Here is a 55,685-nt window from a genome sequence, read left to right on the forward strand (position 1 = left end):
CGTCGCCGAGGTGCAGCCACACCGATTCCGCCTCGGTGATGAGATAGCCGATGGTCAGCACCAGTCCGTGGTCGATCACGACGCCGTTGCCGGCGCGTTCGGTGCCCAGCGTCTCGGCGCTGAAGGCGTCCGGGGGGATGATGGCGTGCAGGCCGACGACGGATGCGAGCGCGCGATCGAGATCGAAACCGTAGTCGCTCGCACGCGGTTGATTGGCCGGCGGCACTCTCCATTCGGTCAAAGCGGGCATGGAGTTCTCCTGGCTTTAGTGCATCGCCCCGGGATTGCTGCAGAGCGACGCGCGAAGCACAGTTAATTTAGGCTGAGGAAGGGCGTCTTGAAAGCCTCGTTCCCAACTATTCCTAGAACCCCGCGTGAAATCTTCGAAAGGCTCGGAGGCATCCCGTGCGGATGGCGGCCGACCCTCGATCCAGCATGCGGCCGCATGGCTGGTGTCCGGCGAGGTGCTAGGCGCCGTACCATGAAGCTGCTAACCATTGCCGCTTCGTTTGACCAAGGGATCACGGACCGAAGCAATGGACAACCGCAGCGACATCTGGCGTGGCATCGACACGATCAAGGGGCGTTTCATCGACCTCAGCGACAAGGTCTGGGGCATGCCCGAAGTGTGCTACACCGAAGCGCGGTCCGCCGCCGAGCACCTCGCCGAGCTGCGTCATCAGGGTTTCCGCATCACTGAGAACGTCGCCGGCATTCCGACTGCGGTGATGGGCGAGTGGGGCGAGGGCGGTCCGGTCATCGCGTTCATGGGAGAATATGACGCGCTGCCTGGTCTCAGCCAGGAAGCGGGCGTCGCCGAGCATCGTCCGATCGAATCCGGCGGACACGGCCATGGCTGTGGTCACAACCTGCTCGGTTCCGCTGCGCTGCTTGCCGCGACCGCGGTGAAGGACTGGCTCGCCGAAAACAAGGTGCCCGGCCGCGTGCGCTATTACGGCTGCCCGGCCGAAGAAGGCGGCGCGGCCAAGGCCTTCATGGTGCGTTCCGGCGCGTTCGAGGACGCCGACATCGCCGTCACCTGGCATCCGCACAGCTTCTGGGAGGTCGCGGTGACGCCGTCGCTCGCCAACACGCGCGCGGACTTCATCTTCACCGGCCGCACCTCGCATGCCGCGGCCTCACCGCATCTCGGCCGTTCCGCGCTCGATGCGGTGGAATTGATGAATGTCGGCGTGAACTACATGCGCGAGCACATGCCGAGCGATGCGCGGGTGCATTACGCGCTGCTCGACACCGGCGGCATCGCGCCCAACGTGGTCCAGGCCCATGCGCGGGTGCGCTACTCGATCCGCGCCCGAGACCTTCCCGGCATGAACGAGCTGGTCGGACGCGTGAGCAAGATCGCCGAGGGCGCGGCGCTGATGACCGAGACCAAGGTCGAGATGAAGATCATCTCCGCGGTCTCCAACATCCTGCCGAATACGCCACTGGAGCAGGCTCTGCACCGGGTCATGGAAGAGCTTGGGCCGCCGCATTTCGACGATGCGGACAAGGGCTTTGCCAGCCAGATCCGCGCGACGTTGAGTGACAAGGACATCGCGTCGGTCTATTACGCGATCGGCATGGAGCAGACCGATCGGCCGCTGGCCGACTTTCTGGTGCCGCTCGATGCCAAGCGCAATCCGCTGGTCGGCTCGACCGACGTCGGTGATGTCAGCTGGGTGGTGCCGACGGTGCAGGTTCACGCACCCACGGTTGCGATCGGCACGCCGTTCCACACCTGGCAGGTGGTGGCGCAGGGCAAGAGCCCGCATGCCCACAAGGCCATGGTACAGGCGGCCAAGGCGATGGCCGGTCTCGGCATCAAGGCGCTGACCGATCCGGAACTGATCAAGGCAGCGAAGGCGGATCTCGAGAAGCGGACGGCCAAGACGCCGTATATCTGTCCCCTGCCGGATCACATTGATCCGCCGCTCAACATGTCAGTCGCGTAGAATTGCGCCTCCACACTTCGTCTGATCCTGCGAACAAATTTTTCGCAGTGCAGCGTGCAATCCAGCATGTTTTGATGCTGGATTGCCAAATGGATGGGCTGCAGAGCGCAGTTTTGCCCAACAGACAGCCAGAAGACCGTTTGCATACACACGGTCGCAGTTGACGGGCCCCCCATTCGGTGTGCCATCTACTGCCAGCTAATTGGGCGGCCAGCTTCCTCGGCCGTCCTCATCACGATGGGAACCAGACGGGGGACAACCATGCTGGATAAAGAACTGCGTTCAATGATCGGCCAGGTGAAGGACGGGCGAATGGATCGCCGCGCCTTCATCAAGCGCATGGCCGCCGTCGGCCTCACTGCACCCCTGGCCAATCAGATCCTCGCGCTGGGCGGCGTCGCCATGGCCGAGGGCGCCTCGACCTACAAGCCGACCAAGCGTGGCGGCGGCGGTGCGCTGAAGCTGTTGTGGTGGCAGGGCCCGACCCTGCTCAACCCGCATTTCGCCACCGGCACCAAGGACCAGGACGGCTCGCGCCTGTTCTACGAGCCGCTCGCCTGCTGGGATCCGGACGGCAACATGAAGCTGGTTCTGGCGACCGAGATCCCCTCGATCCAGAACGGCCTGCTCGCCGCCGACGGCAAGTCGGTGACCTGGAAGCTGAAGCCCGGCGTGAAATGGCACGACGGCAAGCCGTTCACGGCGGACGACCTCGTGTTTACCTGGCAGTACGCCAAGGACCCCGCGACCGCAGCCGTCACGATCGGTGTCTATCGCGATATCACGGTCGAGAAGATCGACGATCTGACGGTCAAGATCACCTTCCCCAAGCCGACGCCGTTCTGGGCCGATGCCTTCGTCGGCGCGGGAGCAGGCCAGATCCTGCCGAAGCATCTCTTCGCGGATTACATCGGTTCGAAGTCGCGCGAAGCCCCGGCCAATCTCGCGCCCGTCGGCACCGGTCCCTACAAGTTCGTCGAGTTCAAGCCGGGCGATCTCATCCGCGGCGTGATCAATCCCGACTATCACATGGCCAACCGGCCCTATTTCGATTCGCTCGAGATGAAGGGTGGCGGTGACGCCGTCTCGGCCGCGCGTGCGGTGATTCAGACCGGTGAATATGATTTCGGCTGGAACATCCAGGTCGAGGACGACGTGCTGCTGCGCCTGGAGAAGGGCGGCAAGGGCAAGACCGTCTATGCCGTCGGCGGCGACACCGAGTTCATCGCGCTCAACTTCACCGATCCGAACGTCGAGGTCGACGGCGAGCGTTCGTCGATGAAGACCAAGCATCCGCTGTTCTCGGATCCCGTCGTGCGCAAGGCGCTGTCCCTGCTGGTCGACCGCGAATCCGTCAAGAAGGCGATCTACGGCCGCGCCGGCCGCACCACCGCCAACTTCCTCAACGGACCCGAGAAGTTCGTGTCCAAGAACACGAGCTGGGAATTCAACATCGAGAAGGCCGCCAAGATGCTCGAAGACGGCGGCTGGAAGGCCGGCGCCGACGGCATCCGCGAGAAGGACGGCAAGAAGCTCAAGATCGTCTATCAAACCTCGATCAACGGTCCGCGGCAGAAGACCCAGGCCATCGTCAAGCAGGCCTGTCAGAAGGCCGGCATCGAGGTCGAGCTGAAGTCGGTGGTGGCTTCGGTATTCTTCTCGTCCGACGTCGCCAATCCCGACACCTACCCGAAGTTCTATGCCGACATCGAGATGTTCCAGATCCCGCTCAGCCAGCCGGATCCGTCGCAGCACATGCGCCGCTACCTCTCCACCAGTGTCGCGACCAAGGAGAACAAGTGGCAGGGCACCAACTTCCCGCGCTGGGTCAACAAGGATTATGACGCCGCGATCACCGCGGCCGACATGGAGATGGACCCGATCAAGCGCGCTGCCTACTACATCAAGGCCAACGATCTGATGTGGCAGGACACCGTCTTCATTCCGGTCCAGCATCGTCTCAAGGTCGAGGCGGCCGCCAACAATCTCGTCTGCGTCATCAGCGGCTGGGCCAACGAGACCGACAATCTGTTCGACTGGTATCGGGAAGGATGATCGCGCACGCCTAGGCGGGATCCCTTCCCATGTCTCAATACGTTCTGCGTCGCCTGCTGATCGCGATTCCGAGCCTGCTCGGGATCTCGGCCGTGCTGTTCTTCGTCCTGGCGCTCGCGCCCGGCGATCCTTTTTCTGAACTGGCGACGAACCCGAACGTCCCGCCCGAAGTGCAGGCCGCACTTCGGGCCAAGTTCGGCCTCGATGATCCGATTTACCTCCGCTACCTGCACTGGCTCAACGCCATGCTGCACGGCGACTGGGGCTTCTCCTTCGTCAGCCGGATGGACGTCGACAAGCTGATCCTCCAGCGCCTGCCGACCACGCTCTATGTGATCGGCTCGGCGCAGATCCTGGCGCTGCTGATCGCGATTCCCGTCGGCGTCTACGCCGCGACGAAGCCGTATTCGCTGTTCGACCAGGTCGCCAACACGCTCGCCTTCGTCGGCTTCTCGCTGCCGACCTTCTTCACCGGCATCCTGTTCATCCTGATCTTCTCGGTGACGCTGGACTGGCTGCCTTTCGTCTACACCACCGACATCAAGGGCACCGGCATCCACTGGGGGCTGGAGATGATCCGGCAGGCGATCATGCCGGTTGCAGTGCTCGGCCTGTTCCAGGCGGCGTCGATGACGCGCTTCGTGCGCTCGGCGATGCTGGACGTGATCCGGCTCGACTACGTCACCACGGCGCGCGCCAAGGGCCTCGGCCAGGCCAAGGTCATCGTCAAGCACGTGATGCGCAACGCCATGATCCCGGTCGTGACGCTGATCGCGCTGCAGATGCCCGCCGTGTTCGGCGGCGCCATCGTCACCGAGCAGATCTTCCGCATCCCCGGCATCGGCTCGCTGCTGATCTCCTCGATCCTGTCCAACGACACGCCGGTGGTGATGGCCGTCACCTTCGTCTTCGCGTGCCTGGTCGTGCTGTTCAATCTCATCGCGGACATCCTTTATGGCTGGCTTGACCCTCGCATCTCCTTCCGCTGAGCGGCGCGTCTACTCGCCCTGGCGCGAGACGTGGCGGCGCTACAGCCGCCACAAGCTCGCCGTGGTCAGCGCCTTCCTGCTGCTCGTTCTGATCCTGGCGGTGGTGCTCGGCCCCTTCGTCTGGCGGGTCAAGATCGACGACATCGACATCGTGGCAGGCCTGCAGGGGCCCTCGCCGGCCCATCCTTTCGGCACCGACGATCTCGGGCAGGACATCCTCGCCCGCATGATCTATGGCGGGCGCATCTCGCTCGCGGTCGGCCTCGCCGCGATGCTGGTCTCGGTCTTCGTCGGTGTGTTGATCGGCGCGCTCGCCGGCATGTCGCGCGGTGCGCTCGGTCACGGGCTGATGTGGCTTACCGATCTGTTCCTGTCGCTGCCGCAATTGCCGTTGCTGCTGCTGTTGATCTATCTCTTCCGCGACGGCCTGAAGGCCGCGTTCGGCCCCGAGGGCGGCATCTTCATCCTGATCGTGCTCGTGATCGGGGGCTTGCGCTGGATGCCGGTGGCGCGGCTCGTGCGCGCCCAGTTCCTGTCGATCCGCGAGAAGGAGTTCGTCGAGGCCGCCCGGGCACTCGGGGCGAGCCCGGTGCGGCAGGTGGTGCGGCATATCCTGCCCAATGCGCTCGGTCCGGTGATCATCGCCGGCACCATCGACGTCGCCGCCGCGATCATCGCGGAATCGACGCTGTCCTTTCTCGGCCTCGGTTTCCCGCCCGACACGCCGACCTGGGGCCGGCTGCTGTACGACGCCAAGGACTTTCTCGACATCGGCCCGCACTGGGCGCTGTTTCCGGGCGGCGCGATCTTCATCGCGGTGGTCGCCATCAACTTCATCGGCGACGGCCTGCGTGACGCGCTCGATGCGCGACGGGTGATCTGATGGCGCCGCTGCTCGAGATCAAGGGACTGAAGACCCATTTCTCCACCGATGACGGCATCCTCCAGGCCGTCGACGGTGTCGACATCTCCATCAACCGGGGCGAGACGCTCTGCGTGGTCGGCGAATCCGGCTGCGGCAAGACCGTCACGGCGATGTCGATCCTGAAGCTGATCGCGATGCCGCCGGGCCGTATCGCGGCGGGCCAGATCATCTTCGAGGGGCGCGATCTCGTGCCGCTGACCAGCAACGAACTCGACGAGATCAGGGCCAAGGAGATCGGCTTCATCTTCCAGGAGCCGATGACCTCGCTCAACCCGGTGCTCACCATCGGCGAGCAGATCGCCGAAAGCCTGCGCCGCCACGAGGCCGTGACCAGGAAGCAGGCGCTCGAACGCACCATCGAGATGCTCAAGCTGGTGCAGATCCCCAACGCCGAAGGCCGCGTGCACAATTATCCGCACCAGTTCTCCGGCGGCATGCGCCAGCGCGTGATGATCGCGATGGCGCTCGCCTGCAAGCCGAAGCTGATCATCGCCGACGAGCCCACCACCGCGCTCGACGTCACCATCCAGGCGCAGATCCTCGATCTGCTCCAGGACATGAAGGAGCGCTTCGGCATGGCGGTGATGCTGATCACCCATGCCATGGGCGTCGTCGCCGAAACCGCGCAACGCGTCGTCGTGATGTATGCCGGCAAAGTGGTCGAGGAAGCGCCGGTCGACGATCTGTTCAGCAACCCGGGCCATCCCTATACGCAAGGCTTGATCCGTTCGATCCCGCGTATCGACCTCGACAGCGAGCACAAGACTCGGCTCGAAGCGATCGGCGGCTCGGTGCCGATCCTGATCAATCCGCCGGTCGGCTGCCGCTTTGCGGCGCGCTGCAAGTTCGCCATGAATGTCTGCACCGAGAAGGAGCCGCTGCTGCGCGAGATCGCACCCGGCCATCGCATGGCCTGCCATCTCGGCGATCCGAACCTGGGAGCCGCGGCATGAGCGAGCCCTTGCTGCAAGTCTCCAACCTGAAGAAACACTTCCCCGTGCTCGGCGGCCTGCTGTCGCGCCAGGTCGGCACCGTCTATGCGGTCGACGGCGTGTCGTTCTCGGTCAATCGCGGCGAGACGCTGGGTCTCGTCGGCGAATCCGGCTGCGGCAAGTCGACCACGGGGCGCTGCGTGCTGCGCCTGATCGAGCCGACCGACGGCGAGGTCACTTTCGACGGCCAGGACGTGCGTCAGCTCAGCGGCAACGATTTGCGTGCGATGCGGCGGAACATGCAGCTGGTGTTCCAGGACCCGTTCGCCTCGCTCAATCCGCGCATGACGGTCGGCGCGATCCTCGGCGAGGCGCTGATCATCCACAAGCTCGGATCCTCGGCCAAGGAGCGCGAAGAGCGCGTCGCCAGCCTGCTCGTCAAGGTCGGCCTCAAGGCCGAGCACATGCGGCGCTATCCGCATGAATTCTCCGGCGGTCAGCGCCAGCGCATCGTCATCGCGCGGGCACTCGCGGTCGAGCCGAAACTGATCGTCTGTGACGAGCCGGTCTCGGCGCTCGACGTGTCGATCCAGGCCCAGGTCATCAACCTCCTGGAAGACCTCCAGGCCGAACTGAACCTCACCTATCTCTTCGTCGCGCACGACCTCTCGGTGGTCGAGCACATCTCCGACCGCGTCGCGGTGATGTATCTCGGCCGCATCGTCGAGCTGGCGAAGGCCAGTGACCTCTACCGCAACCCGCAGCACCCCTACACCAGGGCGCTGTTGTCGGCGGTGCCGGTGCCAAATCCCAAGCTGAAGCGCGAGCGCATCCGCCTCAAGGGCGACGTGCCGAGCCCGATGAAGCCGCCGTCCGGCTGTCACTTCCACACCCGCTGCCCGATCGCCCAGCCGCGCTGCGCGGAAGTCGCGCCCGTGCTCAGGGAAGGGGCGGGCGGGCATTTCGTGGCGTGTCATCTCGCCTGACGCCGCGAAAGCGGGTTCAATCGCGAAGCAGGCCGTGCTCCGACAGCGCCTGCCTGAAGCTTTCCACAGACGTGTGGTGGTGCGCGAACAGGCCCGCCTCGCGCGCGCCGGCGACGTTGGCTGCGAGATCATCGACGAACAGAGCGGTCTGCGGCCTCATGTCGAGGTCCGAGAGGCAGCGGCGATAACATTGCGGGTCCGGCTTGGCCGTCTTGAATTGCGCCGAGGTGTAGATCCGGGAGCCGAACAGCGGGCGCAATTCCGGCAGCAGCGTGTCGATGTGGTCGGCGACCAGCGTGGTGTTGTTGGTCAGGACTGCGATGTCGACGGTGTTTCGCAAGCGGCTGGCGATGTCCAGCATCGCGCGATCCGGCTGCATTGAACGGCGCCGGGCCTCCACCCACTCCTCGAGTGACAGCGGATAGCCGATCCGCTCGCCGAAGCCTCGCAGATAATCGGCGGCCTCGAGCGCGCCGCAATCGCCGAGCAGCTCGAATCCGCTGTCCCAGATCGCCTCGTGGACCGCTTCGCTGCTGGTCCCCGCAAGCCCCGCCAGACAGGCGACACGGGTCGCCCTGTCGTAGGCGCAGAGGACATTGTCCATGTCGAAGAGGACGAGCTTGACGGCGTCGGTCACGGCGGCACTCGCGGATTGGCCGGACAGCCGGCCCTGATCCAGTCATATCTCGCCGGGACGCAGGCGACAAACCCGGAGTGATGCCGGATCGCTGCCGCCTCAGCCCTCCAGCGTGAAGCCGACGCGCAGCGTCACCTGGTAGTGGCGGACAGTGCCGTTCTCGATGTGGCCGCGCGTCTGCACCACCTCGAACCATTTCATTTCGCGGATGGTCTTGGACGCGCGGCTGATCGCGTTCTTGATCGCGTCCTCGATCGAGGTTTCGGAGGATCCGACGAGATCCAGGATCTTGTAGACGTGATCGCTCTCGGGTGTGGGCATGGGTCTTCCCCTGTTTCATCTTGCGGCCGACGAAGGCGTTCGGCGTGACGCGCGTGGCGCTGACTCTGAACGGGCCTGCGCGCTTCGGGTTCCCCGGGCCGTGATGGCCCGCATGCGCCGGCCGTGGTGGAGCCGGCGGCGCTTGCCTGCTAAGCGCTATCCATGGATTCGGCACGACGCGACAGGACGATCGGCTCTCTTTGCCTCTGCGTGACGGCGTTCGGCTGGGCGCTGAACTGGCCGCTGATGAAGCTGCTGCTCCAGCAATGGCCGCCGCTGTTCGCGCGCGGCCTTGCGGGCGTGTGCGCCTCGGTCATTCTCGGCATGCTGGTGCTGAGCCGGAAGGAATCATTCGCCGTGCCGCGCGAGGCGATCCCGCGGCTACTGTTTGCGACCTTCACCAACGTCTTTGCCTGGATGGGGCTCGGCACGGTCGCGATGAAATATGTGACGGTGAGCGAGGGCGCCTTGCTCGCCTATACGATGCCGATCTGGGCGATGCTGTTCGCCTGGCCGGTGCTGCATACGCGGCCGACGCTGCGGGACATCTTCGGGCTGGTGCTTGGCGTTGCCGGCGTCACGCTGCTGCTGAGCGGCAACGGCTTCGCGTTCGGCGCCGACAAGCTGCTGGGCATCGTGCTGGCGCTGCTCTGCGCCATCCTGTTCGCGCTCGGCAACGTGCTCAACCGCAAGCCGCTGCCGATGCCGCCGCTGGTGGTCGTCGTCTGGCAGGTCGGGCTCGGCTGCGCCGTGATGCTGGTCCTCGGCATGCTGTTCGAGCGCCCTGACGTCACCGCGATCACCCCGCTAGGACTCGGCTGCTTCGTCTACATGACGCTGGTGCCAATGGGGATCTGCTACGTCACCTGGTTCGAGACGTTGCGCCGGCTGCCGCCGACCAAGGCCTCGACCGGCATGCTGATCGTTCCCGTGATCGGCGTGGTGTCTGCCGCGATCATTCTCGGCGAGCCGCTGGGTTATCGCGAGTGGACGGCGATGGCGCTCACGCTCGGTGGCGTGACGCTTGCCTTGCAGCGCGGGTAGGGTCGTCACGCCCCGGACCGCGGAACGGAAGCGAGAAGACGGTTTTCAAATCGCCCGCTGGCGTCGGATGCCGCCGTTGCCGGTGCGAAGACCGGTGAGCTAACCTCCGCGCATGTCCTGGTCTGTTCGAGGTGCGATGATGATCGAGCGTTGGACGAGGGGCGCTCTGGTCGCGATCGGTCTTTGCGCCGTGCCTGCGCCGGGCATCGCGCAGGACGAAATCGATGGCGCGCCGGTGCGCATGTCGCTGCAGGTCACGAGCGATCCCTCCACCATCGCGTGCCGCAGGCTTGAAACGGTCGATCCGGCGTCGCTGGTGTTCCTGCCGCTGCGCCGGACCTTCAGCGAGGATTTCGACGAGCATCCGCTGTCGAACGGGCGCTGGGTCCCGCATTATGCGGGCGGCGCGGCCTGGCCGGAGGCGCGCTATTGGGGCGGCGACGGCTCCGACTTCAAGCGCAAGACCAGCGCCAATGGCGAGCAGCAGATCTACGTCGATCCGCGTTATGCCGGCCGCGCGTCGGCGCCGCTCGGGCTCGATCCGTTCAGGGTGAAGGACGGCGTGTTGTCGATCGTCGCCAGCCGCACCCCCCCGGAATTGAAACCGCTGCTGTTCGACAACGAGTACATCTCCGGCATCCTGACGACCCAGGGCACGTTCGCCCAGAAGCACGGCTATTTCGAAATTCGCGCCAAGGTGCCGGTCGGCCATGCGGTGTGGCCGGCGTTCTGGATGCTGGCGGACGATGGCGGCTGGCCGCCGGAGGTCGACGTGCTGGAAGGCCGCGGCGAGCGGCCGGGCGATCTCGTGATGACGACGCACTGGCGGATCCCCTCGACCCAGAAGATCCAGTCCTGCGGTTTCGATTTCGCGGTCGGCGACGCCTCCAGCGCCTTCCACAATTACGGTGTGTTGTGGCAGGAGGATCGGCTGATCTACTTCATCGATCGCAATCCGGTCTCCGACATCAAGGTGCCGATCGGTTTCGATGATCCCATGTACATGATCGTCAACCTCGCGATCGGGTCGAAGTTCTTTCCGGGCGTCAGTCCCGTCGATGCGGAATCGCCAAGGAGCGTCGCGTTCGAGATCGACCGGATTTCCGCCTATCAGATCGACAGGGAAGAGCAGGCGCGGAGGTAGCGCGACGATAAATTCATCCGCGCTTGACGGATCAAGCGCGATCACGCACGGCGAGATGCCGCGCTTACGGATCCAGCTCCGTATCCCAGTACAGATAGTCCAGCCAGCTATCGTGCAGATAGTTCGGCGGAAACAGGCGGCCGTTGCGATGGAGCTGGTGCACGGTTGGCGCGAACGCGCTCTGGCGCGGAAACATCTTTGCCTGTGCTGGCGTCAGATTGCCCTTGCGCAGATTGCACGGCGAGCACGCCGCGACCACGTTCTCCCAGGTGGTCTGGCCGCCCTTGCTGCGCGGGATGATGTGATCGAAGGTCAGGTCTTCGGGCGAGCCGCAATATTGGCAGGCGAAACGATCGCGCAGGAAGACGTTGAACCGGGTGAAGGCCGGATGGGTGGTCGGCTTGACGAAGGATTTGAGCGAGACGACGCTCGGCAGCTGCATCTGCAGCGTGGGGCTGTGAACCGCCTGATCGTAATGCGCGACGATGTTGACGCGATCGAGGAACACCGCCTTGATCGCGTCCTGCCACGACCAAAGAGACAGCGGGTAGTAACTCAGCGGCCGGAAGTCCGCGTTCAGCACCAACACCGGCCAACTGCCTTGCGAGACATGTGCGTTCAAGTAACGCTCCCGGCCTCCAACATACGCTGCGAAGCAGCATGTCCTGACATACTACATGCAGCGTGACGGGATTGTGAAGCCCGTTGAGCGACTTATTCAGGCGCAAGCAATACGGCGCCGGGGTGGCGGAAGCGCTCAAAAAGCCGCGATTTGGGGAGGTGCGCGGCTGGCGCGGAACTGCCGAGTCGTGGCCTGCTTGCAGCAGCTACTCCCTTACCCGCTCGAGCTTCTGCAAGCACCGCGTCGCGCGCACCGCGGCCGGCATTTCCTCATCGGGAAAGCTGGTGTCCCAATTGGTGACGCCGACCTCGCCGACATAGATATCGCCCCTCGAATCCAGCGCGATGCCGTGGGGCGCCAGGAATTTTCCGCTCGCAACGCCCGGACCATCCTCGCCGCCGAGGCGTGCGATGCGCTTGCCCCTGGCGTCCACGATCGACAGCCGCGGGCCGAGATTGGGCACCTTGCGGTTGATGGCAAGGCCCGGGCCGAGTTCGCCGATCAAGAAGGTCGGGTTCTTGGCCCCACCGCAGCAGCACAGCGCGCAAGGCCGATGCAGATTGTTCCACTGCGTCTCGTATTTGCCGTTGCCGTCGAACACCTGCACGCGATGGTTCTCGCGGTCGGCGACATAGACCCAGCCGTCGGCATCGGTGGCAATATTGTGCACGATGTTGAACTGGCCGGGATCGGTGCCGGGCTCACCCCAGCTCTTGAGCAGCTTGCCGTCCGGCGTGTATTTGTGCACGCGCGCATTGCCATAGCCGTCGGAGACGTAGATCTCGCCCTTCGGCGACAGCGCGGTGTGGGTGCAGCGATGGAACGGCTCGCCGCTCATGAACGGCGACGGCTTCTCGGGAATGCCGATCGTCAGCAGCACCTTGCCGTCGGTGGTGCATTTGCGCACGGTGTGGTCGCCGTCATCGGTGCAGTAGAGATTGTCGTCGGCGTCGATGTGCAGGCCGTGCGCGCGCGAGAACAGCCCTTCGCCGAAGCTACGCAGGAAATGACCGTCGCGGTCGAGCACCACCATCGGATGGGCGCCACGGTTGAACACGTAGACGCGGTCCTTGCTGTCGACCGCGACGGAGGCGACGTCGGTGAGCTGCCAGCCTTCGGGCAGTTTCGCAAAATTGTCGACGACGCGGTAGCGGTGCTCGCCGCTGCCGAGAATGGCTGGCATGTGTAAACCCTTCTGTTCGTGGTGGCCCGCAATTGCCTCGACATTGTCATTGCGAGCGCAGCGAAGCAATCCAGACTGCCTCTGCTGAGAGATGCTGGATTGCTTCGCTGCGCTCGCAATGACGAAGGGCTCAAGCCGTGCTCACCTCACTCTCCAAAATCCCCGCCTCGGTCGCCTTGATCTGCAGCGCGAGATATTTCGAGTTTATGCGGCATTGCGCGAGGCTGCCGGCGATGAACCAGAGTCCGGGCTGCCTGGTGCGCGCATACATGTTGCGCAGCTCGAGGCCGTCGCCAAAGCCCCAGATCGGGCCGACGCGGTCGGCCATCGCCTCGCCGAACAGCTTTCGCACCAGATATTCCTGCGGCTTGTAGCCGGTGGAGAGCACGATGAGATCGGCAGGAAGGACCGTGCCGTCCTTCATCCGTGCGCCATCAGCCGTGAAGCCCTCAATGTCGGAAAACTGCTTCAGCTTGATCTTTCCCTCGACAATCAAATTGGAGCAGCCGACGTTGAAATAATAGCCGCCGCCGCGAGTGAGGTACTTGAACTGCCAGCCGGTGCCGCCCTCGCCGAAATCGAGCTTGAAGCCGACGCGGGCAAGGCCGTCGAGCAGCTCCTTGTCGAGCTGCTTCGACTGCTCCGTCAACATCACATGCGTCTTCTTCGCCAGCGGTGTCGGCATCGAGGCCGCGATCAAATCATTGTCCTCGAGCGTGCCTTCGTTGTAGGTGGCATAAGCGAGCTGTGCCGACGGTTCGATATTGGTGACCAGCGTCGGCGAGCGTTGCACCAGCGTCACCTCGGCGCCGCTGGAATGAAGGTCCTGCGCGATGTCGTGACCGCTGTTGCCGGTGCCGATGACGATCGCGCGTTTGCCGGCCCAGCACTCGCCGTCCTCGTAGCGGCTGGAATGCAGCAGCGTTCCCTTGAAATTGTCGAGCGTCGGAATATCGGGAATATTGGCGATGCCGCTGACGCCGGTCGCCATGACGACGTGACGCGGATGCATGGTCCGCCGGCTGCCGTCGGCGCGGCGCAGTGTGACCGTCCAGCGTCCGTTCGCCTCGTCGTAAGAGCCGCCCTCGAATTCGGTGCCGGTCCAGAAGTTCAGCTCCATGGCGTCGACGTAAGCCTCGAACCAATTGGCGAGCTTGTCCTTGGGGATATAGGTCGGCCAGTTCGGCGGAAACGGCATGTAGGGGAGGTGATTGACCTGCACCTGGTTGTGCAGGGTCAGCGCATGATAACGCTTGCGCCAATTGTCGCCGATCCGCATCTCGCGATCGACGATCAGCGCATCGACCTGCAACTGCTTCAGCCGTGCCGCGATCGCGAGCCCGGCCTGGCCGCCGCCGACCACCAGCACGGCCGGATCGCGATCGGCATAGTCGCGCGCGGTGTTGCGCAGATCGAGCCAGTTCGGTCCGCGGAAATCGCGCGAATAGGCCTGGCCCCGCGGCCGCGACGCGCCGAGCTGCTCCTCGAAACCTTTCAATTCGTCGAGCGCGGTGAGCAGCGTCCACGCCTTCAGGCGGTCATCGTCGGCGCTGTCGGGAACGAGCCGGAGGATGCCGCTGCCACGCCCGGTCGCCGTTTCGAAATCGAAGATCGCTTCAATCGTGTTGGTGCCGGCGCGCGTCACCCAGCGCGGCGGCGCGCGGTCCGGCGCGATCTTGAAATTGGTCGGTGCCGCCTTCGGTCCGAGCGCGGCCAGGGTTTGCGCAATCGTCTCGCGCCCGGCGATCGTTTGCAGGTTCCAGCTCAGCGCCAGCACGTCGCGCCAGAAGCTGTCGGCGACGAAGAGGCGGTCCAGCGTGGCGGGATCGGGCCTGCCCAGCGCGCGCTCGAATGCGTCGAGCCAGGCCTGGGCGCTGACGGATAGATCCTTGGTCTTGTCGAGCATGCGCGACCTCTTGGCCGTCTTTCGCGGCGTTTCCCGTGAGACCGAACGCTATACCGGTTCGATGGTGGTCGAAAGCGCTTTACCCGGGCAGCGAGAGCATGTGGCCCTGCTCAGGCGGAATGCGCCCATGTCACGCTGGCAGCACGCCCTCGCGCTTCTTCGCCGCGCGATAATAGCTCCACCACAGATGCGCCGCCGCGCCGCGCAGCGGACGCCAGGGCTCGGCGAGCGGCGCCATCTGCTTTTCCGTCGGCCGTGCTGGAAGGCCGAGGCCGATCTTGATGGCCTCCTGCACGGCGAGGTCGCCGGCGGGCCAGGCATCGCCATGGCCGAGGCAGAACAAGAGATAGACGTCCGCGGTCCAGGGGCCGATCCCGGGCAGCGCGATCAGCGTGTGATGTGCGGCGTCTGCATCTTCCTCCGCGAGCACGTCGAGGTTCAGCCGCTGCGCACCGATCTCGCGCGCGAGATGTTTCAGCGTCTTGATCTTGGCGGCCGAAAGGCCGAGCCGCCCCAGCCGGTCGGTGCGGGCCCGGCGCACCGCGTCGTGGTCGAACGGATCGAAGGCGGCCGACAATCGTCCCCAGATCGCCGCCGCGCTCGCGGTGGAGAGCTGCTGGCCGCAGACGATGTGGGCAAGGCCCGCAAACCCCGGCTCGCGCCGCCGCAACGCCGGCATGCCCGCGATCTCGAACACGGGTCGGAGGCGCGGGTCGCGCTTGATCAGCGCGTGGACCGCCTCTTCGAGATCGGACTGGGTTTCGAGGTGGAGGGTCATGGTGTTTCAACTCGTCATGCGCGGGCTTGACCCGCGCATCCATCTCCTATCGTAACAGAGTCCTTGGAAGATGGATGGCCGGGTCAAGCCCGGCCATGACGAGATTCATCCGATGGCACCACCCGTTTTCCGATTTGCTCCCAGCCCCAACGGCCACCTGCATCTCGGCCACGCTTATTCGGCGCTGCTGAATTTCGACCGTGCGCGCGAGACCGGCGGCCGGTTGCTGTTGCGGATCGAGGACATCGACGCGACGCGTTGCCGGCCAGAGTTCGAGACGGCGATCTATGAGGACCTTGCCTGGCTGGGGGTTGCCTGGGAGACGCCGGTGCGGCGGCAGTCCGAGCATCTCGCCGATTATCGCGCCGCGCTGGACAAGCTGTCGGCGCTGGGTCTCGTCTATCCCGCCTTCGAAAGCCGGGCCGAGATCGCAAAGCTCGTCGCCGCGCGCGAGGCCGGCGGGCCATGGCCACGCGATCCCGACGGCGCTCCGCTTTATCCGGGGGAGTGCAAATCGCTGCAGGGCGACGCGAGGGCGCGTCTGATCGCTTCGGGCGCGCCTTACGCGCTGCGGCTCGACATGGCGGCCGCCTGTCAGCGCGTCGCCGGCCTGACTTGGAGGGAACTCGGCGAGCAGCAACGCGGCGAGCGCGGCATCGTCCCGGCGCGACCGGAGGCCTGGGGTGACGTCATCCTGGCCCGCAAGGAAACGCCGACCAGCTACCATCTGTCTGTCGTCGTCGATGATGCCCTCCAGGGCGTCAGCGAGATCGTGCGGGGCCAGGATCTGTTCCACGCCACCGCCGTCCACCGCCTGCTCCAGGTCCTGCTCGGCCTGCCCGAACCCACCTACCGCCATCACCGGCTGATTTGCGACGGCGAGGGGCGGAAGCTGTCGAAATCGAGCCGCTCGACCGGTCTGCGGGAGTTGCGCGCCGCCGGGGCCTCACCCGCGAGCATCCGCGCGCTGGTGGGATTAGGTTAGATTTCTCTGGGGTTTAGCCAAACGCCGCCGTGACTCCGGGGGTTCCGCCGTGGCATGCTTGCCTGACGGTCCGGGGTTCGAAGGGGACACTTCGAAGGGGATTTATGGCGGCGAAGAAGCGCTCAGCGCGCACCACGCGGACGTCTAGGCGACCGCCTCGGAAGCGGCCCGGGCCGGCCGCCCCGTTGCGCAAGCGCAGCACCAAGCCAGTCGGGCCTGACGTGGTCCAGGCGGCACTTGCGGCCTTTGCCCATGAGGTCCGTACCCCCCTGACCGGTATCCTGGCGATCAGCGACTTGCTCGCGACCTCCGATCTCGGCGAGCGGGAACGGCGCTGGGCCGACACCATCAAGGCCGGTGCCGAGCACCTGGCGAGCCTTGCCACGCTGTTCGTGGATGCCGCCAGAACCGGCAAGGGGGCCGGCAAGGCCGGAAGTTCACTGCGGCAGGACCTGTTCGACCTCAAGGCGCTCGCCCGCCGCGCTGGCGATTCGCTGGCCGGCCGTGCCGCCGCCAAGGGTCTCCAGGCCCAGGTCGAGATCCCCGACAAGCTTCCCGGCCTCGTCGTCGGCGATCCCGTCCGCCTGCGCGCCGCGCTCGAGAACCTGATCGACAATGCCGTGAAATTCACCGACCAGGGCGGCGTGGCGCTTGAGGTTGCGCCCTGGCGCCCCGTCAAGGGTACGGCGAAGGGCAGGGTCGGCGTCGCCTTCGCGGTGTCTGACAGCGGCATCGGTCTGACCATGGCAGAGATCAAGCGGCTGTTCCGCCCGTTCACCCAGGCCAATGTCACCATCGCCTCGCGCTTCGGCGGTGCTGGCCTGGGCCTGTCCTCGGTCAAGCAATTGGCGCGTGCGATGGGCGGCGATATCACCGTCGCGCCGCGCCGCGGCGGCGGCGCCACCTTTACGCTGACGGTGTCGCTCGATGCGGCGGGCCCCAGCAAATCCCGCAAGACGAAGGGCGAGAGGGAGGCAGATACAGTCGCCGCGCTGCACGTCCTTAGCGTCGAGGACAATCCGTTCGGCCGCGTCGTGCTGAACACGATCCTGACCGAGCTCGGCCATCATGCCGAATTCATCGGGCGCGGCGAGGACGCCGTCGGCCGGCTGGCGCAAGGCGCCTTCGACGCGGTGTTGATGGACATGGTGCTGCCCGGCATCGACGGCGTCGAGGCCATCCGGCGGATCCGCACCATGGAGCCGCCGCTGGCTCGGATCCCGATCATCGGGGTGTCCGGTCGCGGCGAGGACGAGGCGGCCTCGCGCGAGGCCGGCGCGGACGCCTTCCTGGTCAAGCCTGTCTCTCCGCGGGCGCTAGCGACTGCGCTGCTTGAAGCGACACGCCGTGAGGAAGCCGCGACTTGATGATCGCGGCGTTGAGCTCGCCGCCGTAAACGAAGATCGCGGCGATGAAGTACAAAAACACCAGCGCGATGATCACCGAGGCGAGGCCCGCATACATCGTCACGTAGTTGTTGGCGAAGCGCGCCAGATATTGGCCGAACACGATGCCTGATATCAGCGACGCCACGATGGTGAAGACGATGCCGGGCAGGATCTGGACGAAGCTGCGCCGTCCTGCCGGCAGCCAGGCGTGCAGGATCAGCAGCGCCACCACCAGCGCGCCGACGGTGATGCCATAGCGGATGCCGGTCAAAATCCGCTCGTTGGACTCCACGAACAGCGGAATGTGGCTGCGCGCAGCTTCGATGAGCAAAGGGCCGAGCACGATCAGGAACGCCATGGCGAGCGCGGTAAAGGCCGCGACCAGGGTGTAGCCGATCGATTCCAGCCGCAGCCAGTACCAGCGCCGCATCTCCACCACCGCATAGGCGCGGTTGAGCGCGACCCTGAGCGCCTCGACGCCGTTAGAGGCGAAATAGACCGACAGCGCCGCGCCGATGGTCAGTACGCCGGTCCGGGTCGTGGTCAACACGTCATGCACCTCGCCCGAAATGGAATCGGCCACCTGCTTGGGCCAGATCTGCAGCATCAGGCTGGCGGCCTGGTCGGCGAGTTCCTTGGAGCCGAAGAAGCCCGCGAGCGAGGTCAGCACGATCAGGAACGGGAACAGCGCCATCAGCGTCGACAGCGCGATGTGGCTGGCGATCGCCCAGCCGTCATCGGCCAGGAACGTGTAGAACGCGTCCATCGCGACATCATAGACGGTACGGATGACCTTCACGCGCCACCTACATCGCTGCTGCCGCGCGGGCCAGCCGCCCGTCGGGGCAGGCGAACAGGCCGGGCGTCTGGCGCAAATCGGAAATCATCTCGCTACCTTCTGATATTATGGGCCCAAAAGCCAGTTTGCGGAACGACCGCGTCGCTATTCCGGGCGCGCTGTCATGCAGGCACTGCAATGACGAGGAGATAGCGGTCCGGCACACACGGTGTTATCTAGCCCGTCATGGCATCGCTTTTGAGTACCTTCATCCTGCCGGTGGCAGCCGGCGCCGTTGCGGTGGTGCTGCTGCTCGGTCTCGTCAACATGATGCGCGGCGGCTCGCCGAACACGTCGCAGAAGCTGATGCGCTGGCGCGTGCTGCTGCAGTTCGTGGCCATCGTCATCGCCATGCTCGCAGTGTGGGCGATGGGACGCTAGAGGATACGGCAGATACCTATCGCCGGTTTCCGACAATGTGCCGGGCGCACAACGAATATTGAGATATAGATGGTCCTGCTCAACCGCATCTACACCAAGACCGGCGACGACGGCACGACGGCGCTCGGAACCGGCGAGCGGCGTCCGAAATACGATCTGCGCATCGAGGCCTATGGCACGGTCGACGAGACCAACGCCGCGATCGGCGTGGTCAGGCTCCATACCGCTGACATGCCAGATCTCGATGCGATGCTCGGCCGCATCCAGAACGATCTGTTCGACCTCGGCGCCGACCTCGCGGTGCCGGAACGCGAAGGCAAAGCCGAGCGCCTGCGGGTGGTGGCGAGCCAGGTCGAACGGCTCGAGCGCGACATCGATACGCTCAACGACAGGCTCGCGCCGCTGACCTCCTTCGTGCTTCCCGGCGGCACGCCGGCTGCGGCCCACCTTCACGTGGCGCGTACGATATGCCGCAGGGCGGAACGGGTGATCGTGGAACTGGCGGCCCGCCCCGGGGAGCCGGTCAGCGCGGCTGGCATCCAATATATGAATCGCCTCTCGGACTTCCTGTTCGTGGCCAGTCGGGCCGCCAACGGTCATGGTGCCGGAGACGTGCTCTGGGTTCCGGGCCAGAACCGCTGACCCATCGAGCTCTCCGCATTTCAGAGGGCTAAAATTAGGCCCGTTCGCGCGTTGACCGGGGCAGATCAGGCCTTTAGGTTCCGCGCCAGTTGATAACCCCCCTCCCAAATTGAGTGAAAGAGGATCGATGAAGGTTCTTGTGCCGGTAAAGCGGGTGGTCGATTACAACGTCAAGGTCCGCGTCAAGAGCGATGGATCGGGCGTTGAACTCGCCAACGTCAAGATGTCGATGAACCCGTTCGACGAAATCGCGGTCGAGGAAGCGCTGCGCTTGAAGGAAGCCGGCAAGGCGACCGAGGTCGTGGTGGTCTCCATTGGACCTGCGCAGGCATCGGAGACGATCCGCACGGGTCTTGCCATGGGCGCCGACCGCGGCATCCTGGTGAAGGCGGACGGCGCAGTCGAGCCGCTCGCGGTTGCCAAGATCCTGAAGAAGGTTGCGGACGAAGAGCAGCCCGGCCTGATCATTCTCGGCAAGCAGGCGATCGACGACGACAGCAATCAGACCGGCCAGATGCTGGCTGCGCTGCTCGGCTGGTCGCAGGCGACTTTCGCTTCGAAGCTCGAGGTCGAAGGTTCTGACTTCAAGGTCACCCGCGAAGTCGATGGCGGCCTCCAGACCGTGAAGCTGAAGGGACCGGCGATCGTCACCACCGATCTGCGTCTTAACGAGCCGCGCTACGCCTCGCTGCCCAACATCATGAAGGCCAAGAAGAAGCCGATCGCGGACAAGACCGTCGCCGACTATGGCGTCGACGTCGCTCCGCGTCTCGAAATCGTCAAGACGACGGAGCCGGCGGGCCGCAAGGCGGGCGTCAAGGTCAAGGATGTCGCCGAGCTGGTCTCGAAGCTCAAGAACGAAGCCGGGGTGCTCTGATGACGACGCTGCTGATTGCCGAACACGAACACGAGGTCCTCAAGGACTCCACCAACAAGGCGCTGACCGCGGCCTCCCAGCTCGGCGGCGACGTCCACGTGCTGGTCGCCGGCGGCGGGCAGGGCACCAAGGCTGCTGCCGATGCCGCCGCCAAGCTTGCCGGCGTCAAGAAGGTGCTGGTCGCCGACGGCGACCTCTACGCGCACGATCTTGCCGAGCCGCTGGCCGCGCTGATCGTCTCGCTGGCCTCGGGCTACGATGCCATCGTCGCGCCCGCGACCTCGCGCTTCAAGAACGTGATGCCGCGCGTCGCCGCGCTGCTCGACGTCATGCAGGTTTCGGAGATCATCAAGGTGGTCGCCCCCGACACCTATGAGCGTCCGATCTATGCCGGCAACGCCATCCAGACGGTGAAGTCGAAGGACGCCAAGAAGGTCATCACGGTTCGCACCTCCACCTTCGCCGCAGCCGGCGAGGGTGGCAGCGCGCCGGTCGAGACCGTCGCGGCGGCGGCCGATCCGGCCCTGTCGTCCTTCGTCGGCGAGGAGGTCGCCAAGAGCGACCGTCCCGAGCTGACCTCGGCCAAGATCATCGTCTCCGGTGGCCGCGCCATGCAGAGCCGCGAGAATTTTGCCAAGTACATCGAGCCGCTCGCCGACAAGCTTGGGGCCGGTGTCGGTGCCTCGCGCGCGGCGGTCGACGCCGGCTATGCGCCGAACGACTGGCAGGTCGGCCAGACCGGCAAGGTGGTGGCCCCCGAGCTCTATGTCGCCATCGGCATTTCCGGCGCGATCCAGCATCTGGCCGGCATGAAGGACTCCAAGGTGATCGTCGCGATCAACAAGGACGAGGACGCGCCGATCTTCCAGGTCGCCGATTACGGCCTGGTCGCCGATCTCTACCAGGCGGTTCCGGAGTTGACGGCCGAACTCGGCAAGCTCGGCAAGTAAAAGTCGTCGAAAACACCGGCCGGAGGCATAAACTCCGGCCGGTGTTTCATTTCTGAGGCGTTTTCTTTGGCGTGGGGCACGCCGGGGAGGCGATCCAATCTAGGTTTCGAGCCCGGGTTCTGATTAAATCAAGCTTCTGATCAAATCAGACCTCCCAGCTCGGGGGATAGGCAGGCGCGCGCGTCGCGCGCCGTTCCGGTGGATGACATTATGGCGGCAGTGATCAAGAAGGTCGGCGTGATCGGCGCGGGTCAGATGGGCAACGGCATCGCGCATGTCGCGGCGCTGGCCGGCTTCGACGTGGTGCTCAACGACGTCTCGTCCGACCGTCTCAAATCGGGCATGGCCACCATCAACGGCAATCTGGCGCGCCAGGTCTCCAAGAAGGGCGTCACCGAGGACGACAAGGCCAAGGCGATCGCCCGTATCTCGCTCGCCGAGAAGCTCGACGGTCTCGCCGACTGCGATCTCGTGATCGAGACTGCGGTTGAGAAGGAAGAGGTCAAGCGCAAGATCTTCCACGAGCTCTGCGCCGTGTTGAAGCCCGAGGCGATCGTCGCCTCCGACACGTCCTCGATTTCGATCACCCGGCTTGCCGCCGCCACCGACCGGCCCGAGCGCTTCATCGGCATTCACTTCATGAATCCGGTGCCGCTGATGGAGCTGGTGGAGCTGATCCGCGGCATCGCGACCGACGACCAGACCTTCGAGGCGTCCAAGGAATTCGTCGCCAAGCTCGGCAAGCAGGTCGCGGTCTCCGAGGATTTCCCGGCCTTCATCGTCAACCGCATCCTGCTCCCGATGATCAACGAGGCGATCTACACGCTGTATGAAGGCGTCGGCAATGTCGAGGCGATCGACGCGGCGATGAAGCTCGGCGCCCACCATCCGATGGGCCCGCTGGAGCTCGCCGATTTCATCGGCCTCGATACCTGTCTCTCCATCATGCAGGTGCTGCATGAGGGCCTCGCCGATTCCAAGTACCGTCCGTGCCCGCTGCTGGTGAAATATGTCGAGGCCGGCTGGCTCGGCCGCAAGACACAGCGCGGCTTCTACGATTACCGCGGCGCCAAGCCGGTTCCGACGCGGTAGGACGGTCTGGTAGGGTGGATTACGCCTTCGGCTAATCCACCCCTATGGGACCTGTGACAATTCATGTCGCGTTAACCCCGCGCGCCTAGGTTACGGGCAGTACGAAGGTTCGCGTAATGGACATGATGGCAATGGTCAGCACCATGCTGGCCGCTCAGCAAGGCGCGCTGCAGTCGAATATCTCGGCGACGCTGATGAAGCAGAACGCGGATGCGGAGAAATCCACCGTCCTGACGCTGCTCGGCGCCGGCCAGCCCTCGCTGGCCAATGTCGGTGCCGGCGTCGGCGGCAATCTGAACATCACCGCCTGATCTCTCAAAACGACGCGGCGGCCTTGCCCGTCGCTGCCCGGATCAGCTTGAGCGCGTCTTCGCTCGCCCATTCCGCCGGCCCCGCGATCGTCGCGATCTCACAGCCTTGCGGATCGACCAGCACCGAGGTCGGCATGCCCAGAGCCCGGCCTATCGCTTTAAGATCCTGAAAAACCTTTGCTTTCTGATCATTGAAGTAGCCGAGCCTGGTTAGATTGGCCTCTTTCAGGAAGGTCTTCGGCTTCTCGGGGTCGCGGGTGTCGATATTGATCGCCACCACCTCGAAATTCGGGCCCGACAGCTTGCCCTGGAGCTCGTCCAGCGCCGGCATTTCCTTCCGGCACGGCACGCACCAAGTGGCCCAGAGGTTCACCAGCAGCGTCTTGCCGCGGAAATCGGACAGCTTTTTCGGCTTGCCGTCGGAATCCTCGAAGGTGAGGTCGGGCAGCTTGAGAGGCGCGCTCGCCATGGTCAGCGCCGCCAGCTCGCCGTGGGCCAGCGGGGCGATTTTCTGCGCCGTCGCCACCGCCGGCTTGCAGGCCGGATCGCCCGACGGCGACCGGCTCAGGCCCAGCCCGTACAGCGCGGCGAAGCCGGCCAGCCCTCCGACCACCACGGTGGCGATGACGAGGGGGACCCGGCGCGTGGCGGAGGGCTTCTTGTCGAGCATATCGTTTGTCATCCGGTCGCAGATATGGCTATCAGGGGCCTCTTAGTACGGCTGGCGGCGGCCGGCAAACGTTCGGCAAATCAAGGCGCGAGCAGGGGATCATGAGCAACAAGATGTGGGGCGGCCGGTTTTCGGAACGTCCCGACGAGATCATGGAAGAGATCAACGTCTCCATCGACGTCGATCGTCACCTGTTCGCCCAGGACATTGCCGCGTCCAAGGCCCACGCTGCGATGCTTGCCAGCCAGGGCATCATCACGAGCTCTGATGCGAAAAATATCGGCAAGGGTCTAGACACGATTTTGTCAGAGATCGGCAAGGGCGGCTTCGAGTTCAAGCGCGCGCTTGAGGACATTCACATGAACGTCGAGAGCCGCCTGACCGAGCTGATCGGCCCCGCCGCCGGCCGCCTGCACACCGCGCGCTCGCGCAACGACCAGGTCGCGACCGATTTCCGTCTCTATGTCCGTGATGTCCTCGACGAGACCGACGCGGCGCTCGCCGCGTTCCAGGCCGCGCTGGTCAATCGCGCGCTGGAGCATGCCGCAACCGTGATGCCCGGCTTCACGCATCTGCAGACCGCGCAGCCCGTGACGTTCGGCCATCACCTGCTCGCCTATGTCGAGATGGCCGCGCGCGATCGCGGTCGTTTCCAGGATGCGCGCAAGCGGCTCAACGAGTCGCCGCTCGGCGCCGCCGCGCTCGCCGGCACCTCATTCCCGATCGACCGCCACGCCACCGCGAAGGCGCTTGGGTTCGACCGCCCGATGGCGAACTCGCTCGACGCGGTCTCCGACCGCGACTTCGTGCTGGAGACGCTGTCGGCGGCCTCGATCTGCGCCGTGCACATGTCGCGCTTTGCCGAGGAGATCGTGATCTGGACGTCGCCGCTGGTCGGTCTGATCCGGCTCAGCGACAAGTTCACCACGGGATCCTCGATCATGCCGCAGAAGCGCAATCCGGATGCCGCCGAGCTGGTGCGCGCCAAGACCGGCCGCGTCATCGGCGCGCTCAATGGTCTCCTGATCGTGATGAAGGGCCTGCCGCTCGCCTATCAAAAGGACATGCAGGAGGACAAGCAGGGCGCCATGGAGGGCTTTGCCGCGCTGTCGCTGGCGATCCGCGCCATGACCGGCATGGTCCAGGATCTCGAGCCTGACGAAGCCAGGATGAAAGCGGCCGCGGGCGAGGGCTATGCCACTGCGACCGACCTCGCCGACTGGCTGGTGCGGACGCTGAAAATGCCGTTCCGCGAGGCCCATCACGTCACCGGCCGCATCGTCGCCAAGGCCGCCGAGGGCGGCGTCGCGCTGCACGAACTGCCGCTCAAGGAGATGCAGACGATCGAGCCGAAGATCACCAAGGACGTGCTCGGCGTGCTCTCGGTCGAATCGTCGGTGAAGAGCCGCACCAGCTTCGGCGGCACCGCGCCGAAGAACGTGGCGGCGCAGGCGAAGGCCTGGGCGAAGCGGCTGGAAAAAGAGCGAAAATTGGGCTGAAGGCAAAATTTCGCTGATGTTTCATGGTCATCCGGCTCTCGCCAGAGCGCGCCAACCTCTGTATGGTGCGGCCCGCGTAGTGGGGATTTCGTCGTGACGTCAAAGTTTCGCCCGGCCAACTCGGGGTGGGCCATCATTGTCTTGAGCCTGACGGCGCTCGCGCTGGCCGGCTGCGGCCGCAAGGGCCCGCTGGATCTGCCGCCGACGGCCTCCAGCGCGCCGACGGCCAACGTCGCAGCTCCAGCCGACACCGCAGCCCAGAAGACGTCGAGCATGTTCAATCCCACCTCGTCAGGTGCGGATGCCGAGCCCGCGGCGGCCAAGGGCAGGAAGAAACCGTTCATTCTCGATCCGCTCTTGGACGAACCTCCCGGCAAGAGATAAGCCCGGACAACCGAGCCTGCGCCATGAATCATTTCGACTATCGCAACGGCGTGCTGCACGCCGAGGCGGTGAATTTGTCCGAGCTGGCCGCGACCGTCGGCACGCCGTTCTATTGCTATTCGACCGCGACGCTGGAGCGGCACTATCGCGTCTTCACCGAGGCCTTCGCCGGCGAGAAGGTGCTGGTCTGCTACGCCATGAAGGCGAACTCCAACCAGTCGGTGCTGCGCACGCTGGCCAAGCTCGGCGCCGGCGCCGACGTGGTCTCCGGCGGCGAGTTGAAGCGCGCGCTGGCGGCCGGCATTCCCGCCAGCAAGATCGTGTTCTCCGGCGTCGGCAAGACGGAAGCAGAGCTGCGCGCCGCGCTGGCCGCCGACATTCTCTGCCTCAACGTTGAATCCGAGCCGGAGCTCGAACTGCTGTCGCGCCTGGCTACCGAGACCGGCAAGACCGCGCGGATCTCGCTGCGCGTCAATCCTGATGTCGACGCCGGCACCCACGCCAAGATCTCGACCGGCAAGTCCGAGAACAAGTTCGGCATCCCGATCGTGCATGCCCGTGAGGTCTATGCCCGCGCCGCGAAGCTCCCGGGCATCGAGGTAACAGGCACCGACGTGCATATCGGCAGCCAGATCACTGATCTCTCCGGCATGGAAACGGCGTTCCGCATCCTCTCCGAATTCGTCCAGACGCTGCGCGCCGACGGCCACAATATCAGCCATGTCGATTTCGGCGGCGGCCTCGGCATCCCCTATTATATGGACCGCGAGGCGCCGCCGGAACCGGCCGCCTATGCCGCCATGGTCAAGCGCGTCAGCCACAATCTCGGCTGCACGCTGATGTTCGAGCCGGGCCGCATGATCGTCGGCAATGCCGGCATCCTGGTCGCCAAGGTGATCTATGTGAAGCACGGCGACGGCAAGAACTTCGTCATCATCGACGCCGCGATGAACGACCTCATCCGCCCGACGCTGTACGAGGCGCATCACGATATCCTGCCGGTGAAGCAACCCGCCAAGGACGCCGCGACAATTCGGGCCGATGTCGTCGGCCCGGTCTGCGAGACCGGCGACTATCTCGCGCTCGACCGCACGCTGCCGACGCCCGCGCCCGGCGATCTCATCGCCATCATGACCGCGGGCGCCTATGGCGCGGTGCAGGCCGGCACCTACAACACGCGGCCGCTGGTGCCGGAGGTGCTGGTGAAGGACGACCAGTACGCCGTGGTTCGCCCGCGCGTAGAGGTCGAGCAGCTGATCGCGATGGATCAGCCTGCGCCGTGGCTGTAAGGGCGAAGCCAAAACCTGCAAAACAACCCCATGCACAGTAAACCAACGTTGTGAAATCAACGGGCTAGGCGTGCGCAAAGATCGTCCGAGTGACCGGCCGCCAGGATCGGCCCGTCGGACAGAACCGCTTGATCCGGCAGGCAAATCAAGCGGCGTCCGCGCAATCCGGTGGAACGCTATTTTTTTCCGCCAACCACGACGCCTGCCTGCTTCTCGATCGGCTTGATCGCCGCGGTGAAATCGGAGTCCGCGCCCTCCGCAGCGATGATCGTCTCCCACAACCGCCCGACCGCGTCGGCGACCCCCATCGACAGGCCTAGCTGCTTCATCTCCTCCAGCGCCAGCCGTACGTCCTTCACCATCAACCCCGTGGCGAAGCCGAAATCGAAGCTGCGGGGCAGCACCGCGCGCGGAAACTTGTCGCGGCTCGCGGTGTTCATGCCCGAGCCGGCATTGATGACGTCGATCATCACGGCCGGGTCGAGCCCGGCTTTCACGCCCATCACCACGGCTTCCGACGTCGCCACCATCGCGGTGGCCGACAGGAAATTGTTGGCGAGCTTCATGGTCTGCGCCGCGCCGGGCTTTTCGCCGATGAAGAACACCTTGCCGATCACGTCGAGCGCGGGCTTGAGCAGATCGAAGTCGGCCTTCGGGCCTGACACCATCACCGCCAGCGTGCCCTTCTCGGCGCCGCCGACGCCGCCGGAGACGGGGCAGTCGATCTGCACGATGTTGCGCTTGGCGAGGAGGCCGTGAATCTTCACGGCCATCGCCGAGCCGACCGTGGAGAGGTCGATGAAGCGTTTTGCGCGGCTGCCTTCGATCACGCCGTTCGCCCCCGTTGCGACTTCGAGCGAGGCCTGCAGCGAGGGCAGGCTCGCCATCACGGTCTCGACCCGGTCGGCCACGTCCTTCGGTGACGTCGCAGCCGCCGCGCCGAGCGCCACAAGCTTGTCCGTGACCTCCTTGCGCGTGTCGAACACGACGAGCTTGTGTCCCGCCTCGATCAGCCGCCGCGCCATCGGGAAACCCATGTTTCCGAGGCCGATGAATCCGATGTCCATGGTGTTGTCTCCTCATCGTCATTGCGAGGAGCGAAGCGACGAAGCAATCCAGGAATGTGTCCGCGGAGGGATTTCTGGATTGCTTCGCTTCGCTCGCAATGACGGAGTAATATGTTGAAAGCTACTTGTTTGGCTTAGGCTTTGTCGATCTCCGCAAACACCTCGCGCGCGATGCGGAAGCTGTCGACGGCGGCGGGCATGCCGCCATAGATCGCGACCTGCATCAGAATCTCGCGGATCTCCTCGCGACTGACGCCGTTGGTCAGCGCGCCCTTCAGATGCGCGCGAAACTCGTGCTGGCGGTTCAGGATCGCGATCATGGCAATGTTGAGCATGCTGCGGGTCTTGCGCGGCAGCTCCTCGCGGCCCCACACCGTGCCCCAGCAATATTCGTTCAGCATCTCCTGGAACGGGCGGTTGAAGTCGTCGACGTTCTTCAGGGCGTTGTTGACATAGGCCTCGCCCAGCACCGCTTTGCGGACTTCCAGGCCCTTATCGTGCATCTTCTTGTCCATGGCGTTTCCTCTCGTCTCCCTCGGATGGCGGCGCGGAAATTACGGGGTTGTGCGGGGCCAGTCACGTCCTCGTGTTATGCGGGAAAAGGGGTGTCTCCCGTACCGGAACGGATGCCTCAGTGCTGCCGTTGTGATAGGCTTCTCTACCGGGCAACCTGGAGAGTTGATTGAACGGCGTCACCCCCGACCCGTCAGACCCGATCCGCAACAGCGATGCTCTGTCGCGGCTGAAGCTGGCGCAGGCCCTCGATCGGGCCATTTATGCCATCGCGTGGGAACGTGCCTGGCCGATTTTGGCGCGGCTTCTGACCGTCGTCGGCCTGTTCCTGGTGGTGTCCTGGGCCGGCCTCTGGCTGGCGCTGCCGTTCCTGGCCCGTGCCATCGGTCTCGTCGTTTTTGCCGGCATCGCAATTGCCGTCCTTTTGCCCTTGATTCGCTTCCGCTGGCCGAGCCGCGAGGAGGCGCTCGCCCGGCTCGATCGCGGCTCCGGCATCCGTCACCGCCCGGCCACGACGCTGACGGATACGCTGTCCTCGCAGGACCCGGTTGCACAGGCGCTGTGGCAGGCACAGCGCGAGCGTACGCTGGCCTCGCTCAAGCGCATCCGCGCCGGCCTGCCGCATCCCCGGCTGGCGCTGCATGATCCCTGGGCGCTGCGCGCGCTGGTCATGGTGATGCTGGTTGCGACGTTCTTCGCCGCCGGCGACGAGCGCGGAATGCGGCTCGGGGCCGCCTTCGACTGGAACGGCGTGCTGGCGCCGGCCAATGTTCGCGTCGATGCCTGGGTCACCCCGCCGCTCTACACCGGCAAGCCGCCGATCATCCTGTCGGCCGCCAACAAGGAGGCCGCGGCACTGCCGGCCTCCGGTCCGCTGGCCGTTCCGGCAGGCTCGACCCTGATCGTGCGCTCCTCCGGCGGCAGTCTGGATGTCGTCGTCTCCGGCGGCCTCAAGGAGGTCGCTCCCACCGAGGCCGCGCCGAAGGGCACCAACGAGAAGCATTTCACCATCACCGCTGACGGCACCGCGCATGTCCGCGCGCCCTCCGGCCAGCCGCAATGGGCATTTGCGGCGACGCCGGACCATGCGCCGACCATCGCGCTCGCCAAGGATCCCGAGCGCCAGGCGCGCGGCGGGCTGCAGCTCTCCTACAAGATCGAGGACGATTACGGCGTCACCGGCGCGGATGCGCAGATTGCCCTGCGCCCCGCCGACGCCAAGGACGGCAGCAAGGATTCCGACGGCAAGGCCGCAGCCCGGCCGCTGTTCCAACCGCCGCAATTCCCGCTCGTGCTGCCGAACGCGCGCACCCGCAACGGCGTCGGCCAGACCGTGAAGGACCTCAGCGAGGACCCCTATGCCGGCGCCGACGTCACACTGACGCTGACGGCCAAGGACGAGGCCGGCAACGAGGCCAGGAGCGAACCCTTCAACATGCGCCTGCCCGAGCGTCTGTTCACCAACTCGCTCGCGCGCGCGCTGATCGAGCAGCGCCGCATCCTCGCGCTCGACGCCAACAGGAATTCCGACGTCTACACCGCGCTCGACGCGCTGATGATCGCACCCGAATTGTTCACGCCGGATGCCGGCTGCTATCTCGGCCTCCGGAGCCTGGCGAGCCAGCTCGAGGCTGCCCGCACCGACGATGCGCTGCGCAACGTGGTGGCGAGCATGTGGGCCTTCGCGACGACCATCGAGGACGACGGCGTTGCCGGCAGCGTCAACGCCGCGCTGCGCTCGGCGCAGGACGCGCTCAAGGCGGCGCTGGAACGCGGCGCCAGCGAGGACGAGCTCAGGGTGCTGACGCAGAAGCTGCGCGAGGCCATGGCCGGCAAGGTGCGCGATCTCGCCCGGCGCGCCGAGCAAAATCCGCTCGGTGCCCGGCAGCCGTTCCCGGCGGAAGTCCAGCTCATCCTCGACAAGGCAGTCGAGCTGCGACAAAAGACCCAGAAGGCGACGCCCGAGCAGCTGGCGGATCTGGCGCAGCAGCAGGACGTCTTGCGCGAGCAGCTTCAGGCCTATCGGAAGTCGGCGAACAGCCGTGCCAACAAGGCGGGAGACGACAAGGCCAACCAGTTCACGCGGGACCGGAAATGCGGAAGCTAGTACCCGTGCCAGTCTTGAAGGCGATGTCGATCGCCTGCCTCGCCTTGCTGCTGGGAGGAGTCTCGCCTGCCGCTGCCCAGCTGGATCAGGATCCCGACGCGCTGCTCGACAGCGCGGAAAAGGCGATGCAGGAGGCCGGCGACAGCCTCAGGCAGAAGGAGTCCGGGAAGAGCCTGAGCAACCAGTCCGACGCCATCCAGAAGCTCGAGGAGTACAAGCGGGCGACGGAACGGAGCCAATCCTCCAGCCGTGATCGCAACGTCATCACGCAGCGCGATCTGGATGACCTGCTGCGGCAGATCGAGAAGGCGGCGCGCGAAGGCAATAAAGAGGCGGCTCAGCGCATGCTCGAGCAGCTCGCGCAGATCATGGAAAACCTCCAGATGGCGCAGCCCGGGCAATCCGGCGAGAGCGAGATGGAGCAGGCGCTGAACGAGCTCAGCGACATGATCCGCAAGCAGCAGCAATTGCGCGACAAGACTTTCAAGCAGGGCCAGGATTCCCGGCGCGAGCGCTCGCGCGGCAAGCCGCAGGGCGACCAGTCGATGTCGGACCTGCAGCAGGATCAGCAGTCGCTGCGTGACCGCTTGAAGAAGCTGCAGGACGAGCTCGCCAAGCGCGGCCTCGCGCAAAAGGGACAAAAAGGCCAGAAGGGTCAGCAAGGTCAGAAAGGTCAGAAAGGCCAGCAGGGCGATCAGGGCCAGAGCGGCGATCAGGACGGCGATCAGGGTGATGACGACGGCAGCCTGGACGACGCCGACGGTGCCATGGGCGATGCCGGATCGAAGCTCGGCGATGGCAATGCCGATGGCGCCGTGGATTCGCAGGGCAAGGCCCTCGACGCGATGCGCAAGGGCGCGCAGAAGATGGCCGAGGCGATGCAGCAGGGCGATGGCGACGGGCAGGGCGATGGTCCCGGCAATCGGGCCGGCCGGCAGCAGAGCGGCGGCAATCAGACCGATCCGCTGGGACGTCCGCTGCACGGCCGCGACCTCGGCGACGACTACACCGTCAAGATCCCCGGCGAGATCGACGCCCAGCGCGTCCGACGCATCCTCGAAGAACTCCGCCGCCGCCTCGGCGACAGCTCGCGCCCGCAGATCGAGCTCGATTACATCGAGCGGCTGCTGAAGGATTTTTGAGGCGGACGCCACAAGCTCACTGTCATCGCCCGACTTGATCGGGCGATCCAGTACTCCGAGACGGCTGTGATTCAATCGATAGGCTGCGGCGTACTGGATGCCCCGCCTTCGCGGGGCATGACAGCAGCATATGTGGCTCGTATCGCCTATGACCCCTTCTTCGCCGCCAGCGCGTCCGCCACGGCGATGCGGATGTCGGCGATCGAGAACGGTTTTGTCACGACGTCGTGCACCAGCGCATTGAGGTTGGAGGCGCGCTCGCGCTGGTCGGCAAAGCCGGTCATCAGCAGGATGGTCAAATCGGGAAAATCGCGGGCGGCGGAGAGCGCCAGCGCGATGCCGTCCATCACGGGCATCTGGATGTCGGTGAGCAGCAGGTCGAACGCGCCGTCCTCGCGGGTCAGGATCTCCAGCGCTTCGGCGCCGTCCTGCGCGGTGACCGTTTCGTGCCCGTCCATGGCGATGGCGCGCGCTACCAGCGTGCGCATCGAATCCTCGTCGTCAGCGATCAGGATCTTCGGCATGGCATCAACCTTCGGACCAAACTCCCGGGCGGCACCGGGCGGCGCGATTATACGCTGCCGCCGGCAATGTCGCGCCGGTTGAAGAAGCGAACGTCGATATTGCGGCCTTCCGGCGGCGGCGAGGCGAGGCGGGAGCGGAAGAAGGCGCGCTCGCCGGGCTGCAGCACGGTCTGCTCCAGCACCGTATTCCAGGCGTAGATTTCCGCGCCTTGCGCGTCGCGCACCGCGAAGCGCAAGCGCGGGATATCGAGCGGCTTCTTGCCTTGGCCGACGATCACGCCCTCGATCACCAGCACCTGCTTACCGTCCACGGTCTCGTTGGACAGCTTCACGTCCCTGAAGGCGAGGCCGCGCAGGTTCACCTCTAGCCCGACCATCTTGTAGAAGGCCGCGGTCTGCGGCAGCAGCCGCACCATGTCGCCGCGCCAGATTACCAGCGCCAGCACCAGCGCGCCCATGGCGGCGCAGGCGGTCGGCAGGCCGAAATAGGATTTTTTGGGCGCAACATTGGTGACCGGACGGCTGACCCGCGCGCCGCGGCGGGGGAACAGGCCGCGGAACCAGGACTGGTGCTGCGCGCCCACGACCTCCTCCTCGGCTTCCCGGGCCGCCGCGGACCACTCGTCCTCGGTCTCATTGGGAGCCTCTTCCTCGGGCCAGTCACTGGCGATCGAGGGGCTGTCGACGACAGGCGCATTAGTGGCGCCATCGTCCTTGGCGTAGGAGTTCCACTGCTCGGCAAGGTCGGCTTGGTCGTCGGCCTGGCTGGCCGCGGCCATGGCCGGAACGGATGCCTCCTCGATGGCATCCTCGGCATGGGCGATCCAGGTCTCCTTGCAGCGGGAACAGCGGACTGCCCGTCCGTTCGCCCCAAGGCTCGCGAGCTTGATGGCGTAGGATGTCATACAATGGGGGCAGACGATATGCATGGACGAGCCTCGACGATGACCCAGTCGCGCCGAACCGGGCACTCTGGATGCTACAAGGCGACCGTTAACGAACCGGAAACCATAACGGCGGCAAAACCCGTTGATCGCGCATGGCGGAGCGCTGCCATGCGACCCGCGCCCCCTCTCGAACGGAGCTGAACTTGGTTCGGTTCGAAAATGTCGGATTGCGTTACGGTCTGGGGCCGGAGATCCTGCGCGACCTCAGTTTCCAGATCCCGGCGCATTCCTTCCAGTTCCTCACCGGCCCCTCCGGTGCCGGCAAGACCTCGCTGCTGCGCCTGTTGTTCCTGTCGCACAGGCCGACGCGGGGCCTCGTCAATCTGTTCGGCCACGACATCTCGCAGCTCGGCAAGGACGAGATCGCCGATCTGCGCAAGCGCATCGGCATCGTGCTGCAGGATTTCCGCCTGCTCGATCACATGACGACCTACGAGAACGTGGCGCTGCCGTTTCGCGTCATGGGCCGCAGCGAGTCGAGCTACCGCAAGGAGGTGATCGACCTGCTGCGCTGGGTCGGGCTCGGCGAGCGCATGGACGCGCTGCCGCCGATCCTGTCGGGCGGGGAGAAGCAGCGCGCGGCGATCGCGCGCGCCGTGATCTCGCGGCCGCAGCTGCTGCTCGCGGACGAGCCGACCGGCAGCGTCGACCCGACGCTGGGACGCCGCCTGTTGCGGCTGTTCATCGAGCTCAACAAATCGGGCACTGCGGTCATCATCGCGACCCACGACATCGGCCTGATGGACCAGTACGAGGCCCGCCGTCTCGTGCTGCATCAGGGACGGCTGCACGTCTATGAATAGGACCGACGAGCGCGGCGTGTTGGTCGACCTCGGACAGGAGCGTCCGCAGCTTCCGGCCAAGGCGCGCAACATGTCGCCGATCGTGCCGCGCGCTTCGATCCAGGGCCGCGCGCTGGTCGCCGTCGTCGCCATCATGACCTTCCTGGCGTCGATGACCACGGGCACGGTACTGCTGGTGAGCGCATCCGCCGCGGAATGGCAGTCGGACGTCGCAAGCGAGATCACCATCCAGGTTCGCCCGCAGGCCGGCCGCGATCTCGAACGCGACACCGCGGCGGTGACGGAAGCGATGCGCGCGCAAGCCGGAATCGTCGAGGTCAAGCCGTTCACCCGGGAGGAGAGCGGCAAGCTGCTCGAGCCCTGGCTCGGCACCGGGCTGTCGATGGACGATCTGCCGGTGCCGCGCATGATCATCGCGCGCGTGCAACCCGGCACGCCGCTCGACCTCGGCGCCCTGCGCGCGCGTGTGACCCAAATCGCGCCAAGTGCCAGCATCGACGATCATCGCGCCTGGATCGAGCGGATGCGCTCGATGACCAACGCCACCGTGCTCGCCGGCCTCGGCATCCTTGCGCTCGTCATCGTCGCCACCATCATCTCGGTCTCGTTCGCGACCCGCGGCGCCATGGCGGCGAACCGTCCGATCGTCGAGGTGCTGCATTTCGTCGGCGCCGGAGACCGCTACATCGCCAATCACTTCCTGCGTCATTTCCTCAGGCTGGGCCTGGAGGGCGGCGTGATCGGCGGCGGCGCGGCGATGCTGGTGTTCGGCTTCTCCGAGTCGATCGCCGGCTGGTTTTCCGGCACCCCCGTCGGCGATCAGTTCGCCGCGCTGCTCGGCACCTTCTCGCTGCGGCCGTCCGGCTACATCGTGCTCGCGGTCCAGGCCGTGCTGATCGGCGCCATCACCGCGGTGGCCTCACGCCAGACCCTGTTCGCGACGTTGAATGATGTGGATTGAGTGCAGTTTTCTTCCTTCTCCCCTTGTGGGAGAAGGTGCAGAAAGCGGACTCCACTTCGCCTCAAAACGTCTTAAAATCCTCCAGGAAGGGTTCACTGACATCACATGACCTCGCCGACCGACGATCAATCGCCGAACCTGCCGCGCGGCTGGCTGCGCGCGGCTTTGGTATCGACGATTGCGCTCGCCTTTGTCGGGGCGGCGGCGGGTTTCATCGCGTTTCTGTCGCAATTGCGCGGCGCCGAGATCGCCCCGAGCCGCAAGGCCGACGGCATCGTGGTCCTCACCGGCGGCTCCTCGCGTGTGTCGGATGCGATGGAGCTGCTCGCCGCCGGCTACGGCAGGCGGCTCTTGATCTCCGGCGTTCACCCGACATCGACGGCGAGCGACATCTCCCGGACGCTGCCGGAGAACCAGTCCTTCATGACCTGTTGCGTCGATCTCGATCGCACCGCGCTCTCGACCCGCGGCAATGCGGCGGAGGCGCGGCGCTGGGCCGAGGGACGCCGGTTCAGGTCGCTGATCGTGGTCACCTCGAACTATCACATGCCGCGCGCGCTGGTGGAATTCTCGCACGCGATGCCACAGACGACGCTGATCCCGTTCGCAGTGGTCGGCGACAAATGGCGCGAGGAGCCGTGGTGGACTTCGGCGTCCACCTTGCGGCTGCTGCTGTCGGAATATGTCAAGTACATCGCGGCCGAGCTCAGGGTGCGGCTGGAGGATTTCGGGATTGACCTTTCGCCCGAGATGTCGGAGCAGCCTGCAGGTCAGCAACCGAGGCGGCCCGCCACCGCCCAGGCCAATTCGCAGGCCAATTGACCGGCCATTGATCTGCAAATTAATCGGATCCTCGATGTTCTTGATTTTCCTGCGCTCGCTCCTGTTCAACGTGCTGTTCTACGCCGTGCTGGTGGGCCTTGCGATCGTGGCGCTGCCGACCTTCCTGCTGCCGCCGCGCGCCATGCTGACGGTCGCGCAATGGTGGGCGAAGGCGACGCTGGTCCTGATGCGCGTGGTCTGCAACATCAAGGTCGAATTCCGCGGTGTCGAGAACATCCCGCCGGGACCGCTGGTGATCGTGGCGAAGCACCAGTCGTTCTGGGAGACGTTCGTGCTGCCCGGATTCTTCGATCGTCCGATCTTCATCCTCAAGCGTCAGCTCATGCAGATCCCGGTGTTCGGTCAGTTCCTGGCCAAGACCGGAATGATCGCGATCGATCGCAAGGCCGGCGTGAAGGCGCTGCTGGACATGACGCGGCGGGCGCGCGAGGCGGTGCGCAGTGGGAAACAGCTCGTGATCTTTCCGGAGGGCACGCGCCGCGCGCCGGGCGCGCCGCCCGACTACAAGACCGGCTTTGCGCAGATCTATTCGTCCTGCGGCGTACCGTGCCTGCCGATCGCGCTCAACTCCGGCCTGTTCTGGCCGCGCCGCACCTTCATGCGCTATCCCGGCACGCTCGTGGTGGAGTTCCTCGATCCGTTGCCGTCGGGCCTGCCGAAGGATGAGTTTCTCTCTCGTGTGCAAACGGCGATCGAAGAGGCAACCAGCCGCCTCGTCGAAGAGGGCTGCAAGGAGCAGGAGCAATTGATCGGGGCGTCACCGAGTTACGCGCCGTCGGAGAGCTAGCGGTTGTCTCGATCGTCGGGAGCCGGCGCGTGCAGCGAATGCGCATCGCCATGCAGCATGGTCGCGAGCTGATGCAGTTGCGTATCGCGAAAGCCTTCGGCCTCGATCGCCTTCACCGTTGCGGTGACGTAGTCGCGGTTGGCGCCGGACTGGCCGTGGCCCTGGACGACGTGGCGGTGCTGCTCGGCGAGCGAGAGACGGCCGGCATATTGCACATGGCCGCGGTCGACGACGTAGGCGAGCGCAGGGACGCGCTGGCGCGCATCGTTCTCCAGCCAGACCGAGCGCATCACCTCGCGATAGACCGAAGTGACCTGCTCGCGCGCGCGCAAATATGCGACGACGTCGGCGCGGTTGTTTTCAGCGACGCGAAAGGCGATGCCGCGGCAGGCGCCGCCGCGGTCGAGCCCGAGCACCAGGCCCGGCTTTTCCGGGGTGCCGCGATGAACGAAGGAATAGACGCAGAGCGCGCGATGCTCGCCGACCAGCCGCGCCGGGACGCGCTCCTCGAACTCGAAGCCCGGCCGCCACATCAGCGAACCATAGCCGAACACCCAGAGGTCGCCCTTGGCTGTGGTAACGGAGGGGAGGGTGATCTCGGACATTTCGGGCACGGCTATCAGAACCGCGCTCCCAAGCGAAGCGGATTCTCCGCCTTTCGTCGCAGCCGAACCTCGCTTACATTTGCCATCATCTGGGGTCAAAGGGTCGCCGCATGTCCGATATGACCGTTTCCGCAGGCCGGCGCTCCCGTTGGGGCCTTTTCATCGCCCCCATCCTCGTCCTGATCCTTGCCGTCGCCTGGAGCTGCTTCTGGTTCTATGCGGCCTCGCAGGCCGAGATCGCCGCCGACGCCTGGCGGGCGCAGGAGGCCAAGGCCGGCCGCATCTATGACTGCGCCAAGCGCTCGATCGCCGGCTTCCCGTTCCGCTTCGAGGTCCAGTGCTCCGGCGCCAGCGTCTCGCTGGTGTCGCAGAACGCGAGCAGGACGCCGTTCACGGCCAAGCTCGACAACATCCTCGTCGTTGCCCAGGTGTACGATCCCAAGCTCGTCATCGCCGAATTCTCAGCGCCCGCGACGCTGACCGACGGCGTTACGCAAAACACCTTCGTGGTGAACTGGAGCAAGGGCCGCAGCAGTGTGGTCGGCCTGCCGGCTATCCCGGACCGTGCCTCGCTCGTGTTCGATGATCCCAGCCTCAACCGTCTCGACGGCAGCATGCAGGTGCCGCTCGCGCGCGCCAAGCAGGTCGAGCTGCACGGGCGCCTCGCGGAGGGATCGAAATCCGATCATCCCGTGATCGAAACCGTGCTCCATGTCGCGCAGGGCAGCATCCAGGGCGTTCATCCCTTGCTTGCCGAGCCGTTCGAAGCGGACACGCGGGCCAGGATCACCGGCCTCTCGGACCTGACGCCGAAGCCCTGGCCGCAGCGCTTCCGCGAGATCCAGGCCGCGGGCGGTCACATCGAGATCGTGCAGTCGCGGATCCAGCAGGGCGAGATGATCGCGGTTGCGGCCGGCACGCTCGGCCTCTCGGTCAACGGCCGGCTCGACGGCGAATTGCAGATGACGGTGACGGGCCTCGAACGCGTGATCCCGGCGCTCGGCATCGAGAAGATGCTGGAAGAGGGCGTGCCGCAGGCAACGCTCGACCGCGTCGCGCCCGGCGTGAAGTCGCAGGACCTCAACAATCTGTTCGGCGCGCTCGATCGTGCGGTGCCCGGCCTCGGCAAGGTCATCAAGCAGAACGCCAATGCCGGCGTTGCCGCCGGCATCAATTCGATCGGCACCGAGAGCACGCTGGAAGGCAAGAAGGCGCGCAGCTTCCCGCTGAAATTCGTCGACGGCGCCGTGCTGCTGGGCCCGGTCAAGGTCGGCCAGATCCCGCCGCTGTATTAGTTGGATCCCGTAGCCCGCATGAGCGAAGCGATATGCGGGACCGTCCCGGATGTCGCTGCGCTCTTCCGGGCTACGGCAGTGTCCGTTACGGCTTCTTCAGCGCCCCGTGCTGGCGGCCGAAATCCGCGGCCGCTGAATCCTGGCCGATCTCGACGATGCCGCGGCGGATGGCACGGGTGCGGGTGAAATGGTCGAACAGCGCTTCGCCGTCACCGCGCCGGATCGCGCGCGTCAGTTTTGAAAGGTCCTCGGTGAAGGTGCCGAGCATCTCCAGCACGGCTTCCTTGTTGGCGAGGAAGACGTCGCGCCACATCGTCGGGTCCGAGGCCGCGATGCGGGTGAAGTCGCGAAAACCGCCGGCGGAGAACTTGATCACCTCGGATTCCGTGACCTGCGCCAGCTCGTCGGCGGTGCCGACGATGGTGTAGGCGATCAGGTGCGGCAGATGGCTGGTGATCGCCAGCACGAGATCGTGATGATCCGGCGTCATCACCTCGACCTTGGCGCCCATCGCAGCCCAGAACGCGCGCAGGCGATCGGTGGCCGCGGCATCGACGCCTTCCGGCGGGGTGAGAATGCACCAGCGGTTGATGAAGAGCTCGGCGAAACCCGAATCCGGTCCCGAATGCTCGGTGCCGGCGACAGGATGCGCGGGCACGAAATGAACCGTCTTCGGCAGGTGCGGCGCCATGTCCCTGACGATGGCGCCCTTGACCGAGCCGACGTCGGACACGATCGCGCCGGGCTTCAGGTGCGCGGCAATCTCCTGCGCCACCGGCCCGCAGGCGCCGACGGGAATACAGAGGATGACGAGGTCGGCATCCTTCACGGCGTCCGCATTGGTCGCCACGACCTGATCGACGATGCCGAGCTCCATCACCCGCGCGCGGGTCCTTTCCGATCGCGCGGTGGTGACGATCTCGCCGGCCAGGCCCTGGAGCTTCGCAGCGCGCGCGATCGAGCCGCCGATCAGGCCGAAGCCGATCAGCGCGACGCGCTGGAAGTGCGGCGCGCTGCTCATTTGCCGGCCATGAAATCGCGAAGGCCATCCAACACGAGGCGGTTGGCCTCCTCGGTGCCGATGGTCATGCGCAGCGAATGCGGCAGGCCGTAGTTCTTCAGGCCGCGCAGCACCAGGCCGCGCTTGGTCAGGAACGCGTCGGCCTCGTCGGCGGTCTTGCCCTTGTCGGTCGGGAAATGGATCAGCACGAAATTGGCGACGCTCGGCGTCACCTTCAATCCGAGCTTGCCGATCTCCTCGGTCAGCCGGTTGCGCCAGGTCTCGGTGAACTGCTTCGACATCGCCTGGTGCGCGGTGTCCTCGATCGCGGCGACCGCGGCGTACATCGCCGGCGTCGACACGTTGAAGGGACCGCGGATGCGGTTGACGGCGTCGATGATGTGCTCGGGCCCGAACATCCAGCCGATGCGCAGCGCGGCGAGGCCGTGGATCTTGGAGAAGGTGTGGGTCACCACGGTATTCTCCGTGGTGGCGACCAGCTCGATCCCCATCTCGTAATCGTTGCGCGAGACGTAGTCGCTATAGGCGGCGTCGAGCACCAGCAGCACGTGCGAGGGCAGGCCGGCCCGCAGCCGCTTGACCTCGTCGAACGGGATATAGGTCCCGGTCGGATTGTTGGGGTTGGCGAGCCAGACCAGCTTGGTCTTCGGCGTCACCGCCTTGAGGATCGCGTCGACGTCGCAGGTGAGGTTCTTCTCGGCTGCAACGACGTTCTTGGCGCCGACCGCCATGGTCGCGATCGGGTAAACCAGGAAGCCGTGCGTGGTGGAGATCGCCTCGTCGCCGTGGCTGAGATAGGTGTGGGCGAGCAGATTGAGGATCTCGTCCGAGCCGGCGCCGCAGATGATCCGGTTCGGGTCAAGGCCGAAGGCGCGGCCGATCGCCTCGCGCAGCACGCGCGAGGTTCCTTCAGGATAGTCCTCCAGGTGATCCGCCACGTTCTTGAACGCCTCGATCGCCTTGGGCGAGGGCCCGAACGGCGTCTCGTTGGCGGAGAGCTTGAACACCTTGCGGCCCGGCTCGGCGACCGGGCTCTTGCCGGGCGTGTAGGGCGCAATATCGAGAATGCCGGGATTCGGCACGGGGCGGGACATCTTGAACTCCGAAAATGGCGGGGCGCGGCGCGTGGTTTACGATTTTGCCCCGGTCGGGGGCACCGTATAGCGCGTTGCGTGGCTGCCGACGAGGGCCGTGGACCGCACCGAGGCCCCCGCCTCGATCAGGGCAGCCCTGATTTTGTCGATGCTGGTCGCGCTCGTGACCGAGATCAGCAGCGCGGCGCCGTCGAAGGCGGTATCGGGCACCGCGACGATCTCGGCGAGCGGCGACAGGGCGCGCGCGACCTCGGCGTTCCACCCGGACACGCGGACGCTGAAGGTCTCGACCTCGGTCACCAGGGCGCTGTCGGGGACGCGCGAGATCGCGAACACCGGCAATGCGGCCGGATGGTCGGCACGCTCGACGAAGGGCATGCGCGCGATGATCTTCGGCGCGCCTTTTTCCTCGAGCGAGAGCCACCACGGCGTGCGGCTCGACGTCGCCGAGACCAGCGCCAGGTCGCCCTTGGATTTCGCCACCGCCTCGACCGCGGCCTGCGCGCTGAAATGCGCGACGTAAGGGACGGTGAAACCAAAATGGAAGCGCGCGGAATCGCGCATCGCCGGCTCGCTCACGGAGATGTCGGCATGCACGGAGAACGGCGCCTGCACGTAAGTGAACGTCGAGATGATGACGCGCCAGATGCTCTCGACCGTGTCGAGCGGCAGGATGCCGCGATGCCGCTGCACGAGGTCGCGCATCATCGAGGCCTCGCGCGCCGGGCGGAACGCCGAGCCGACCTCCTGGGTCTGCTTCACCTGGATCAGGCGGTCGATGATGTCGCCGCGCTGCATCAGCAGGCGATGCATGCCCTCGTCGATCGCGTCGATCTCCTTGCGCAGTTCCTGCAGCGATGGTGGCGCGGGCGGAATTTGGGACATGTCTGGCGGTCGATCGTTCCGATGGGGGATGCCCTGATTAGGCAGTCAGGGCTGCGAAAGCAAAGAGAAATGACGCTGCTTTCCGTCGACGGCGTGGCAGGCGAATTTGGTCGATCCTGTCAGCGACTTGACGAAAACCTCCCAAGACGGTAGCTTTTGCCCGTTCCGTGGTCATTTGAGCCGGCCGGCTTGCAGCCACGTTAAAAAACTCGCTAAACAGGCCGGGGACGTTTTCGATCCCGGCCGAACCTATCGTTCAGGCCGGGTTTTTCATGGCCTGATTTCAATGCGGTCTCGAGCCCGACCGCAAACGAGGTCGATGGTCAGATGGGTGACGTCAAGTCGATACCGAGTCCTGCGATCAGCGCCGACGAGCGGTCGCACGAGGTGGATCATCCAAGCTCGCAGATCGCGCATTTCGGCGCCGAGCAGCCGCTGCGGCTCGATTGCGGCGTCGATCTCACCCCGTTCCAGATCGCCTACCAGACCTATGGCGAGCTCAACGCCGATCGCTCCAACGCGGTGCTGATCTGCCATGCGCTGACCGGCGATCAGCATGTCGCCAACGTGCATCCCGTCACCGGCAAGCCAGGCTGGTGGGAGACGCTGGTCGGCCCCGGCCGCCCCATCGATCCCAAGCACTACTTCATCATCTGCTCCAACGTGATCGGCGGCTGCATGGGCTCGACCGGGCCGGCGTCGATCAATCCCGCCACCGGCAAAGTGTGGGGCCTGGAATTCCCCGTGATCACCATCCCCGACATGGTGCGTGCACAGGCCATGCTGATCGACCGGCTCGGCATCGACACGCTGTTTGCGGTGGTCGGCGGCTCGATGGGCGGCATGCAGGTGCTGCAATGGACCGCGGCCTATCCGGGCCGCGTGTTCTCCGCGCTGGCGATCGCCTGCGCGACGCGGCACTCGGCGCAGAACATCGCCTTCCACGAGCTCGGCCGCCAGGCGGTGATGGCCGATCCCGACTGGCGTGGCGGCGGCTACGCCGATCAGGGCATCCATCCGCATCGCGGGCTGGCGGTGGCGCGGATGGCCGCGCACATCACCTATCTCTCCGACGCCGCGCTGCATCGCAAGTTCGGCCGGCGCATGCAGGACCGTGAGCTGCCGACCTTCTCGTTCGACGCCGACTTCCAGGTCGAGTCCTATCTGCGCTACCAGGGCTCGTCCTTCGTCGAGCGGTTCGATGCCAATTCCTATCTCTATCTGACGCGCGCGATGGATTACTTCGACATCGCCGCCGACCATGGCGGCGTGCTCGCGAAGGCGTACGCGGACATCAAGACCCGCTTCTGCGTGGTCTCCTTCACCAGCGACTGGCTGTTCCCGACCTCGGAATCGCGCGCGCTGGTGCACGCGCTGAACGCCTCGAGCGCGCGGGTGTCGTTTGCCGAGATCGAGACCGATCGCGGCCACGACGCCTTCCTGCTCGACGTGCCCGAATTCCTCGATATCTCCCGCGCGTTCCTGCAATCGGCGGGCAAGGCGCGCGGACTGAAGGATGGCTAGCATGTCCGTGCAGGAAGTATTGCCGCTGGGCGGCGTTGCGACCGGGCAGTCCGGTGATTTTCGCGCCGATCATCGGCTGGTGGCCGAGATGGTCAAGCCCGGCTCGAAAGTGCTCGACGTCGGCTGCGGCGAGGGCGATCTGCTTCAGTTGCTGGAAAACCGCGGCATCGACGGCCGCGGCATCGAGCTGTCGCGCGAGGGCGTCAACCGCTGCGTCGCCAAGGGGCTGGCGGTGGTGCAGGGCGATGCCGACACCGACCTCGTCAACTATCCGGATGACGCCTTCGACTACGTGATCCTGTCGCAGACGCTGCAGGCAACGCGTCAGCCGCGCGTGGTGCTGGAGAACCTGCTGCGCATCGGCCGCCGTGCCATCGTCTCGTTCCCGAATTTCGGCTTCTGGAAGATGCGGCTCCAGCTCCTGATCGGCGGCCACATGCCGCGCACCGAGAATTTGCCGGCAACCTGGTACGACACCGCCAACATCCATTTCTGCACCATCAAGGATTTCGTCGAGCTCTGCGACGAGATCAACGTCAAGATGGAGCGTTCGGTGGCGCTCGACCTCTACGGCCGGCCGGTGCCGCTCAACCTGCCCTGGTGGGTGTGGAACATGTTCGGCGAGCAGGCTGTGTTTCTGCTCAGCAGGGGTAGCGGAAAGTAGCTTTTCGTCATTGCGAACGACCGTAGCCCGGGTGGAGCGCAGCGCAATCCGGGGCGATCGTGCCGCGCGCAAGAAACCCGGATTACGCTTGCGCTCCATCCGGGCTACGCTGCTCTCTCCGTCATTCCGGGGCGTGCGAAGCGCGAGCTATGATGCGCAATCGCGCATCTGAGAATCCATCGTGCCACAGCGCTTGTCGCCTAATGGATTCCGGGCCTGCCCCTTCGGCGCATCCCGGAATGACAGCTAATGCGCCACCAGCGAGCGCGGATCCCGCACCGGCCAACGCCCCGCTTCCACCAGCGTCACGAACCGTCCGACGCTCTCGTTGAACAGCGCGGGCTCTTCGAGGTTGAGCACGTGACCCGACTTCGGAAACATCGCGAGTCCGGCCGCAGGCAGATGCTGCTTCAGGAACAGGCTCGGTCCGATGCAGGGATCGTCCTCGTCGCCGCAGATGATCAGCGCAGGCGTGGATGCTTTCTTGATCGCTTCCGTCATCGCAAAGATCGAGGGGCGGCCGCCCTGGAAGCCACGCATCGTGCGCGCCGAGCCTTTGGAATCGTGGCGCGCCAGCGCGGCGTAGAAATCGGCGTGGCCGCGCGGGTCCTTCACCAGGAAGGGAATCCGGCTCGGCGCCTCGCGCGTGACTTTCGCGACATCCGCGGAGCCCAGCGTCTCGAACTGCTCGGCATTGGCGCGGCACTGCTTGCGCCAGGCCTCCAGGTTCTCGATCTCCGAGCCCGAGCCGACGCCGGCCAGCGTCATCGACAGCGCGCGCTGCGGCGCGTTGAGCCCGATCTGGAGCGACGAGTAGGCGCCCATCGACAGGCCGACCAGATGCGCGCGCTCGATCTTGAGATGATCGAGCACCGCGAGCGCATCGGTGTAGAAATGCGTGTAGCTGTAGACCTCGCCATCAGGCACGTCCGACGGCGTGTAGCCGCGCGCCGAATAGGTGATGCAGCGGTGGCCGCGCGAAAAGTAGCGCATCTGCGGCTCCCAATTGGTATGGTCGGCAGCGAATTCGTGCAGAAAAATGATTGGCGTTCCCTGACCCGCTTCCTCGAAATAGATGCGGACGTCGTCCCTGGTCGTGGCGTGGGGCATTAACCGTTTCCCTCTCTTGAAGCCGCCTCTGCAGGATCGCAGTTAATGCTGTTGTCCGCAATGCGGCAGCCTCGATCCAGTATCGGCACAAAATCATCGCAGCCATTCACGCGGCGCGGCGTCTTTTTCTCGCCACATCCGGCGGCTTAACGGCCAGCTGGATGTCGACTCTTGCACGGGTCGACGGGAAATGGGGGTGTCAACGAAGGATGAAGAATGGTTGAGTTGTTTGCGTATCGCCTGTCGCGTTGTGTTGTCGCGCTGGCGATTTTCTCCGCGGCATTTGCCGTATTCGTTTCTCCGGCCTCCGCGCGGCCTCATCATCGTCACAGCGCAGAGCGGCACGCTTACGTGCATCACGCCAGCAGATATCATCATCGCTATTCCTCGCGCTTCGAACGCGACGCTGCGAGACTTCAGTCCTCGGGTTTCGGCAATACGTTTGCCAGCTACGATCCGAATGCCAATGGCGGCGGCATGACCTTCAACACGAACGGCACCATGGGCTCGAATATGACCTCGTGGGGTGGCGCCGAGATGGGACAGGGGCGCAATATGAGCCGCGCTGGCCGCATCAGCCGCGCGCGCAACATGAGCCCGGCCGTGCAGATGAGCCATGCGGGGAACGGCGACAACGCCGCTATGAGCGGAGGCTTCGGCGGTGGCTCCGGCCTGGTCTCGGAAGCGCGGCGTTATGTCGGCGGCAATCCGACCGGGCGCGGCAGCCTGTGGTGCGCGCGCTTCATGAACATGGTGCTGGAGAAGACCGGTCATCGCGGCACCGGCTCCGACATGGCGAACTCCTTCGCCCATTACGGCACGCGCGTCTCCGGTCCGCAGGTCGGCGCCATCGCGGTGATGTCGCGCGGCCGCCGCGGCGGACATGTCGGCATCATCACCGGCATCGACGCGCAGGGCAATCCGATCATGATCTCCGGCAATAACGGCAACCGCGTCCGCGAAGCCCCGGTCTCGCGCGGCCGGATCTATGCCTATGTGATGCCGAATTGAGGTGACGACAGCGCTGGTCTCGTAGGGTGGGCAAAGCGAAGCGTGCCCACGGCTTCTGCGAACTCAGAGAAGTGGTGGGCACGGCGCAAAGGCGCCTTTGCCCACCCTACGGCGCGGGTGCCAGCTCACACCAGTCTCGGCTCTTCCACCGCGACGGCATCGCCGACGCCGATCTCGCCACCCTCGATCACCTCGGCATAGATGCCGCAATCCATGTGGCCGAGGTTGCGCGAGAGTGTCGGCGGGATCTCGAGATCGCGCTTGGCCGTCACCGGGTCGACATTGGTGGCCGGGCAGCGGACGATGCGCTTGACCACCTTCAGCCGTGCCGCGCCGATCGCCAGCGTCTGGCCGACGAGATCGAGCTCGGACCAGGCCGGCCAGCCCTTCAGGTAGAGATTGGCGCGGAAGCGCAGCGGATGCACGGCGGCGCCGCCCAGCATATCCTCGATGGCGCGGACGCTGCCGAGGTTGATGATCGAGACCACCTTGCGGGCGACATCGGAAAAGCTGTGGTCGCGGCCGGACAGGAGCTTGGGCGCGCCCCTCAACTCCGGCTGAAAGTTCTCGCTGAAATACGTCTCGATGGTGGCGCGCCCGGCCGCGGTCCCGAGGTCGCCGCTGGCGACGGTCTGGCCGTCCCGGCGGATGGTCAAGACATTGGTGGTGTCGTCGAAGCGGCTGTCGAGTTCGGCCAGCCGCTCATTGCGTGCCAGCATCAGGAACTGGATTTTCGGCTTCCACGCCGGCTGCTCCGGATCGAAGCCGCTCGGACCGTTCTCGATGGCGTAGCGGCGGTCGGCGGGGAGAGTCTGGCCGGGCCGTAAGGGAACGCGGGCGAGCGGTTCCGGCGTCAGGCCCTTGATCGGGTAGCGGTAGAGGCCGGTGATTTCGGCAGTGTGGCTGACTGGCATTGCGGTAGGGGTCATGCCGCTACTTAAGGGATTCGACCCGGCCCCGCCAGCCGGCGGATCGGCGCACGAAATTGTGAACTCGCCTCTTTCGCATCTGCGACCTGCTTCCCACATCTGCCTCAGGCCGGTGGCAACATCGGCAAAATACGACCGTTACCGGTTGAGAAACGTCAATGCGGTCATCGGAAACCCAATGAAGATGCCGTTTGGAGTGCCTTAGAGGGCTCCAGGGGCAGGCCGAGGGACAGAAAAGATGAATATCGACAAATATACCGAACGCTCCAGGGGCTTCATCCAGTCCGCGCAGTCGCTCGCGATGCGCGAGGGGCACCAGCAATTTTCGACCCTGCACCTCCTCAAGGTGCTTCTCGACGACAGCGAGGGGCTGGCCGGCGGTCTGATCGACCGCGCCGGCGGCAATTCCCGCGCAATCCTGAAGGCGACCGAGGACGCCCTCGGCAAGGTGCCGAAGGTCTCCGGCGGCGGCGCCGGCCAGATCTATCTGGCGCCCGAGCTCGCCCGCACTTTTGATGTCGCCGAAAAGGCTGGTGAGAAGGCCGGCGACAGCTTCGTCACGGTCGAGCGGCTGCTGCTCGGCCTGACGCTGGAAAAGACCAGCGAGGCCGGCGCGATCCTCGCCAAGGGCGGCGTCACCCCGCAAAACCTCAATGCCGCGATCGAGGCGCTGCGCAAGGGACGTACGGCCGATTCGGCCACGGCCGAGAACGCGTACGACGCGCTGAAAAAATATGCCCGCGACCTGACCCAGGCTGCGCGTGACGGCAAGCTCGATCCGGTCATCGGCCGCGACGAGGAGATCCGCCGCACCATCCAGGTGCTGTCGCGCCGGACCAAGAACAATCCCGTCCTGATCGGCGAACCCGGCGTCGGCAAGACCGCCATCGCCGAGGGCCTCGCGCTGCGCATCGTCAACGGTGACGTGCCGGAGAGCCTGAAGGACAAGAAGCTGCTCTCGCTCGACCTCGGCGCGTTGATCGCGGGTGCAAAATACCGCGGTGAGTTCGAGGAGCGGCTGAAGGCCGTGCTCCAGGAAGTGACCGGGAGCGAGGGCACCTTCATCCTGTTCATCGACGAGATGCACACGCTGATCGGCGCCGGCAAGGGCGACGGCGCGATGGACGCGTCGAACCTGTTGAAGCCGGCGCTCGCCCGCGGCGAGCTGCACTGCATCGGCGCGACCACGCTCGACGAGTACCAGAAGCACGTCGAGAAGGACGCCGCACTGGCGCGGCGCTTCCAGCCGATCTTCGTCAGCGAGCCCTCGGTCGAGGACACCATCTCGATCCTGCGCGGCCTGAAGGACAAGTACGAGCAGCACCATGGCGTGCGGATCACCGATTCCGCGCTCGTGGCGTCGGCGACGCTGTCCAACCGCTACATCACCGACCGTTTCCTGCCCGACAAGGCGATCGACCTCATGGACGAAGCCGCGGCGCGGCTGAAGATGCAGGTCGATTCCAAGCCGGAAGAGCTCGATTCGATGGATCGGGAAATCATCCGGCTCAAGATCGAACAGGAAGCATTGAAGAAAGAGAGCGATGCCGGTTCGAAGAGCCGCCTGCAGACGTTGGAGAAAGAGCTGGCCGACCTCGAGGAGAAGTCCGCGGCGCTGACGGCACGCTGGAGTGCGGAGAAGAACAAGCTCTCCGACGCCCAGAAGCTGAAGGCCGAGCTCGACGGCCTGCGCGTCGATCTCGCCAACGCCCAGCGGCGCGGTGAATTCCAGAAGGCCGGCGAATTGGCCTATGGCCGGATCCCCGAGCTCGAGAAGCAGCTTGCCGACATCGAGGCCAAGGAGAACTCCGGCGAGATGATGGAGGAGGCGGTCACCGCCAACCACATCGCGCAGGTGGTCTCGCGCTGGACCGGCGTGCCCGTCGACAAGATGCTGGAGGGCGAGAAAGACAAGCTCCTGAGGATGGAAGACTCCCTCGGCAAGCGCGTCGTCGGACAGGCCGAAGCCGTGCATGCAGTTGCGACCGCCGTGCGACGTTCGCGCGCGGGCCTGCAGGACCCGAACCGGCCGATGGGCTCGTTCATGTTCCTGGGGCCCACCGGCGTCGGCAAGACCGAGCTGACCAAGGCGCTCGCCGAGTATCTCTTCAACGACGAGACCGCGATGGTCCGCCTCGACATGTCCGAATACATGGAGAAGCATTCGGTCTCGCGACTGATCGGCGCGCCTCCGGGCTATGTCGGCTATGACGAGGGCGGCGCGCTCACCGAAGCGGTGCGGCGCCGGCCCTACCAGGTGGTGCTGTTCGACGAGATCGAGAAGGCGCATCCTGACGTCTTCAACGTCCTGCTGCAGGTACTCGACGACGGCCGCCTGACCGACGGCCAGGGCCGCACTGTCGACTTCCGCAACACGCTGATCATCATGACCTCGAACCTCGGTTCGGAATTCCTGGTGAACCAGCCGGAGGGCGAGGACACCTCGGCCGTGCGCGAGCAGGTGATGGGAATGGTGCGCGGGCATTTCCGCCCCGAATTCCTCAACCGCGTCGACGAGATCATCCTGTTCCACCGCTTGCAGCGCAGCGAGATGGGCCGGATCGTCGAGATCCAGTTCGCGCGGCTGCAGAAGCTCTTGACCGATCGCAAGATCGTGCTGACGCTCGACGCCGCCGGCCGCGACTGGCTCGCCGCAAAGGGCTGGGACCCCGCCTACGGCGCAAGGCCGCTGAAGCGCGTGATCCAGCGCCACGTCCAGGACCCGCTCGCCGAGATGATCCTGGCCGGCGACGTCAAGGACGGCGACAGCGTCGCGATCTCCTCGGAAGGCAACGTCTTGACCTTCAACGGCAAGGCGCCGCAGACCGCCGAGATTGCGCAGTTCGAGGCGCCGCCGGCGAAGCGCAAGCTGAACTGAGAGCGTCGGCCGAAGGCTGAAAAGATAAAACGCCCCGGAGAGGCCACCCTCTCTGGGGCGATTTTTTGTGATGGTTCGTTCGCTGATTGTGGATGCGCAGCGCGGCTTGCCGAGGGCGTGCACCCTTCGCAGTACGGCCTTACCGACATATGCACGTCATCTACAATTTTGACGCACTGCACGCAAAAGAAGTGTTGTCAAAATATAACACGTAAAGCGCTTTATCCCTATGGTTGTGCGAATCTTCTTGAACAATTCGTCACGCCGTCGCCACAATCCCTAACGGGGAGTTAAGGGGGCGTGAGATGCGTGGCGTGGGGGCGTTGCGTCGCAGAGTCGTTTTGGCAATCGGCCTCTTAGCCGCGACTCTGGCGGTTGCAGGGTGTGAGACGTTTCAAGGGCGTCCGGCTCGATTGTATTCGGTTGCCGACGAATTGGTAATGGCCCGCGAAAGATTGCCAGATATCGCGGAGAGCTATCGGCTGGCGTTTCTCGATGATGATCGAAAATTTCATCGCACCGAATACATTGCTTTGAGAATGTACATTATCGATGCCGAATACACGGAGTTTGAGTCTTCTCTAACAAAAGAACGTGGAGAGTTTGGATTTACAACAGCATTGGTTACGCAAGGGCTCACGACTGCCGGCGCTGTGTTTACACCAGCGAATACTGTAAGGACCTTGAGCGCTCTTGCTGGCGGCGTAAATGCGAGCCGCGGCTTTTATGACTCAGAACTTCTCGTCAATAAGACAATTCAGATTGTTCAGGCGCAAATGGAGGCGAAGCGCGACATCGTCGCTGCACGCATATTCAGTAAAGTCGATCTCTCGCCGAGGTTGTATCCTCTCTCTGCCGCATTGCATGATCTGGAGGACTATTATCGTGCAGGTACGCTGACCGCGGGGCTCATCAAGGCCGCCGCCGAAGCCGGAGAAGCCGCAAAGGATGCCTCTGACAAAAAAGAACTGGTCATGAGGCTTCAAGGAGGAAAATTCGACGCCAAGGACGACACCATTAAGTTGGTGCAAAAATATCTGGCGCCGAACAGCACCAAGAACGGGGTTCGGACGGCGATTCTATCGCAATGTTTAATTCCGCTGGGCTTCAAGTCAGCTCCAGCTGCTTATGCACTCGATCCCGGTAGTCGAGGCGTGAGATTGATCATGATACAGTGCGCCGCAAAAGCAGGCGATCCAATGTGAAGTCTAAGGAGGGTCACAAAATGTCACTTACAGAAGTGCCAGTACAATTTGACGACAAGGATGAATTGAAAACTCAGATTGAGTTCTTCATCGGTCAGCCATCTGCGAGAAAGATTGAGATTACCAAGGCTGGGGCGGGGTATGATGTCGTTTTCACGACTGACGATACACCGCCAGCGCCCGCGACGGGCGTTGCATAGCGTGCGGTAAATCCACGCCGAGATTATTCATTGTCCGAAATTGATTGAGGGAGCCATGCCAGAGACGAAAACGGATCTATCGGCTGACGACGCGAAAAAGCTGGCGGTTGACGCGCTCGACAAGGAGACGACAAAAAAAGTCACGCTTGAGAGCAAGGACGGACAAAAGTGGACGGTGACTATCGAGCCCTGAGCTTGGAGACTCATGGGCGAAGGACGGATAACAACGCACTGTCTGGCAGCCGTCACCTATCTAGATGATACGCGGCCGTCAGGTGCCAAGTCGGTCGGCTCAATGGATCGCGCCTGGAATTATTTCTTCACCGCTTTATAGATCGCATTCTCCACGTCCGACGAGAAGTAGATCACGCCATTCGCCCCGACGCCCACTCCCGTCGGAATGTTGCTCGGCAATCCACCCGGTGTGCCCGGCAGCCCAATCGGGAGATTGGCCGCGATCTCGGTGACCGTGCCGCTATCCGGCGCGATCGCGATCAGCCGCTTGGCGCCGACTTCCGCCACGATCAGCGTGCCGTCGCCAGCGCGCGCGATGCCCTCCGGCATCTTCAGCTCCTTGGCGACCACGGTCTTTTCGCCATTGGCATCGATCCGGGACACGGTGCCTGAAAAGGCCTCGGTGAGGTAGACCTCGTCGGTCTTGCCGCGGACGAGGCCGACCGGGCCTTCGAGGTCGCCGATCACAGTGGTGCGGTCCTTGCCGTGCTCGCCGCTCACCTTGACCAGCGATTTGGTGCCGAGCTCGGCGACCAAGATGCTGCCGTCGGCGAGCACGATTGCGTCGTGCGGCGCCTTGAAGCCGTGCAGCATGTCGCGGGTGGCGCCGGTCTTGCCGTCGATCACCTGCACCGTGCCGGTGAACCAGCTCGACAGCACCACGTCGTTGCCCCTCGCCGTCGCGCTCATGGGATATTCGAGCGTGGTGCCGTCGGCGTGCATGCGCGCCTTCTCGGTGACCTCGCCGGTCGTACCGTCCACCGTGCGATAGGCGAACACGTCGGCGATGTGGATCGTATCCTTGCCGTCGTCCGACGTGACGCCGATGCCGCCGGGCAGCGCGAGCTTGCCGATGATGATCTGCCTGGCCTGGCCGGTCGCCGGATCGACTTCCTGGATGCCGTTGTCGGCCATGTTGGAGACGTAGATGCGGTCCTTGTCGTCGATGGCGAGATTGTCCAGCGACGGCTTCAGCTGCGCGACCGTGGTCTTGGTGCCTGATTTGGGATCGACCCGGACGAGCTGGCCGAGCGCGGTGTCGACCACCCACAGATTGCCCCTGGAATCGAAGTTCACCGCGGCCGGGACCTTGAAGCCGTCGGCGACGACGGTGAGCTCGGCCTTGTCGACGTCGACTTTTGCGACCTGGCCCTTGAACCAGAGCGGACCGTAAAGCCTGTCGTCGGGACCGAATTCGAAGCCGTTGAGGCCGCCCATCTTCTCCATGATCTGGCGCGGCGGCTTCACGCCCTCGACGTCGATCTCGTAGAGCGTGTCGCCGAGGAAAACGGTGGTGGCGTAGAGCCTGCCGTCCTTGCGGAAGGCGAGCGAGTTGATGCCGGGAAGGCCGGATGCGAGCTTCTTGATCGGGCCGTCGCCCTTGCGCGCATAGAGATCGCCGGTCAGGAATCCGGTCCAGGCCATGGTGCCGTCGGGCGCGAACGCGATGTCGTCGGCCATTCCGACCGGAGAAGGGATTGCAACCTTGGCGGTACCGGCGGATATGTCGACCTCGTAGAGCGCCGCGCCGGCGACGCTGCCGGCGAACAGACGCCCGGCCTTGTCGATGCCGAGCCCGTGCACGCCATGGAATGCCGAGCCCTGGACCAGCTTGGTGACCTCCCAGGTCTCGGCCGATACGCTCGTGGTGGCAAAAAGGGCTGCGACGAATGCTGCGCAGGCGAGCCTGTTGTTCATGGCGAAACCTCCCGTTTTTGGAAAGTATTCGCCGCTGATGCCGCTTTGGCAAACGAAACTTTAAATTGTGACGCTGCGACGCGGGCCTTGCGCGAGGACGCCGCGTTCGGATCGCTTCTGGAGAGGTCAGGCCGATGCCGGCCGGTCGCTACTGCCGGTTGCTGACCTGCAAGGGGCCGCCAGTTGCGTCCGACATGCGGGCGATCGCGCCGCCGCGGCCGCTCATCATGCTGTCGAGCCGGTCGCGCTCCTTCTCGAAGCTTGCCAGCACGGTGCCTTCCAGCGAGCGGCCGCGCGGCAGCTTCACGCGCAGCGGATCGACGAAGCGGCCGTTGACCAGGATTTCGTAGTGGACGTGCGGGCCCGTCGATTGGCCGGTCGAGCCGACGAAGCCGATCACTTGGCCCTGGCGCACCTTCTTGCCGGGCTCCATGCCCTTGGCAAAGGCCGACATGTGGCCGTAGGCGGTCTCGTAGCCGTTGTTGTGCTTGATACGGATGTATTTGCCGTAGCCGCCCTCGAGTTGCGCCTTCTCGATCACGCCATTGCCGGCAGAGAAGATCGGTGTGCCGTAGGAGGTGGCCCAGTCGACGCCGGTGTGCATCTTCACATAGCCCAGGATCGGGTGGCGGCGGCCGCCGAAGCCCGAGCGCATGATGGCGTTGTTGACGGGCTTCCTGACCAGGAACTTCTTCGCGCTCTTGCCGGTCTCGTCATAGTAGTCGACGACGCCGTCGTCGGGGCTCTGGTAGCGATAGTATCGCTTGGTCTCGCCGCCGACGGTGAGGGAGGCGAACAGCACGTCGTTCTTTTCGCTCGACGTCACGCCCTCGTCCTCGCCGGCGTAGAACACGTCGAAGGAATCGCCCGGCTGCACCTTGCGCTGGAAATCCACGTCGTAGGAGTAGATCTTGATCATGTCGTCGATGACGGGCATCGGCACTTTGTTGCGCATCGCGGTCTCGTAGATGCTCTGGTAGAGCCTCACGCCGGAGCCGTCGTCATCATCGTCGTCTTCGCTGCTGGTGCTGGCAGCGGCGTCGGCGACGGTATTCATGCTGGAGACGTCGACCGCGACGTATTTGCCGAGATCGGACAGCGCCGCGATCGCCTCGACCATGGTCTCGTTGGCGACGACGACACGGTAGGGCTGGAGGCGGGCGCCGGGGCTCGCCGGCGCCATCAGGATGCGGAGCTTCTCGCCTTCCTTGATGCCGCCGTCGCGGCCGCGGGGGCCGAGCGTCGCGGTGATCGCCTTGATCTCGTCGGCGTTCGCGCCGAGATCGCGCAGCACCGAGGCGACGCTGTCGCCCTTCTTGACCAGATGGATGCGTTCGCCGTTGGGATTTCCGCCGGTGATCTGCTCCTTGGTCTTGGGCAGCAGCGTCACGTTTTCCGGCACCACGCGGGTCTCGAAGCCGGCATAGGGATCGGATGGCGAGGCTTCGGCGGCGTAGGCGCTTCGGATGTCGGAGGGGCCGGTCGCGCCCGAGATGTCGGCGGCGGCGTTGGCGAGCGAGGCGTAGCGCACCCCGCCATTGCCGCGCCAGTTGGCGGCGTCGCGCACCCGCATCAGGATGTCGTCGAGCGCGACCACGGCGGAAATCTTGGCCTTCGGCAGCACCGCCGACAGGTCCTTGGTGACGAAGGAGACTTCCGCGTCGGGCTCGACGGCTTCCGGATTGTTCGGGTCTTCCGCTGCCGCCTTCGGATCGGAGCCGACATCGGTGAGCAGGCGCTGGGCGTTGAACGGCGGGATCTTCGCCGACAGGTCGCTCGTCGTCATCGACAGATTGCCGGCGATCCGCACGAAGGGGCGCACCCGCATCACGTCACGGTTGCCGACGCGGGCGACGGTGGAGACGCGCACGATATTGCGGGACGCGGTGGATTCGCTCGGTGGCGGCAGGCGGTCGCTCTTGTGCAGCGTGGCGGCGCGATCGGCGGCGCCGAATGCGCCGCGCAGCGCGCCCTCGACCCGCTCCGGCACCTTGGCGAAGGTCATCTCGCCGTCGAGCGATGCGAAAACGGCGCCGCCGATCAAGGCTGCGCCGCAGAGTCCGGTCAGGATTGTCCCGCTGAACCATTGCACCGAAACGCGGCGGCGATCGATCACGGCGGCCTCGGAACCGTCGACGGACAGCGGCGGCTCGTGGCCGAGATCGATGATCCCGGTCTCACGCCCGTAAGCGCCGCGTGATGTCCTGTGGTTCACTCAAGTCCCCCAATCAACGACCCAAGAAGCCCGGTTCTAACCTCGTCCCTGGCCGCCCTCTTGAAGGGGGATCGCCGGGAAAAGGCAAGCCGCGCAGGCGTTCGCGCTCAGAAGGCCCCGCGAAGGGCCCGGCCGAAATTACGAACAGCTGGACGGAAAAAGCTCTCTCGATGTCTCTCGAATGTCGGAGGAAGGCCGCGTCATCTGCAAGATCGCCTTCCTCTGACCCCATGAAAACCGCCGGCAGCCCCCACTGGCATCCCTGCGATTCAAGCTTGTCTCTTATCAGAACGCCGCGGGATTGTGGCTCAAGTACGGCGCCTGTCATGGAAAAAGTTTCCTGAACGTCCGGGGGGCAGGGGCCTCCCGACAGGAGGCCGCAAGCCGCTTCCTGGCGCAAAGGTACGGCAAGCCGCTCCTCAAGCCCTCCCGACTTTCCTGGCAGAGTATCTGGCCCAAGCATCTGCCCAAGCCGCCCGACCCGCGCGCCAGCCACTCGTCAGGCCGTTCCGCTGGGGGTTAACAGGTCGCTCCCTAAGGGGCGCTCCACAACCCCTCCCAGGCCGGCTCCGGAGCCCCCTGGGGCCCAAACTTTTTTCAAGTTTTTTCGCCGACCCGATCGGATCGGCGCGTTTGCGGC

Annotated in this window: 54 protein-coding genes and 1 riboswitch (1 of these 55 cut by a window edge); of the genes, 33 read left to right on the forward strand and 21 right to left on the reverse strand. The window is 65.0% G+C overall.

Annotation, left to right across the window (positions count from 1 at the left end):
• Positions 1-250 carry the 5' portion of a S1C family serine protease gene (locus tag CIT40_RS04385; RefSeq protein ID WP_094895897.1) on the reverse strand. Its footprint begins 722 nt before the window's first position, so only the first 250 of its 972 coding nucleotides appear in the window; its start codon is at positions 248-250; the stop codon falls past the left edge of the window.
• Between the two features lie 286 nt (positions 251-536).
• Here CIT40_RS04385 and CIT40_RS04390 point away from each other — a divergent pair, with 286 nt between their 5' ends.
• The 6 genes from CIT40_RS04390 (at position 537) to CIT40_RS04415 (ending at position 7,842) form a co-directional block, all read left to right on the forward strand.
• Complete coding sequence (locus CIT40_RS04390) at positions 537-1,955, forward strand: M20 family metallopeptidase (protein ID WP_094895898.1); 1,419 nt, start codon at positions 537-539, stop codon at positions 1,953-1,955.
• A 261-nt stretch (positions 1,956-2,216) separates the two neighbouring features.
• Positions 2,217-4,010 carry a peptide ABC transporter substrate-binding protein gene (locus CIT40_RS04395; RefSeq protein WP_094895899.1) on the forward strand — a complete coding sequence of 598 codons (1,794 nt, stop codon included), beginning with the start codon at positions 2,217-2,219 and terminating at the stop codon, positions 4,008-4,010.
• A 29-nt stretch (positions 4,011-4,039) separates the two neighbouring features.
• Positions 4,040-4,999: an ABC transporter permease gene (locus CIT40_RS04400; RefSeq protein WP_094895900.1), complete on the forward strand. Its 960-nt coding sequence runs from the start codon at positions 4,040-4,042 to the stop codon at positions 4,997-4,999.
• A complete protein-coding gene (locus tag CIT40_RS04405) occupies positions 4,965-5,882 on the forward strand; it encodes an ABC transporter permease (protein ID WP_094895901.1) in 918 nt (305 codons plus the stop codon). Before CIT40_RS04400 ends, CIT40_RS04405 begins: the two co-directional genes overlap by 35 nt.
• Positions 5,882-6,877 carry an ABC transporter ATP-binding protein gene (locus CIT40_RS04410; RefSeq protein ID WP_094895902.1) on the forward strand — a complete coding sequence of 332 codons (996 nt, stop codon included), beginning with the start codon at positions 5,882-5,884 and terminating at the stop codon, positions 6,875-6,877. The genes CIT40_RS04405 and CIT40_RS04410 overlap by 1 nt, the downstream gene beginning before the upstream one ends.
• A complete protein-coding gene (locus CIT40_RS04415) occupies positions 6,874-7,842 on the forward strand; it encodes an ABC transporter ATP-binding protein (protein WP_094895903.1) in 969 nt (322 codons plus the stop codon). Before CIT40_RS04410 ends, CIT40_RS04415 begins: the two co-directional genes overlap by 4 nt.
• Before the next feature lie 16 nt (positions 7,843-7,858).
• Here CIT40_RS04415 and CIT40_RS04420 read toward each other — a convergent pair whose 3' ends face one another.
• Both CIT40_RS04420 and CIT40_RS04425 read right to left on the reverse strand, forming a co-directional pair.
• The gene (locus tag CIT40_RS04420; protein ID WP_094895904.1) at positions 7,859-8,506 is read right to left on the reverse strand and encodes an HAD family hydrolase; all 648 of its coding nucleotides are present in this window, start codon (positions 8,504-8,506) and stop codon (positions 7,859-7,861) included.
• A gap of 72 nt (positions 8,507-8,578) precedes the next feature.
• Positions 8,579-8,800, reverse strand: coding sequence for a dodecin (locus CIT40_RS04425; protein WP_094895905.1), 222 nt, complete (start codon positions 8,798-8,800; stop codon positions 8,579-8,581).
• A 162-nt stretch (positions 8,801-8,962) separates the two neighbouring features.
• Here CIT40_RS04425 and CIT40_RS04430 point away from each other — a divergent pair, with 162 nt between their 5' ends.
• Together CIT40_RS04430 and CIT40_RS04435 are read left to right on the forward strand one after the other, a co-directional pair.
• On the forward strand, positions 8,963-9,844 hold the full coding sequence (locus CIT40_RS04430; protein WP_094895906.1) for a DMT family transporter: 882 nt from the start codon (positions 8,963-8,965) through the stop codon (positions 9,842-9,844).
• 139 nt (positions 9,845-9,983) lie between these two features.
• A complete protein-coding gene (locus CIT40_RS04435; RefSeq protein ID WP_094896029.1) occupies positions 9,984-10,988 on the forward strand; it encodes a glycoside hydrolase family 16 protein in 1,005 nt (334 codons plus the stop codon).
• A gap of 64 nt (positions 10,989-11,052) precedes the next feature.
• Here the strand turns inward: CIT40_RS04435 and CIT40_RS04440 are convergent, their stop codons facing one another.
• The 4 genes from CIT40_RS04440 to CIT40_RS04455 form a co-directional block, all read right to left on the reverse strand.
• Entirely contained in the window at positions 11,053-11,610 is a 558-nt protein-coding gene (locus CIT40_RS04440) for an HNH endonuclease (protein WP_008142962.1), read from the reverse strand.
• A gap of 205 nt (positions 11,611-11,815) precedes the next feature.
• On the reverse strand, positions 11,816-12,793 hold the full coding sequence (locus tag CIT40_RS04445) for a peptidyl-alpha-hydroxyglycine alpha-amidating lyase family protein (protein WP_094895907.1): 978 nt from the start codon (positions 12,791-12,793) through the stop codon (positions 11,816-11,818).
• Positions 12,794-12,923: 130 nt separating this feature from the next.
• Positions 12,924-14,699 carry a flavin-containing monooxygenase gene (locus CIT40_RS04450; RefSeq protein ID WP_100298083.1) on the reverse strand — a complete coding sequence of 592 codons (1,776 nt, stop codon included), beginning with the start codon at positions 14,697-14,699 and terminating at the stop codon, positions 12,924-12,926.
• A gap of 130 nt (positions 14,700-14,829) precedes the next feature.
• Positions 14,830-15,477 (reverse strand): DNA-3-methyladenine glycosylase family protein, encoded by a 648-nt coding sequence (locus tag CIT40_RS04455; protein WP_094895908.1) that lies wholly within the window; start codon positions 15,475-15,477, stop codon positions 14,830-14,832.
• 112 nt (positions 15,478-15,589) lie between these two features.
• On the opposite strand from CIT40_RS04455, the gene gluQRS reads away from it, so the two are divergent.
• Both gluQRS and CIT40_RS04465 read left to right on the forward strand, forming a co-directional pair.
• Positions 15,590-16,462 carry a tRNA glutamyl-Q(34) synthetase GluQRS gene (gene gluQRS / locus CIT40_RS04460; RefSeq protein WP_094896030.1) on the forward strand — a complete coding sequence of 291 codons (873 nt, stop codon included), beginning with the start codon at positions 15,590-15,592 and terminating at the stop codon, positions 16,460-16,462.
• Between the two features lie 104 nt (positions 16,463-16,566).
• Entirely contained in the window at positions 16,567-17,829 is a 1,263-nt protein-coding gene (locus CIT40_RS04465; protein WP_094895909.1) for an ATP-binding protein, read from the forward strand.
• Here the strand turns inward: CIT40_RS04465 and CIT40_RS04470 are convergent.
• A complete protein-coding gene (locus CIT40_RS04470; RefSeq protein WP_094895910.1) occupies positions 17,756-18,649 on the reverse strand; it encodes a YihY/virulence factor BrkB family protein in 894 nt (297 codons plus the stop codon). The two genes, CIT40_RS04465 and CIT40_RS04470, sit on opposite strands and share 74 nt — an antisense overlap.
• A 225-nt stretch (positions 18,650-18,874) precedes the next feature.
• On the opposite strand from CIT40_RS04470, the gene CIT40_RS04475 reads away from it, so the two are divergent.
• The 6 genes from CIT40_RS04475 (at position 18,875) to CIT40_RS04500 (ending at position 22,941) form a co-directional block, all read left to right on the forward strand.
• The gene (locus CIT40_RS04475) at positions 18,875-19,069 is read left to right on the forward strand and encodes a twin transmembrane helix small protein (protein ID WP_028147306.1); all 195 of its coding nucleotides are present in this window, start codon (positions 18,875-18,877) and stop codon (positions 19,067-19,069) included.
• Positions 19,070-19,138: 69 nt separating this feature from the next.
• Positions 19,139-19,711, forward strand: a complete 573-nt coding sequence (locus tag CIT40_RS04480; protein WP_094895911.1) for a cob(I)yrinic acid a,c-diamide adenosyltransferase — start codon at positions 19,139-19,141, stop codon at positions 19,709-19,711.
• 127 nt (positions 19,712-19,838) lie between these two features.
• Positions 19,839-20,588, forward strand: coding sequence for an electron transfer flavoprotein subunit beta/FixA family protein (locus CIT40_RS04485; RefSeq protein ID WP_094895912.1), 750 nt, complete (start codon positions 19,839-19,841; stop codon positions 20,586-20,588).
• On the forward strand, positions 20,588-21,538 hold the full coding sequence (locus CIT40_RS04490; protein WP_094895913.1) for an electron transfer flavoprotein subunit alpha/FixB family protein: 951 nt from the start codon (positions 20,588-20,590) through the stop codon (positions 21,536-21,538). Before CIT40_RS04485 ends, CIT40_RS04490 begins: the two co-directional genes overlap by 1 nt.
• Positions 21,539-21,748: 210 nt before the next feature.
• Positions 21,749-22,630, forward strand: a complete 882-nt coding sequence (locus CIT40_RS04495; RefSeq protein WP_094895914.1) for a 3-hydroxybutyryl-CoA dehydrogenase — start codon at positions 21,749-21,751, stop codon at positions 22,628-22,630.
• Positions 22,631-22,746: 116 nt separating this feature from the next.
• Entirely contained in the window at positions 22,747-22,941 is a 195-nt protein-coding gene (locus CIT40_RS04500) for a hypothetical protein (RefSeq protein WP_094895915.1), read from the forward strand.
• Between the two features lie 4 nt (positions 22,942-22,945).
• On the opposite strand, the gene tlpA is transcribed toward CIT40_RS04500, so the two are convergent.
• Entirely contained in the window at positions 22,946-23,611 is a 666-nt protein-coding gene (tlpA, locus tag CIT40_RS04505; RefSeq protein WP_094895916.1) for a thiol:disulfide interchange protein TlpA, read from the reverse strand.
• 101 nt (positions 23,612-23,712) lie between these two features.
• On the opposite strand from tlpA, the gene argH reads away from it, so the two are divergent.
• The 3 genes from argH (at position 23,713) to lysA (ending at position 26,783) form a co-directional block, all read left to right on the forward strand.
• A complete protein-coding gene (argH, locus tag CIT40_RS04510) occupies positions 23,713-25,110 on the forward strand; it encodes an argininosuccinate lyase (protein WP_094895917.1) in 1,398 nt (465 codons plus the stop codon).
• 93 nt (positions 25,111-25,203) lie between these two features.
• The gene (gene lptM, locus CIT40_RS04515) at positions 25,204-25,494 is read left to right on the forward strand and encodes an LPS translocon maturation chaperone LptM (protein ID WP_094895918.1); all 291 of its coding nucleotides are present in this window, start codon (positions 25,204-25,206) and stop codon (positions 25,492-25,494) included.
• A gap of 23 nt (positions 25,495-25,517) precedes the next feature.
• Positions 25,518-26,783, forward strand: a complete 1,266-nt coding sequence (lysA, locus tag CIT40_RS04520) for a diaminopimelate decarboxylase (protein ID WP_094895919.1) — start codon at positions 25,518-25,520, stop codon at positions 26,781-26,783.
• Between the two features lie 176 nt (positions 26,784-26,959).
• On the opposite strand, the gene CIT40_RS04525 is transcribed toward lysA, so the two are convergent.
• Both CIT40_RS04525 and CIT40_RS04530 read right to left on the reverse strand, forming a co-directional pair.
• Positions 26,960-27,850 carry an NAD(P)-dependent oxidoreductase gene (locus CIT40_RS04525; RefSeq protein WP_094895920.1) on the reverse strand — a complete coding sequence of 297 codons (891 nt, stop codon included), beginning with the start codon at positions 27,848-27,850 and terminating at the stop codon, positions 26,960-26,962.
• A 134-nt stretch (positions 27,851-27,984) separates the two neighbouring features.
• Complete coding sequence (locus CIT40_RS04530; protein ID WP_094895921.1) at positions 27,985-28,365, reverse strand: carboxymuconolactone decarboxylase family protein; 381 nt, start codon at positions 28,363-28,365, stop codon at positions 27,985-27,987.
• Between the two features lie 167 nt (positions 28,366-28,532).
• On the opposite strand from CIT40_RS04530, the gene CIT40_RS04535 reads away from it, so the two are divergent.
• Together CIT40_RS04535 and CIT40_RS04540 are read left to right on the forward strand one after the other, a co-directional pair.
• Positions 28,533-30,470 (forward strand): TIGR02302 family protein, encoded by a 1,938-nt coding sequence (locus CIT40_RS04535; protein WP_094895922.1) that lies wholly within the window; start codon positions 28,533-28,535, stop codon positions 30,468-30,470.
• Positions 30,458-31,612 carry a DUF4175 family protein gene (locus CIT40_RS04540; RefSeq protein ID WP_094895923.1) on the forward strand — a complete coding sequence of 385 codons (1,155 nt, stop codon included), beginning with the start codon at positions 30,458-30,460 and terminating at the stop codon, positions 31,610-31,612. Before CIT40_RS04535 ends, CIT40_RS04540 begins: the two co-directional genes overlap by 13 nt.
• Positions 31,613-31,758: 146 nt before the next feature.
• Here the strand turns inward: CIT40_RS04540 and CIT40_RS04545 are convergent, their stop codons facing one another.
• Positions 31,759-32,136: a response regulator gene (locus CIT40_RS04545; RefSeq protein WP_094895924.1), complete on the reverse strand. Its 378-nt coding sequence runs from the start codon at positions 32,134-32,136 to the stop codon at positions 31,759-31,761.
• Positions 32,137-32,183: 47 nt separating this feature from the next.
• A complete protein-coding gene (locus CIT40_RS04550) occupies positions 32,184-33,065 on the reverse strand; it encodes an MJ0042-type zinc finger domain-containing protein (protein WP_094895925.1) in 882 nt (293 codons plus the stop codon).
• Positions 33,066-33,226: 161 nt separating this feature from the next.
• Here CIT40_RS04550 and ftsE point away from each other — a divergent pair, with 161 nt between their 5' ends.
• From ftsE to CIT40_RS04570, 4 genes are all read left to right on the forward strand, one after another.
• Positions 33,227-33,886, forward strand: a complete 660-nt coding sequence (gene ftsE / locus CIT40_RS04555; RefSeq protein WP_063694655.1) for a cell division ATP-binding protein FtsE — start codon at positions 33,227-33,229, stop codon at positions 33,884-33,886.
• On the forward strand, positions 33,879-34,847 hold the full coding sequence (locus tag CIT40_RS04560) for a cell division protein FtsX (protein WP_094895926.1): 969 nt from the start codon (positions 33,879-33,881) through the stop codon (positions 34,845-34,847). The genes ftsE and CIT40_RS04560 overlap by 8 nt, the downstream gene beginning before the upstream one ends.
• Before the next feature lie 105 nt (positions 34,848-34,952).
• Positions 34,953-35,669 (forward strand): YdcF family protein, encoded by a 717-nt coding sequence (locus CIT40_RS04565; protein ID WP_094895927.1) that lies wholly within the window; start codon positions 34,953-34,955, stop codon positions 35,667-35,669.
• 34 nt (positions 35,670-35,703) lie between these two features.
• A complete protein-coding gene (locus CIT40_RS04570; protein WP_094895928.1) occupies positions 35,704-36,477 on the forward strand; it encodes a lysophospholipid acyltransferase family protein in 774 nt (257 codons plus the stop codon).
• Here CIT40_RS04570 and CIT40_RS04575 read toward each other — a convergent pair.
• Positions 36,474-37,082 (reverse strand): gamma-glutamylcyclotransferase, encoded by a 609-nt coding sequence (locus CIT40_RS04575; protein WP_162307348.1) that lies wholly within the window; start codon positions 37,080-37,082, stop codon positions 36,474-36,476. The genes CIT40_RS04570 and CIT40_RS04575 overlap by 4 nt on opposite strands.
• A 110-nt stretch (positions 37,083-37,192) precedes the next feature.
• Here CIT40_RS04575 and CIT40_RS04580 point away from each other — a divergent pair, with 110 nt between their 5' ends.
• On the forward strand, positions 37,193-38,377 hold the full coding sequence (locus tag CIT40_RS04580; protein ID WP_094895930.1) for a DUF2125 domain-containing protein: 1,185 nt from the start codon (positions 37,193-37,195) through the stop codon (positions 38,375-38,377).
• 85 nt (positions 38,378-38,462) lie between these two features.
• On the opposite strand, the gene CIT40_RS04585 is transcribed toward CIT40_RS04580, so the two are convergent.
• Genes CIT40_RS04585 through CIT40_RS04595 form a run of 3 tightly spaced genes read right to left on the reverse strand, consistent with a single transcriptional unit; the run spans position 38,463 to position 41,377 of the window.
• Positions 38,463-39,398: a prephenate/arogenate dehydrogenase family protein gene (locus tag CIT40_RS04585; RefSeq protein ID WP_094895931.1), complete on the reverse strand. Its 936-nt coding sequence runs from the start codon at positions 39,396-39,398 to the stop codon at positions 38,463-38,465.
• The gene (hisC, locus tag CIT40_RS04590) at positions 39,395-40,492 is read right to left on the reverse strand and encodes a histidinol-phosphate transaminase (RefSeq protein ID WP_094895932.1); all 1,098 of its coding nucleotides are present in this window, start codon (positions 40,490-40,492) and stop codon (positions 39,395-39,397) included. The genes CIT40_RS04585 and hisC overlap by 4 nt, the downstream gene beginning before the upstream one ends.
• Positions 40,493-40,528: 36 nt before the next feature.
• On the reverse strand, positions 40,529-41,377 hold the full coding sequence (locus CIT40_RS04595; protein WP_094895933.1) for a chorismate mutase: 849 nt from the start codon (positions 41,375-41,377) through the stop codon (positions 40,529-40,531).
• Positions 41,378-41,534: 157 nt separating this feature from the next.
• Positions 41,535-41,614: riboswitch (SAM riboswitch) on the forward strand.
• 90 nt (positions 41,615-41,704) lie between these two features.
• On the opposite strand from CIT40_RS04595, the gene metX reads away from it, so the two are divergent.
• Positions 41,705-42,901: a homoserine O-acetyltransferase MetX gene (gene metX, locus CIT40_RS04600; RefSeq protein WP_094895934.1), complete on the forward strand. Its 1,197-nt coding sequence runs from the start codon at positions 41,705-41,707 to the stop codon at positions 42,899-42,901.
• A gap of 1 nt (position 42,902) precedes the next feature.
• Complete coding sequence (gene metW, locus CIT40_RS04605) at positions 42,903-43,565, forward strand: methionine biosynthesis protein MetW (RefSeq protein ID WP_162307349.1); 663 nt, start codon at positions 42,903-42,905, stop codon at positions 43,563-43,565.
• A gap of 246 nt (positions 43,566-43,811) precedes the next feature.
• Here metW and CIT40_RS04610 read toward each other — a convergent pair whose 3' ends face one another.
• Complete coding sequence (locus CIT40_RS04610) at positions 43,812-44,675, reverse strand: alpha/beta fold hydrolase (RefSeq protein ID WP_094895936.1); 864 nt, start codon at positions 44,673-44,675, stop codon at positions 43,812-43,814.
• A gap of 216 nt (positions 44,676-44,891) precedes the next feature.
• On the opposite strand from CIT40_RS04610, the gene CIT40_RS04615 reads away from it, so the two are divergent.
• On the forward strand, positions 44,892-45,686 hold the full coding sequence (locus tag CIT40_RS04615; RefSeq protein ID WP_094895937.1) for a TIGR02594 family protein: 795 nt from the start codon (positions 44,892-44,894) through the stop codon (positions 45,684-45,686).
• A 125-nt stretch (positions 45,687-45,811) separates the two neighbouring features.
• Here CIT40_RS04615 and CIT40_RS04620 read toward each other — a convergent pair whose 3' ends face one another.
• Entirely contained in the window at positions 45,812-46,600 is a 789-nt protein-coding gene (locus tag CIT40_RS04620; RefSeq protein ID WP_094895938.1) for an MOSC domain-containing protein, read from the reverse strand.
• 253 nt (positions 46,601-46,853) lie between these two features.
• Here CIT40_RS04620 and clpB point away from each other — a divergent pair, with 253 nt between their 5' ends.
• The 4 genes from clpB (at position 46,854) to CIT40_RS04640 (ending at position 51,091) form a co-directional block, all read left to right on the forward strand.
• Positions 46,854-49,493: an ATP-dependent chaperone ClpB gene (gene clpB / locus CIT40_RS04625; RefSeq protein ID WP_094895939.1), complete on the forward strand. Its 2,640-nt coding sequence runs from the start codon at positions 46,854-46,856 to the stop codon at positions 49,491-49,493.
• Positions 49,494-49,798: 305 nt separating this feature from the next.
• Positions 49,799-50,698, forward strand: coding sequence for a hypothetical protein (locus CIT40_RS04630; RefSeq protein WP_094895940.1), 900 nt, complete (start codon positions 49,799-49,801; stop codon positions 50,696-50,698).
• A 20-nt stretch (positions 50,699-50,718) separates the two neighbouring features.
• Complete coding sequence (locus CIT40_RS04635) at positions 50,719-50,898, forward strand: hypothetical protein (RefSeq protein ID WP_148667166.1); 180 nt, start codon at positions 50,719-50,721, stop codon at positions 50,896-50,898.
• 55 nt (positions 50,899-50,953) lie between these two features.
• Positions 50,954-51,091, forward strand: a complete 138-nt coding sequence (locus CIT40_RS04640; RefSeq protein ID WP_155525986.1) for a hypothetical protein — start codon at positions 50,954-50,956, stop codon at positions 51,089-51,091.
• Positions 51,092-51,210: 119 nt separating this feature from the next.
• Here the strand turns inward: CIT40_RS04640 and CIT40_RS04645 are convergent, their stop codons facing one another.
• Both CIT40_RS04645 and CIT40_RS04650 read right to left on the reverse strand, forming a co-directional pair.
• Complete coding sequence (locus CIT40_RS04645) at positions 51,211-52,830, reverse strand: NHL repeat-containing protein (RefSeq protein WP_094895942.1); 1,620 nt, start codon at positions 52,828-52,830, stop codon at positions 51,211-51,213.
• 148 nt (positions 52,831-52,978) lie between these two features.
• Positions 52,979-55,045 (reverse strand): M23 family metallopeptidase, encoded by a 2,067-nt coding sequence (locus CIT40_RS04650; RefSeq protein ID WP_094895943.1) that lies wholly within the window; start codon positions 55,043-55,045, stop codon positions 52,979-52,981.
• Between the last annotated feature and the right edge of the window lie 640 nt (positions 55,046-55,685).

Source organism: Bradyrhizobium amphicarpaeae (assembly GCF_002266435.3).
GTDB classification, from domain to species: domain Bacteria; phylum Pseudomonadota; class Alphaproteobacteria; order Rhizobiales; family Xanthobacteraceae; genus Bradyrhizobium; species Bradyrhizobium amphicarpaeae.

Excerpts from the sequence above, each read along its gene's own strand:
- CIT40_RS04390 (WP_094895898.1), top strand. The coding sequence starts at position 537 with ATGGACAACCGCAGCGACATCTGGCGTGGCATCGACACGATCAAGGGG.
- CIT40_RS04395 (WP_094895899.1), top strand. The coding sequence starts at position 2,217 with ATGCTGGATAAAGAACTGCGTTCAATGATCGGCCAGGTGAAGGACGGG.
- CIT40_RS04400 (WP_094895900.1), top strand. The coding sequence starts at position 4,040 with ATGTCTCAATACGTTCTGCGTCGCCTGCTGATCGCGATTCCGAGCCTG.
- CIT40_RS04405 (WP_094895901.1), top strand. The coding sequence starts at position 4,965 with ATGGCTGGCTTGACCCTCGCATCTCCTTCCGCTGAGCGGCGCGTCTAC.
- CIT40_RS04410 (WP_094895902.1), top strand. The coding sequence starts at position 5,882 with ATGGCGCCGCTGCTCGAGATCAAGGGACTGAAGACCCATTTCTCCACC.
- CIT40_RS04415 (WP_094895903.1), top strand. The coding sequence starts at position 6,874 with ATGAGCGAGCCCTTGCTGCAAGTCTCCAACCTGAAGAAACACTTCCCC.
- CIT40_RS04425 (WP_094895905.1), bottom strand. The coding sequence starts at position 8,800 with ATGCCCACACCCGAGAGCGATCACGTCTACAAGATCCTGGATCTCGTC.
- CIT40_RS04430 (WP_094895906.1), top strand. The coding sequence starts at position 8,963 with ATGGATTCGGCACGACGCGACAGGACGATCGGCTCTCTTTGCCTCTGC.
- CIT40_RS04435 (WP_094896029.1), top strand. The coding sequence starts at position 9,984 with ATGATCGAGCGTTGGACGAGGGGCGCTCTGGTCGCGATCGGTCTTTGC.
- CIT40_RS04445 (WP_094895907.1), bottom strand. The coding sequence starts at position 12,793 with ATGCCAGCCATTCTCGGCAGCGGCGAGCACCGCTACCGCGTCGTCGAC.
- CIT40_RS04450 (WP_100298083.1), bottom strand. The coding sequence starts at position 14,699 with ATGCTCGACAAGACCAAGGATCTATCCGTCAGCGCCCAGGCCTGGCTC.
- CIT40_RS04455 (WP_094895908.1), bottom strand. The coding sequence starts at position 15,477 with ATGACCCTCCACCTCGAAACCCAGTCCGATCTCGAAGAGGCGGTCCAC.
- gluQRS (WP_094896030.1), top strand. The coding sequence starts at position 15,590 with ATGGCACCACCCGTTTTCCGATTTGCTCCCAGCCCCAACGGCCACCTG.
- CIT40_RS04465 (WP_094895909.1), top strand. The coding sequence starts at position 16,567 with ATGGCGGCGAAGAAGCGCTCAGCGCGCACCACGCGGACGTCTAGGCGA.
- CIT40_RS04475 (WP_028147306.1), top strand. The coding sequence starts at position 18,875 with ATGGCATCGCTTTTGAGTACCTTCATCCTGCCGGTGGCAGCCGGCGCC.
- CIT40_RS04480 (WP_094895911.1), top strand. The coding sequence starts at position 19,139 with ATGGTCCTGCTCAACCGCATCTACACCAAGACCGGCGACGACGGCACG.
- CIT40_RS04485 (WP_094895912.1), top strand. The coding sequence starts at position 19,839 with ATGAAGGTTCTTGTGCCGGTAAAGCGGGTGGTCGATTACAACGTCAAG.
- CIT40_RS04490 (WP_094895913.1), top strand. The coding sequence starts at position 20,588 with ATGACGACGCTGCTGATTGCCGAACACGAACACGAGGTCCTCAAGGAC.
- CIT40_RS04495 (WP_094895914.1), top strand. The coding sequence starts at position 21,749 with ATGGCGGCAGTGATCAAGAAGGTCGGCGTGATCGGCGCGGGTCAGATG.
- CIT40_RS04500 (WP_094895915.1), top strand. The coding sequence starts at position 22,747 with ATGGACATGATGGCAATGGTCAGCACCATGCTGGCCGCTCAGCAAGGC.
- tlpA (WP_094895916.1), bottom strand. The coding sequence starts at position 23,611 with ATGCTCGACAAGAAGCCCTCCGCCACGCGCCGGGTCCCCCTCGTCATC.
- argH (WP_094895917.1), top strand. The coding sequence starts at position 23,713 with ATGAGCAACAAGATGTGGGGCGGCCGGTTTTCGGAACGTCCCGACGAG.
- lysA (WP_094895919.1), top strand. The coding sequence starts at position 25,518 with ATGAATCATTTCGACTATCGCAACGGCGTGCTGCACGCCGAGGCGGTG.
- CIT40_RS04525 (WP_094895920.1), bottom strand. The coding sequence starts at position 27,850 with ATGGACATCGGATTCATCGGCCTCGGAAACATGGGTTTCCCGATGGCG.
- CIT40_RS04530 (WP_094895921.1), bottom strand. The coding sequence starts at position 28,365 with ATGGACAAGAAGATGCACGATAAGGGCCTGGAAGTCCGCAAAGCGGTG.
- CIT40_RS04540 (WP_094895923.1), top strand. The coding sequence starts at position 30,458 with ATGCGGAAGCTAGTACCCGTGCCAGTCTTGAAGGCGATGTCGATCGCC.
- CIT40_RS04545 (WP_094895924.1), bottom strand. The coding sequence starts at position 32,136 with ATGCCGAAGATCCTGATCGCTGACGACGAGGATTCGATGCGCACGCTG.
- CIT40_RS04550 (WP_094895925.1), bottom strand. The coding sequence starts at position 33,065 with ATGCATATCGTCTGCCCCCATTGTATGACATCCTACGCCATCAAGCTC.
- CIT40_RS04560 (WP_094895926.1), top strand. The coding sequence starts at position 33,879 with ATGAATAGGACCGACGAGCGCGGCGTGTTGGTCGACCTCGGACAGGAG.
- CIT40_RS04565 (WP_094895927.1), top strand. The coding sequence starts at position 34,953 with ATGACCTCGCCGACCGACGATCAATCGCCGAACCTGCCGCGCGGCTGG.
- CIT40_RS04570 (WP_094895928.1), top strand. The coding sequence starts at position 35,704 with ATGTTCTTGATTTTCCTGCGCTCGCTCCTGTTCAACGTGCTGTTCTAC.
- CIT40_RS04575 (WP_162307348.1), bottom strand. The coding sequence starts at position 37,082 with ATGTCCGAGATCACCCTCCCCTCCGTTACCACAGCCAAGGGCGACCTC.
- CIT40_RS04580 (WP_094895930.1), top strand. The coding sequence starts at position 37,193 with ATGTCCGATATGACCGTTTCCGCAGGCCGGCGCTCCCGTTGGGGCCTT.
- CIT40_RS04585 (WP_094895931.1), bottom strand. The coding sequence starts at position 39,398 with ATGAGCAGCGCGCCGCACTTCCAGCGCGTCGCGCTGATCGGCTTCGGC.
- hisC (WP_094895932.1), bottom strand. The coding sequence starts at position 40,492 with ATGTCCCGCCCCGTGCCGAATCCCGGCATTCTCGATATTGCGCCCTAC.
- CIT40_RS04595 (WP_094895933.1), bottom strand. The coding sequence starts at position 41,377 with ATGTCCCAAATTCCGCCCGCGCCACCATCGCTGCAGGAACTGCGCAAG.
- metX (WP_094895934.1), top strand. The coding sequence starts at position 41,705 with ATGGGTGACGTCAAGTCGATACCGAGTCCTGCGATCAGCGCCGACGAG.
- metW (WP_162307349.1), top strand. The coding sequence starts at position 42,903 with ATGTCCGTGCAGGAAGTATTGCCGCTGGGCGGCGTTGCGACCGGGCAG.
- CIT40_RS04610 (WP_094895936.1), bottom strand. The coding sequence starts at position 44,675 with ATGCCCCACGCCACGACCAGGGACGACGTCCGCATCTATTTCGAGGAA.
- CIT40_RS04615 (WP_094895937.1), top strand. The coding sequence starts at position 44,892 with ATGGTTGAGTTGTTTGCGTATCGCCTGTCGCGTTGTGTTGTCGCGCTG.
- CIT40_RS04620 (WP_094895938.1), bottom strand. The coding sequence starts at position 46,600 with ATGCCAGTCAGCCACACTGCCGAAATCACCGGCCTCTACCGCTACCCG.
- clpB (WP_094895939.1), top strand. The coding sequence starts at position 46,854 with ATGAATATCGACAAATATACCGAACGCTCCAGGGGCTTCATCCAGTCC.
- CIT40_RS04630 (WP_094895940.1), top strand. The coding sequence starts at position 49,799 with ATGCGTGGCGTGGGGGCGTTGCGTCGCAGAGTCGTTTTGGCAATCGGC.
- CIT40_RS04635 (WP_148667166.1), top strand. The coding sequence starts at position 50,719 with ATGTCACTTACAGAAGTGCCAGTACAATTTGACGACAAGGATGAATTG.
- CIT40_RS04640 (WP_155525986.1), top strand. The coding sequence starts at position 50,954 with ATGCCAGAGACGAAAACGGATCTATCGGCTGACGACGCGAAAAAGCTG.
- CIT40_RS04645 (WP_094895942.1), bottom strand. The coding sequence starts at position 52,830 with ATGAACAACAGGCTCGCCTGCGCAGCATTCGTCGCAGCCCTTTTTGCC.